This window comes from Rhizobacter sp. P2_D12 (assembly GCF_056404395.1).
In genome coordinates this window covers 1-52,277 of sequence record NZ_JBFUEB010000037.1, presented here as the reverse complement: position 1 = coordinate 52,277, position 52,277 = coordinate 1, and the positions used below count along the sequence as shown (strand labels likewise).

Genomic DNA, 52,277 nt, shown 5'->3' with positions numbered 1-52,277 from the left:
GAGCACGACGATGCGCTTCGTCATGCTGGGGCCGGCCCGGTCGACTGCCGCACCGTCAGCGAGGGCTGCAAGATCTCGCGCTGCAGCGTGCGGTGGCGGTCGGCGATGCGCTGCATCAGCAGCTGCGCCGCCAGCTCGCCGGTGCGGTGCTTGGGCTGCGCCACCGTCGTCAGCGGCGGGTTGCTGTAGGCCGACAGCGCGATGTCGTCGAAGCCGATCACCGACAGGTCCTGCGGGATGCGCAGGCCCTTCGCCGCCGCGGCGCACACCGCGCCGATCGCCATCAGGTCGTTCGACGCGAACACCGCCGTCGGCTGCACCGCGCCGTCGAGCAGCGAGGCCATCGCCGCATGCCCGCCGGCGCTCGTGAAATCGGCGCTGCGCAGCAGCCGGTCGTCGACCGCGATGCCGGCCTCGCCGAGCGCGCGGTGGTAGCCGAGCACGCGCTGGCGTGCCGACGACAGCGACTGCGGCCCGGCAATGCACGCGATGCGCCGGTGCCCGAGCGCCAGCAGGTGCTGCGTCGCGATCAGCCCGCCGGCCTCATGGTTCACCTCGACCAGGTCGGCCGCCAGGTCGTCGATCTCGCGGTCGACCACCACCTGCGGCATGCTGGCGTCGCGCAAGGTGTCCAGCAGCTCGCCGTCGGCGCCGGACGACATCACGATCAGCCCGTCGACCTGCTTCTCGCTGAGCAGGCGCACGTAGGTGCTCTGCTTCAGCGGATCGTCGTCCGAGTTGCACAGGATCACGTTGAAGCCCGCGGCGTAGCAGGTGTCCTCGATGCCGCGGATGATCTCGGCGAAATACGGGTTCGAGCTGTTCGGGATCATCATCCCGATGGTGTGCGTCCGGTTGCTCTTCAGGCTGCGCGCCAGCGCGCTGGGCACGTAGCGCAGCTCGTCGATGGCCTGCAGCACCCGCTGGCGCGCCGCCTCGCTGACGAAACGCGTGTTGTTGACCACGTGCGACACCGTCGTCACCGACACCTGGGCGTGCAGGGCCACGTCCTTGATGGTGCTGCTGCGTGCCGTGGTGCTCATCGTGCGGCCCTCGTGGCCAGGCGCGCGCGCAGCACATCCAGGATCACCGCGAGGATGATGACGAAACCGGTGACCATCTGACGAAGGAAGTCGCTCATGCCGATCAGGATCAGGCCGTTGGCCAGGACCCCGATGATGCACGCTCCGAGCAGCGTGCCGATGATCGAGCCGCGCCCGCCGCTCAGGCTGGTGCCGCCGATGATGACGGCGGCGATCGCGTTCAGCTCGAAGCCGATGCCGGAGATCGGGCTCGCGATCGTCAGCCGCGTCATGTAGATCACCGCGCCGACGCCGACCGCCGCGCCGCAGATCACGAAGGCCGCGATCTTGTAGAAGCGCACGCTGTGGCCGGCCAGCCGCACCGCCTCTTCGTTGTTGCCGATCGCATAGATCAGGCGGCCGAACACGGTGCGGTTCAGCACGAACCAGCCGGCCAGCACCAGCGCCAACGCGACAAGAAAGATCGCCGGCACGCCCAGCAGCGTCGCGCTGCCGAAGTTGTTGAAGGCATCCGGGAACTCGTAGATCGAGCGCGCCTGCGTCCACTGCAGCGCCGCGCCGCGCGCGATGTTCAGCATGCCCAGCGTGACGATGAAGGACGGGATCGCCCACCAGGCCGACACCGCGCCGTTGACCAGCCCGCAGGCCGCCCCCACCGCGATGCTGGCCGCGAGCGCCAGCGCGATCGCCAGGGCCGGGTCCAGCCCTTCCAGTTTCAGCACCGTGCCGGCCACCACCGCGCAGAAAGCCATCACCGAGCCCACCGACAGGTCGATGCCGCCGACCAGGATCACGAAGGTCATGCCGACCGCGAGGATCACGTTGATCGAGATCTGCGTGAAGATGTTGGTGATGTTGCCGGCCGTCAGGAAGATCGGCGACAGCAGCGCGAACACGCCCAGCAGCAGCAGCAGCGCCAGGCCGATGCCGGCCTCGCGCAGCACGCGCGCCGCGCGGTCGCCGAACGCGCCGGCCGGCAAAGGGGAAGAAGGCAGGTTCATGGCTTGCATTGCATTCAGGTCCTAGGCCGCTTGCTGCGGACGAACGAGGTATTCCTGGTACGCCATCGCGAGGATGGCCTCTTCGTCGAATTGCGCGCGCGGCACCTCGCCGACCAGCGCGCCGCGGCTGAGCACCAGCATGCGGTCGCACAGCCCGATCAGCTCGCGCAGGTCGGACGACACCACCAGCACCGCCATGCCGGCCGCCGCCATGCGCTCGAGCAGCGCATGGATCTCGGCCTTGGCGCCGACGTCGACGCCGCGCGTCGGCTCGTCCAGCAGCAGCACCTTGGGGTCGCGCAGCAGCCACTTGCCGAGCACCACCTTCTGCTGGTTGCCGCCCGACAGCTGGCGCACCGGCTGCGCGAGCGACGCGAGGCGGATCTGCAGCTCGGCCACCATGCGCTGCGCCGCCGCGGTCTCGGCGTCAGGGCGCAGCAGGCCGGCCTGCGACACGGCGTCCATGCGCGCGAGGCTCAGGTTGGCGCGGATCGGCATGTCCAGCACCAGGCCTTCTTCCTTGCGGTTCTCGGTGACCAGCGCGATGCCGTGGGCCAGCGCGTCGGCGGGGCTCGCGATGCGCACCGGCTGCCCGTCGCGCCACAGCTGCCCGGCCACCGCGCGGTCGGCGCCGAAGATCGCGCGCACCGTCTCGGTCCGGCCCGAGCCGACCAGCCCGGCCAGGCCGACGATCTCGCCGTAGCGCAGGCTGAAGTCGATCGGCCGCGCGCTGCGCTGGCCGGCAAAGCGCAGGCCTTCGACGCGCAGCGCCGCCGGCTGCTGCAGGTCGAGCTGCGGCGCGGCACGCGGCGGGCGATCGACCAGGTCGCGGCCCACCATCAGCCGCACCAGCTCGCCGGTGGTGGTGTCGGCCATCGCCTGCGTCGCGACGTGCCGGCCGTTGCGCAGCACCGTCACGCGGTCGCAGACGTCGAACAGCTCCTGCAGGTGGTGTGAAACGAACACCACCGTGACGCCGTCGTCGCGCAGCTTGCGGATGATCGCCAGCAGGCGGTCGGTCTCGCGCGGCGTCAGCGTCGCGGTCGGCTCGTCCATGATGACGATGCGGTTGCCGCCGGCCTGGTTCGACAGCGCCTTCGCGATCTCGATCAGCTGCTGCTGCGCCATGCCCAGCGAGCCCACGCGCGTGGCCGGCGCCAGGTCGTCCAGCCCCACCAGCGACAGCAGCTCGCGCGCACGCCGCGCCATCGCCGTGCGGTCGAGCAGCCCGAGCCGCGTGCGCGGCAGCTGCTCGAACAGCAGGTTCTCGGCCACCGACAGCTCGCCCATCATGTGCAGCTCCTGGTGCACCACGCGGATGCCGGCACGCATCGCGTCCAGCGGCGTGTGCGGCGCGTAGGGCTGGCCGAACAGCCGCATCGTGCCGGCGTCGGGCCGGTCGGCGCCGCCCAGGATCTTGATCAGGCTGGACTTGCCGGCACCGTTCTCGCCCGCGAGCGCATGCACCTCGCCGCGCTGCAGCGAGAGGTTGACGCCGTCGAGCGCCGTCACGCCGGGGTAGCGGCGCGTCAGGCCCTGCAGTTCGAGCGCGCTCACCGGGTCACTTCAGGTTCTTGGCCGTCACCAGCTCGATCGGCGTCTTGACCCAGCCCTTCAGCGGCTGCTTGTCCTTGCGCGACTTGATGCCGTAGTCGATGGCATTGGCCGCCATGTCGGTGCCGAACTGGTCGACCGTGGCCAGCACCTTGCCCGACTTGATCAGCGGGCGGATGGCCGGGATGTTGTCGAAGCCGACCACCTTGATCTGGCCGCCCTTGCCGGCCGCGTCGAGCGCCTTCGCGACGCCCAGCGCCATCGAGTCGTTGGCCACCATCACGCCCTTGATGTCGGGGTTGGCAGTCAGGATGTTGGTGAAGACCGCGTTCGCTTCCTCGGTCTCCCAGTGCGCGGTCTGCGAGGCCACGATGTTCAGCTTGCCCTGCTTGGCCGCGTCCTCGAAGCCGAGCTTGCGCTGCAGCGCGTTGTCGGCGCCGGGGTTGCCTTCGATGATCACGATCTTGGCGCCCGGGCCGATGGCCTTGGCCAGCTCGTCGCCGGCCATCTTGGCGCCGGCGCGGTTGTCGGGGCCGACGAAGGCCAGGTCGAGGCCGGCCTTCTTCATCGCGGCCGGGTCGAGCGCGACGTCGAAGTTGACGACGGTGATGCCGGCCTTCAGCGCCTTCGCGATCGGCGCGACCATCGCGCGCGAGTCGGCCGGCGCGATCACGATCACGTCGTACTTCTGCGTCACGAAGTTCTCGACCGCCGCGGTCTGCGCGTCGAAGTCGGTCTCGGACTGCATGCCGACCGCCTTCAGCGTGAAGTCGCCGCGCTTCTTCTCGTGCGCCAGTGCGCCCTCGGTCATGTTCTTGAAGAACTCGTTGGCCAGCGACTTCATCACCAGGCCGACCCGCGGCTTGGCGTCGTCGGCATGCGCGGCGGGCAGGAACAGGCTGGCGGCCAGCGTGGCGGCGGCCAGGGCGGTGGCGCGGCGGTTGAATGCGATCGTCATGTTCGATGTCTCCTCGAAACGGGGGTACGGACTGTTGGCAAACGTTTGCGCCAACGTTTGCTATTTGAAGATCGAGGAGAGGTCCGGGGAAGAGGGATAACCCGGACGGGCCGGCGGGCCGAGCACCGGGCCGCCCCAAGCCGACCCGCGTGCCGTCATTTCTAGACCGCGAAGTCCGAGAGCTGTTTCCCTGCGGCGAGCGCATCGCGCAGCCATTTCGGACGCGGGCCGCGGCCGCCCCACACGTTGCCGGCCTCGTCGCGGAACTTCACCTGTGCGCCGGCGGCCTTCTTGCGCCCGCGCTTCGTGGCGGGCGCCTTGCCGGCGGCCTTCGCGCCGCGCTTTGCTCCTGACAGGCCCAGGTCGGCGGCCGTCAGGCCATAGGCCTCGATCGCTTCCTTGATGCGTGCGACGACGCCTTCGATTTCCTTGCGCTGCAGCTTCTCGGCTTCGCGCGAGAGTGCTGCGATTTCTTTTTTCAGTTGGGCCAGTGTTTTCGACATCGGAGTTTCCATGAGTTGCGACAGGCGCCGCCTCCCGCGTCGGTTCTTGTCGACCGACTTCCCTTCGTACGCCGAGACCAAGGCTGCATCGCCGCGGGGCTGAGCCCCCGAGGCGTGCGGGCGCGACCATAGCACAACAATGTCACGCCGAACCGGCATCCGCGTGCCGGCCTAAGGCTGCGCTAAGTCGCGCTGCGCAGCATGCCGGCACATGCTCGCGCCCTCTCCTGCCCTGCCGGCCTTCGGGATTTCCCGAACGCTTCGCGCCGACACGCTGGTCATCCTGCTGTCGCTGGCGGCCTTGCTGGCCTGGGACCTGAGCGGGCTCGACCTGGCGCTGAGTTCGTGGTTCGGCAATGCGCAGGGCTTCGCATGGCGCGACCGCTGGATCACCGGCACGCTGCTGCACGATTGGGCGCGCTATCCGGCCTGGGCGCTGTTCGGCGTGCTGCTCGTCAACATCCGGTGGCCGCTGCCCTTCGCGCGCGGGCTGTCGCGCCGCGAACGCGTGCTGTGGGTGCTGGTGACGCTGGCCTGCGTGATCCTGATCCCGCTGCTCAAGCACGGCAGCGCGACCAGCTGCCCCTGGGACCAGGCGCGCTTCGGCGGCGACCTCGCCGTCGGCTACGTGCCGCACTGGCAGTTCTGGAAGCAGGACGGCGGGCCGGGCCGCTGCTTCCCGTCGGGCCACGCGTCGACCGCGTTCTGCTTTCTTGCCGGCTGGTTCGCGCTGCGCCGCACCGCGCCGGTGGCCGCGCGCCGCTGGCTGGCGATCGCGCTGGCCTGCGGCGCCGTGTTCGCCTGGGTGCAGGTGATGCGAGGCGCGCACTACCTGAGCCACTCGCTGTGGACGGCCTGGCTGTGCTGGACGCTGTCGGCCGCCGCCTGGCACCTGGCCGAGGCCCGGCGCGGCCTGCGGCGGGCCGCTGCGCCGGCCAGATTGAGCGCCGTCAAGGGTTAACCTCGGGGCATTGAGGACGGGCCCGCCGTCCCCACCTGTCCCGATGGAAAACCCGCCATGATCGAACACATCCAGTCCAACCTGCGCGAAGCCCAGCGCGCCCTCGATGCCCTGCTGTCGGACCGCGACGCGCTTGCCAGCGTCGAGCGCGCCGCCGCGCTGCTGATCGAGGTCTTCGAACGCAAGGGCCGCGTCTATTCGTGCGGCAACGGCGGCTCGATGTGCGATGCAATGCACTTCGCCGAAGAGCTGACCGGCCGCTACCGTGCCGACCGCCCGGCGCTCGCCGCCGCCGCGATCAGCGATGCGAGCCACATGAGCTGCGTCGGCAACGACCTCGGCTACGAACAGGTGTTCTCGCGCTACGTCGAGGCGCACGGCCGCCCGGGCGACTGCCTGCTGGCCATCAGCACCAGCGGCACCAGCAAGAACATCCTGCGCGCCGCGCGCGCCGCGAAGGCACAGGGCGTGGCGGTGATCGCGCTCACCGGCAAGCGCAACCCCGAGTTCGAGGCGCTCAGCGACGTCTACGTCTGCACCCCCGGCGGCCGCTATGCCGACCGCGTGCAGGAGCTGCACATCAAGGTGCTGCACATCCTGATCGAGCTGGTCGAGCGCCGCTTCTTCCCCGAGAACTACGCCGGCTGACAGCCCCGAAGGAGGCCGCTGATGCAACTCGTCTGCCCATCCTGCCTGACCCGCAACCGCGTGCCCGACGCGCGGCTGCGCGACGATCCGCTGTGCGGCCAGTGCGGCGCGAAGCTGCTGCCCGACCACCCGATCGAGGTCGACGACGCCAGCCTCGAACGCCACCTGGCAGGCAGCGAGATGCCGCTGCTGGTCGATTGCTGGGCCGCCTGGTGCGGGCCCTGCCGTTCGATGGCGCCGCAGTTCGAGGCGGCGGCGCGCCAACTGCCGGACGTGCGCTTCGCGAAGCTCGACACCGAGGCCGCCCAGCGCAGCGCCGCGGCCTACGGCATCCGCAGCATCCCGACGCTGCTGCTGTTCCGCGGCGGCAAGGAGATCGCGCGCCGCAGCGGTGCATTGCCGGCCCAGGAGATCGTCAGCTGGGTGCGCTCGCAGGTGCCGCGCGCGGCGGCTTGAACCCCAGCCGCTGCATCGGCTGCGCCAGCGCCTGGTGCGTGGCCCAGTAGTCCTTCCACGGATCCTCGCGCTGGAACGACAGGTGCTCGCGCGCCGTCGCGACCGTCCACTGCGCCCCGCCCTTCAGCTCGTCCAACTGCTCCCAGGCCACCGGCATCGACACGCCCAGCCCCGGCCGCGCCCGCGCGGAGAACGCCGCGGCGGTGGTCGCGCCATGGCCGTTGCGCAGGTAGTCGACGAAGATCCGGCCCTTGCGGTTCGACGGCCCGCTCTTCGCGACGAAGCGGTCCGGGATGACGCCCGCCATGTGCTGCACCACGGCCTGCGAGAAGCCTTTCACCGCGTCCCAGCCGTGCTGCGGCTTCAGCGGCACGACCACGTGCAGGCCCTTGCCGCCGCTGGTCTTGAGCCAGCTGGCCAGGCCCAGCTGCTGCAGCAACGCGCGCGTCAGCGTGGCCGCTTCCTGCACGCGCCGCCATTCGACGCCCTCGCCCGGGTCGAGGTCGAACACCAGCCGGTCCGGCTTGTCGATGCGCCGGGCCAGCGCGTTCCWGGTGTGGAACTCGATCACGTTCATCTKCGCGGCGCCGGCCAGCGCGGCGGCGTCCGGCACCTCGAGCAGCGCGTCGTGGCCGGGCCACAGCCCCGGGTCGAGTTCGCGAATGCCGGGGAGGCTGCGCCGGTCGGCATGCTTCTGGAAGAACAGCGGGCCGCCGACGCCGCCGGGCCCGCGCACCAGCGAGCATGGCCGGCCTGCCAGGTGCGGCAGCATCCACTCGGCGATGCTCTCGTAGTAGCGCACCAGGTCGAGCTTGGTCAGCCCGGTGCTCGCATCGATGACGCGTCCGGGGTGCGAGACCTTGGTCGAAGCCGGGACCGGCGCGGGCAGCGGCTGCTCGCGCGTGATGCGTTGCGCCGGCTTGTCGCTGCGCAGGCCCTCGAACGCCGCATGGCGGATCTGTCCGTCGGGTGTCCATTCGCCGAAGCGCACCTCGGCGACCAGCGTCGGCTCGACCCAGCGCTCCGCGCCCTGCGGCCGGCGCGACCAGCGGCCTTTCTTGAGGTCGACGTCGAAGGGTGAAGCATCCGTCTCCAGCGGCACCAGCTTCTTCTTCAGATCGGCCGCGGCGCGCGTGCTCCAGCCGGTGCCGACGCTGCCCACCGACACCAGCCGGCCGGCGTCGTCGTGCACGCCGAGCAGCAGGCTGCCGACCTGCGCCGCGCCGGGGTGGCCGCCGCGGTCGGTGAAGCCGCCGATSACGAAYTCCTGGCGCAGCTGGCATTTCAGCTTCAGCCAGGTCTCGCTGCGGCGCGACACGTAGGGCGCATCCTGGCGCTTGGCGATCACGCCTTCCAGGTTCAGCCGGCAGGCCGACTGCAGCACGCTCGCRGCATCGGCCGCGAAGGCCTCGCTGAAGCGCAGCGGCTCGCTGCCCTTGGCATCGAGCAGTTGCTTCAGCAGCCGGCGGCGCTCGCGCAGCGGCAGCGCGCGCAGGTCGTGGCCCTCGAGGTACGGCAGGTCGAACAGGAAGTACGACAGGTCCTGCGTGGCGCCGCCGTCGAAGGCGTTCTGCAGCCGGTTGAAGACCGGCAGGCCCTCGTCGCCGAGCACGACGATCTCGCCGTCCAGCCAGGCCGACGCCAGGTCCAGCCGGCGCAGCGCGGCGGCGATGCGCGGCATCCTGGCGGTCCAGTCGTGGCCGCCGCGGGTGATCAGCGCCGGCTTGCCGCGCTCGACGCGCGCCATGATCCGGTAGCCGTCGAACTTGATCTCGAAGCCCCAGTCGCCATCGGCCGGCACGCCACTGGCCAGCGTCGCGAGCTGCGGCGACAGCGTCTTCGGCAGCGGCGCCTTCACCGCCCCGCCGGTGTCGGCCTTCGGCGGGCGGCCGATCACGCTGTCGGGCAGCGCGCTGACGACGTCGTACTGCGCATGCGGACGCGCGAACGCATCCTTCTTCTTGAACAGCAGCCAGGCTTCCTGCCGGGGGGTGCCCGGCTTGCGCAGCCGCACCAGCTCCCACGACCCGTGCAGCTTCTCGCCCTGCAGCGCGAACACCAGCTTGCCGGCGGCCAGGCCCTTCTGCGGGTCGCCCACCGGTTGCCAGGTGCCGCGGTCCCAGACGATCACGTCGCCGGCACCGTACTGCCCCGTGGGGATGCGGCCTTCGAAGTCGTTGTACGAGATCGGGTGGTCTTCGGTGCGCACGGCCATGCGCTTGTCCTGCGGATCGAGGCTCGGGCCCTTGGGCACGGCCCACGACAGCATCACGCCGCCCAGCTCGAGGCGGAAGTCGTAGTGCAGCCGGGTCGCATCGTGCTTCTGCACCACGAACACCCGCTCGGGCCCGGCCGCGGCCCGCTCGCCGCGCGGTTCGGGCGTCTTGCTGAAATCGCGCTTGGACCAATAGGTGTGCAGCGGATCGGCCGCCGCCTGCGTGCGCGGCATCGCGCCCGGCTACGCCCGCTTGCGCGCCGCGGCCTTGCGCGCAGGTGCCTTGCGGGCCGGTGCGGCTTCGGCGGCCGGCTTGCGCTTCAGGCTGCGGGCCAGCAGCTCGGTCAGGTCGACCACGTTGCTCGGGCCGGCCTGCGCGCCCTCTTCCATCGCCTCGACCTTCTCGGTGTCGCCGCTCTGCACGCGCTTGGCCACCAGCGCATGGATGGCCTCGGTGAAGCGGTCGGCATAGGCCTCGGGCTTCCAGGTCTCGGTCATGTCGCCGATCAGCTGGCGCGCCATCTTCAGCTCGGCCTCCTTCAGGTTGCTGCCCTTCTTGCCCTCGGGCGGCAGCTTGATGTCGTCCCACGGGCGGATGTCGGCCGCCCAGCGCAGCGTGTTCAGCATCAGCGCCGGGCCGCTGGGGATCAGCGCGGCCAGGTGCTCCTTGGTGTGCATCACGACGCGCGCGATGCCGATCACGCCGGCCTCCAGCATCGCCTCGCGCAGCAGCGCATACACCTTCTCGCCCTTGGGCAGCGGCTCCAGGTAGTAGGGCCGGTCGAGCTGCGTGAACGGGATCTCGCCGGCATGCGCGAAGGACTCGATCTCGATGGTCTGCGTGGTCTTCGGGTACGCGGTCTTGATCTCGTCGTCGCTCAGCACGACGTAGTCGCCGCCCTCGACCTTGACGCCCTTCACGATGTTCGCCTTGTCGATCTCGCGGCCAGTGCGCTTGTTGACGCGCTTGTAGCCCACCGGGTCCATCGAGCGCTTGTCGAGCCAGTCGAAGTCGACGCCCGATTCGGACGACGCGGGATACAGCGCGACCGGCACGTGCACCAGCCCGAAGCTGATGGCGCCTTTCCAGATGGCGTGGGGCATGGCGGGACTCCTTCGACGACGTTCGCGACGAAGCAAGCCTAGGACGACCGACGCCGGCCAGGCCAGCGGCAGATGACGCGCGTTGATGTAGGAAGACGCCGTGAACGAAAGATTTGCTATCCGACTGGACGAGTCGCGCCGGCAGGAGTTCAATGGCGTCGCTGTAATTGGAACCGGTTCCAATGACCGCAGTACAGGGACCGTTTCTGCCACTCTACGAGGAGACGACATGAGACAGATCCCTGCAGGCGGGTTGGGCCGCGCATGGGCTTCGAGCATCGGCCTGGTGGCCGSGCTGCTCTCGGCCTGCGGCGGCAACGAAGCCCCCTCCCCCTCATCCGGCACCGATGCCGCATCGTCGAAAGAACAGGCGATGGCCGTGACCGCGGGCCGCTATGCGCTGCAAAGCGTGGCCACCGGCCAGTGCATCGGCGTGAACGGCAATGCCAGCGGCAGCGCGCTGCAGCTGCAGGCCTGCAGCAGCGCGGCGACGCAACAGTTCGACCTGGCCCAGGTGTCCAGCGGCGTTCACAAGCTCACGGTCGCGGCCAACGGCCTGGCGGTGGACGTGCAGAACGCGTCCGGCGCCGACGGTGCACCACTGCAGCAATGGACCGACAACGGCACCAACGCGCAGCGCTTCCGGCTCACCGAGTTCGGCGCGGGCGTCGTGACGCTGGCCAACGTCAACAGCGGCAAGTGCGTGCAGGCCGATGCCGCGGCGCTGCGCCAGTACGGTTGCACCGCCGCCGGCACGCAGCAGTTCAAGCTGGTCGGCGGCACGGGCACCCCGCCCGACCCGGTCGGCGTCGTGCCGCTGTTCCCGGAAGGCACGCAGGTCACCGAGACGATCCAGGCCGTCGAGGCCGACGGCACGCTGGTCACCTACATGGGCATGCGCCCGACCGAGCGCCATGCGCGCGAGCGCGGCGAGCCGTGGGACGCGCCCGACCAGGGTCCCGGCCGCTACCTGACCTTCCCGTCGTTCTACTTCCAGAACCGAACCTTCGGCCTGGTGATCCGTGACGAGGTGCCCGCCGGCCGCTCGAAGATCACCTTCACGCTGCGCGTCAACGACGGCATCTTCGACGGCACCACCTTCAGCCTGTTCCGCAACGCCGGCGACCCGAACGTGCGCGACTACGGCTGGGCGCTGAACTACGGCTTCGGCAACCCGAAGTTCCTGAACCAGGACAACTACCCGCTGCCGATCTGCATCGCCGGGCAGCCGGACGCCGACTGCCAGTTCTCGGTCGACACCAACTGGCGCACCGACCCGCACAGCACGCTGAAGGTCGGCGACCCGGTCGAGCTGGCCCCGGCCCCGCGGCTGAAGTACAACGCCGACGGCAGCGCGGTGGTCGACGGCGGCGGCGCGCGCTACTACTCGTTCGAGCAGCTGTACGTGGCCGGCGTCGGGCTGCGGCCGTGGTACGGCATCGCACCGAACCTGGACTCGGCGCCGCTGCCGCCCGAGACGCTGTCCGGCGGGCAGACCAGCCTGTCGTACAACTACTCCGAAGAGCCGATGCGCGTGTTCCAGCAGATGGCCAACAACATCGGCATCCAGAACACCAAGCGCTTCGTCGAGGGGCGGCGGCTGTTCCACACCTCGTTCGTCGACGGCCGGCACTCGGAGCACCCGGAGAGCAACCCGGTGTTCAGCACCCATGCCGGCCAGCTGGGCCCGCGCTACAACCAGGTGAGCTGCATCGGCTGCCACGCGCTGAACGGCCGCACGGCGGCACCGGCGGCGGGTGCGGTGTTCGCCGGCACGGTGCTGACCGGCACCGCCGGTGCGGATGGCAAGCGCGTGCCCGACCCGACCTACGGGCTCAACGTGCTGCAGAAAGCCAGCGCCGACGGCGCGGCCGACTACAGCGTCAACGTGCAAAGCTACACGACGACGGTGCGCACGCTGGCCGATGGCGAGCAGGTCGCGCTGCAGAAGCCGGTGTATGCCTTCAAGGGCCCGGTGCCGGCGCAGTATTCGCCGCGCCAGGCGCCGCAGGTGATCGGCGTCGGCCTGCTCGAGGCCCTGCCCGAGAGCACGGTGCTCGCGCTGGCCGACCCGGGCGATGCGAATGGCGACGGCATCCGCGGCGTGCCCAACCTCGTGACCGACCCGGAATCCGGCCAGGCGCGATTGGGCCGCTTCGGCTGGAAGGCAGGCAAGGCGAGCCTGCGCCACCAGGCGGCCGAGGCGCTGGTCAACGACCTGGGGGTGGTATCGCCGGTGTATCCGTCGCGCAGCTGCCAGAGGGCGGCGGCCGATTGCCGGACCAACCCGCAAGGCACGGGCCTCAACGACCAGGAGTTGCAACGCGTCGTGCAGTACCTGCAGCTGCTGGCCGTGCCGGCGCAGCGCAGCCTGCGCAGCGCCTTCCCGGCGGGCGTGCGCGTGTCGCCCGAGCACGAGGTGAACCCGGCCCAGGTGGCGCGCGGTGCGCAGTTGTTCGCGCAGGTCAACTGCACAGGCTGCCACACGGCGACGCTGAAGACCGGCAAGACCCACCCGCTCGCCGAGCTGCGCGACCAGACCATCCACCCGTACACCAACCTGCTGCTGCACGACATGGGCGCGGGCCTGGCGGACACGGTGGCCGAGGGCAAGGCGCAGCCGTCGATGTGGCGCACCGCGCCGCTGTGGGGCATCGGCTCTCTGCCCTTCGTGCAAGGCGGCGTGCAGAACGTGCGCTACCTGCACGACGGGCGCGCCCGCACACTGATGGAGGCGATCGGCTGGCACGGCGGCGAGGCCGACACCAGCCGGCAGCGCTTCGAGGCCTTGTCGCGCGACGACCGGGCGGCGGTGCTGGCTTTCCTGAACACGCTCTAGCCAGGCACGCAGCGTGCACGAGATGGCCGACTCGGGGGGAATTCCTACAGCGGGTTCTTGAGCGCACCTACACCAGGGGGATCGGGCTCTCCGTACAGTTTCTCCATCGCCAGGGAGAACACACCATGAGCCCGTCCCACCTCTCACCCACGCCGTCGCGGCGGCTGCTCCCCGGGGTCGGCGTGGCCCTGCCGGTGGCTGTCGCCTTCGCTGCGCTGGCCATCGGCCTGCCGGTGACCGAACGGGCCGACCGCAATGCCTTCGCGGCCGACATGCTGCTGATGGCGGCGGCGATTCCGGCCGCCGCGGCCAGCGCAGTGCCGGCGGCGATCAAGCGCGAAGTCACCCGGGTGCGCGAGTCGGCGCGGCGCTGACCCGGGCTAAAGCGGCGCATCCCGCATGCGCTCGACCACCCAGTCGACGAACACCCGCACGCGCGGCGACAGCTGGCGGCTGTGCGGGTACAGCAGCGACACCGGCATCGGCGGCGGGCACCAAGCGCCCAGCACCTCCACCAGGCGCCCGGCCGCCAGGTCGGCCTGCGCGTTGTAGCGCGGCAGCTGGATCAGCCCCTGCCCGGCAAGGCAGCAGGCCAGGTAGGCATCGGCATGCCGCACCGAGACGCTGCCTTTCATCAGCACCGACTGGGGCTGCCCGTCGACGATGAAATCGAACGGGATGCGGCGGCCGGTGGCACTGGACAGGAAATTCACCGCCCGGTGCTGCGCCAGGTCGGCCAGTGAGGCCGGCACACCGTATTTCTCCAGGTAGGCCGGGCTCGCGCAGGTGAACTGCGGCTTGTCGGCCACGTGCCGCAGCACCATCGTCGAATCGCGCGGGCTGCCGGCGCGCAGCACGCAATCCACGCCCTCGCGCACCAGGTCGACGAAGCGGTCGCCCATGCCGATCTCGAGCTCGATGTCCGGGTAGCGGCTGCAGAACTCGCCCAGGTGCGGCAGCAGGAAGCGCCGGGCCAGCGACTCCTGCAGGTCGACGCGCAGCTTGCCCTTGGGGCTGGCGAGCGACTGGCCGAAGGCCGATTCGGTCTCGTCCAGGTCGGCCAGCAGCCGCACGCAGCGCTGGTAGTACGCGTCGCCGTCGGGCGTGGGCTTGACCTGCCGCGTCGTGCGCTGCAGCAGCCGCGTGCCCAGGCGCTTTTCCAATTGCTGGATCGCGTGGGTGGCGGTGGCGCGCGGCAGTTCCAGGTCTTCGGCGCCCTTGGTGAAGCTGCCCAGTTCGACGATGCGGACGAACAGCTGCATGGTCTGGAAACGGTCCATGGCCAGCTCTTTGTTTGTTGATTTCGGTTGAACAGTGATGGCCATTCTGCTGCATTTATTGATTCCTGCCGAGCAACAACAATGGCTTCACTTTCACTTCATCCCCCAGGAGTCACACCATGAACCAGCAAGTTGCCATCGTCACCGGCGCCTCCCGCGGCATCGGCGCCACCGTCGCCCGCCGGCTCGCTGCCGACGGTTTCGCCGTCATCGTCAACTACGCCGGCAGCGCCAGGCCGGCCGCCGAGGTGGTCGATGCCATCGTCGCCGCCGGCGGGCAGGCCACCGCGGTGCAGGCCGACGTGTCGGACCCGGCGGCCGTGCGCCAGCTGTTCGACGAAGCCATCCACGCCTATGGCCGCATCGACCTGCTGGTCAACAACGCCGGCGTGATGCCGACCCACATGCCGGCGCTGGTCGACACCGACGACGAGACCTTCGACCGGCTGTTCAACATCAACGTCAAGGGCAGCTTCAACACCATGCGCGAAGCGGTGAAGCGGCTGCAGTCGGGCGGGCGCATCGTCAACTTCTCGAGCAGCATCGTCGGCCTCGCGACGCCGGGGTATTCGGCCTACGCGGCCGGCAAGGCGGCGATCGAGGCGATGACCAACATCCTGGCCAAGGAACTGCGCGGCCGCCAGGTGACGGTGAATGCCGTCGCCCCCGGGCCCACCGCGACCGAGCTGTTCCTGAACGGCAAGCCGGCCGAGGTGATCGAGCGCCTGGCCAAGGCGGCGCCGCTGGAGCGCCTGGGCACGCCGGACGACGTGGCCGGTGTCGTGTCCTTCCTCGCCGGCAAGGACGGCGCGTGGATCAACGGCCAGACCCTGCGCGCCAACGGCGGCATCGTCTGAGCGAGCTTTCAACCCATCCAGGAGCACAGCCATGAACAAGATCATCGTCATCACCGGTGCGTCCAGCGGTTTCGGCGCCCTCACCGCCCGTGCGCTGGCCGACGCCGGCCACACCGTCTACGCCGGCATGCGGGCCATTGCGACGCGCAATGCGCGGGCCGCCGAAGCCGCGGCCACCTATGCGAGGGAGCACGGCGTCGACCTGCGCAGCATCGAGCTGGACGTGGGCTCGCAGGCGAGCGTCGACCGCGCGATCGCGCAGATCACCGGGACGCACCAGCGCCTGGACGTGGTGGTGCACAACGCCGGCCACATGGTGCTGGGCCCGAGCGAGGCCTTCACGCCCGAGCAGGTGGCCGAACTGTTCGACGTCAACACGCTGAGCACGCAGCGCGTGAACCGCGCCGCGCTGCCGCAGCTGCGCCGGCAAGGGCACGGGCTGGTGGTGTGGGTGTCGAGCTCCAGCGTCAAGGGCGGCACGCCGCCCTACCTGGGCCCGTACTTCGCGGCCAAGGCGGCGATGGATTCGCTGGCGGTGAGCTATGCAGGCGAGCTGGCGCGCTTCGGCGTCGAGACCACGATCGTCGTGCCGGGGGCCTTCACGTCGGGGACGAACCACTTCCAGAACGCCGGGCACCCGGAGGACGCGGCCGTTGCCCAGGCCTACGACGTGCACTACGCCGGCCTGCCGCAGCAGGTGGGCCAGGCGCTGGCCCGGCTGGAGCCGGCGGATGCGGACGTGGCCGACGTGGCGCGCGCGATCGTCGCGGCGGTGGATGCACCCTGCGGCCAACGCCCGTACCGCGTGCACATCGACCCGAGCGACGACGGCTCGGGCATCGTCAGCGGCGTGGCGGACCGGATGCGGGCCCAGCTGCTCGAGCGCGCCGGGCTGGGGGACCTGCTGAAGGTGGTGCCGAAGGGGGTGTGAGGCCCGACCGCGAACGCGCTCAGCGGATCCGTTCGAGCGCGTTCGCCAGCTGCTGCACCGTCCGGTCCACGTTCGCGAGCTTGTCCAGCCCGAACAAGCCGATGCGCCAGCTGCGGAAATCCGCCGGCTCGTCGCACTGCAGCGGCACCCCGGCCGCCGTCTGCAGCCCGAGCCCGGCGAACTTGCGGGCCGACTGGATCTCCGGGTCGTCGGTGTAGCTGACGACCACGCCCGGCGCCTCGAAGCCGGTCGCCGCGACGCTCTTGAAGCCCTTCTGCGCCAGCAGCGCCCTCACCTTGGTGCCCAACTGCTGCTGCGCCTGGCGCGCGGCCTCGAAGCCGAAGCGCTCGGTCTCCTGCATCACCTCCCAGGTCCGGGTCAGCGCATCGGTCGGCATCGTCGTGTGGTAGCCGAACGAGCCGGCCTCGTAGGTCTCCATGATCTGCAGCCACTTGCGCAGGTCGCACGCGAAACTCGTGCTCTGCGTCTGCGCCATGCGCTCGCGCGCCGCGGCACTCAGCATCACGAAGGCACTGCCCGGCGAGCCGCTCCAGCCCTTCTGCGGCGCGCTGATGAGCACGTCGACGCCGGTGGCCTGCATGTCCACCCACATCGCGCCCGACGCGATGCAGTCCAGCACGAACAGCCCACCCACCGCATGCACCGCATCGGCCACCGAGCGCAGGTAGTTGTCGGGCAGGATCATCCCGGAGGCCGTCTCGACGTGCGCCGCGAACACCAGCGCCGGCCGCTCGCGCTGGATCGTCTCGACCACCTCGCCGATCGGCGCCGGCGCGAACGCCGCCTGGTAGCCCGAACCCACCGGCCGCGCCTTCAGCACCGTCGCCGTCGACGGGATGGACCCCATCTCGAAGATCTGCGTCCAGCGGTAGCTGAACCAGCCGTTGCGCAGCACCAGCACGCGCTGGCCGGTCGCGAACTGGCGCGCCACGCCTTCCATCCCGAAGCTGCCGCTGCCCGGCATCACGATCGCGGTGTGCGCGTGGTACGTGCGCTTGAGCGTGTCGGCGATGCCGCGCAGCACACCCTGGAACTTCTTCGACATGTGGTTCAGCGCGCGATCGGTGTAGACCACCGAGAACTCGAGCAGGCCGTCGGGATCGACCTGGGGCAGCAATCCGGGCATGGGATGTCTCCGTCGTTGGGGTGTGGCGCGGAGCGTAGCACCGGCCGCCGCGCTCGGCGATGATGCGGGCATGACACCGCGTTCGCTCGTCCTCGCCGCTGCGCTGGCCCTGTCGGCCTGCGCCATCCGCCCGCCGCAGCCGCCCATCGTGCTGCTGGGCGAGGTTCACGACAATGCCGCCCAGCAGGCGCTGCGGCTGCAGGCCTTCCAGGACCTGCTGGCCGGCGGCGCCCGCCCGGCCCTGCTGATGGAGCAGCTCGACCGCGAACGCCAGCCCGACATCGACCGCCTGCGCGCCGCCCCGACACCGCCGACGGCCGATGCGCTGATCGCGGCGGCCGGCGGTGCGCCCGGCTGGAACTGGGCCTTCTACCGGCCGTTCGTGCAGCTGGCCCTCGACCACGGCCTGCCGATCGTCGCGGCCAACGTGTCGCGTGCCGACAGCCGCCGCGTGATGAGCCTGGGCCTGGCGGACAGCGGCTTCTCGCCGCAGGTGCCGGCCGACATCCTGGTCGCCCATGCCGGCGACATCGAGGCCAGCCACTGCGGCATGCTCGACGCGGCGACCGCACGCCGCATGGCCGATGCGCAGGTCGCGCGCGACCAGTTCATGGCGCGCCTGGTGGACCGCTATGCCGAGCGCGGCGTCGTGCTGCTGGCCGGCAACGGCCACGTGCGGCGCGACGTCGGGGTGCCGCGCTGGCTGGCCGACGCCACGCGCTCGCGCAGCCGCAGCATCGGCTACCTCGAGGCCGGCGACCCGTCGGCACCCGGCGCATTCGACCGCGTCGTGACGACACCCGAGCAGCCGCGCGCGGATCCCTGCGAGGCCATGCGCAAGCCGGTGGGCTGACCGCTCGAGCTCAAGCCCAGGCTTCCTGCACGGCCGCGCGCACGGCCACCGTGGCCGGCGCCAGGCGGTTCTCGGGCGGCGCGGCCCAGCAGATCCACGTGTGCGCCCGCCAGTGCCTCCAGATGTGGAACTCGCCCTGGCGCTGCGCCTGCTCGGCCTGGTCCAGCCGCACGACGCCGATCCCCATGCCGCTGGCCACCATGCTGCGCACCACGCCTTCGGTGCTGGCCGACGCCCCTTCCTGGTACTCGCGGCCGCCGGCGGCGAACAAGGCATCGATGTGGGTGCGCAACACGCAGCCGGCGGGCGTGCCGATCCACGGCTGGGTCATCAGGTCGGCCAGCGAGGGATCGGGATGCGCCTGGGCAAACGCCGTCGGCAGCGCCACCACCAGGTCGACCGGCGCCAGCCGCTGGATCTGCAGCCCGGCCATCTCTTCATGGTCGGTCATCACGTAGGCACAGTCGAGCTCGCCGCGCTGCAGCGCGTGCAGCATCTCCGACGACAACCCCTGCTGCAGCTGCAGCGTGACCTGCGGGTTGCGCTGCGCGAGGCGCAGCAAGGCGTCGCCCAGGCGCAGCGCCATCGGGTCGCTGACCGTGCCGAAGCGCACCACCCCCTGGGCCGCGCCGCGCAACTGCGCCGCGGTGGAACGCATGCGGCCGGCCGAGGCCAGCGTGCGCTCGGCCTCGTCGAGCAGCCGGCGGCCTTCCTCGGTCAGGCCCATGCCGCGCGGCGTGCGGTCGAACAGGCGCACGCCCAGTTCGTCTTCCAGCGCCTTGATCTGCGCGCTGACGGCCGGCGGGCTGGTGAACACGCGCTCGGCGGCGCGCGTCAGGTGGCCTTCCTGCGCCACCGCGACGAAGGTCTTCAGTTGGTAAAGCTCCATGGCCACGATTGTGGGCACGCCGGCCTGCAAAGTCAGTTCGGAAATCCTGAGCCCCTGCTCCGAATTGGCGAATGGCCTCAAGCGCCCTCGCCGACCAGACTTCCCGGCATCGAATCAGATCGCCTGGAGCCTGTCGTGACCCAACCCCGTTCCCCGTACGTCGGCATCGCCGGCCTGCTGCTCGCCACCACGGCGTGGGGCAGCCTCTTCATCGCCGGCAAGCCGGTGCTGCACTGGGTCGATCCGGTGTGGTTCACGCTGCTGCGCTACACCGTCGCCACGCTCGCCTTCACGCTGCTGCTGGCGCTGCGCGGGCCGTTCCCGTGGGCGGTGCTGCGCCGCCACGGGTGGCGGCTCGCGGGGCTGGGCTTCCTCGGCTACGGCGTGTTCAGCGCGATGGTGCTGGTCGGCCTCGCGCACTCGCTGCCCTCGCATGGCGCGGTGATCATGGCGACGATGCCGATCACGACGCAGCTGGTGCGCTGGGCACTGGACGGCCTGCGCCCGAGCGCCAGCGCCGTCGTCAGCACGCTGCTGGCGCTGGCCGGTGTGGTGATCGTCTCGGGGCTGCTGCACGCCGGCGCCGCCGGCACATCCACGTGGCCGGGCGACCTGAGCGCGCTGGCCGGCACGCTGGGCTGGATCTGGTACACGCGCGGTGCCGCGCGGCTGCCCGAACTCGACGTGGTCAGCTTCAGCAGCCTGAGCGCGCTGGCGTCCTGGCCGCTGCTGCTGCTGGCGACGCTGCTGCTCAGCGCTTCGGGCCTCGCCGCGGTGCCGCAGGTGCATGCCGCATGGCAAGCCTGGCCGGTGCTGGTGTACATCGGCCTCGTGCCGACGGTGTTCGGCGTGCTGGCCTACAACTTCGGCGTCAGGACGCTGGGCGTCGTCACCAGCACCGCATTCCTGAACGTCGTGCCGGTGTCGGCCTTGCTGATCGGTGCCGCGCTGGGCTCACGCCCGGCCGCGCATGAGCTGGCCGGCGTGGCGTTGGTGGTGGCGGGCCTGCTGATCCACACGCTGTCGCAGCGTGCGGCAAGCCGCGCGGATGCTCAGCGGCCGGTGCCGGCCGGCGACATCGACAGGAAGGCGCTGGTGTGCAGGTCGCCCCGGCCGCAACGGCTGTTGTCGATGGCGCGCATGCGGCGCTCGAGTTCGTAGATGTCCTGGGATTCGGCCAGCCAGGCCTCGTCGTAACCGCCGCGCGGCTGGGTGCCGCCGGCAAATGCGTTGCGCATGGCGCTGGCGATGGCATTGATCATGTTCATGTTCTATCTCGGTCCGTCTTGTGGTCGGTTTTTCTCAGTCAGTGCGTCCCTCGTGCGGGTTAACACCTAGGTACTAGTGTAAACCCTAGGTGACGCACTGTCTGTGACGGAACGCCTGAAACCCTTGGCCTCAAGAGCCCCGGATTCCCCCGAGCAACGGAAACTCCAGCGCACCGGACGCACCACGCCGGTGCAATTGCTGCAATCGGCGCGTCATGCTTTCGATCTCGATGGTCTGGCCGGCGATGATCTCCTCGGCCAGTTGCCGGGTCGCGGGATCGCGCCCGTGTTGCAGCACCAGCCGCGCCATGTCGACCGCGCCCGCGTGGTGCGGAATCATCATCGCGAGGAAGTCGACGTCGGCATCGCCGGTGTAGCCCGGGCCGTGCATGTCGCCCATCATCCGCGCCATCGACTCGTCCATGTCCTCGCGGAAGCTGCCGGTCATGCCGTCTGCCCTTTCTCGCCGATGCGCACGTAGACGAGGTTGATGCTCTTCTTGTTGCGCAGCGTGCCGGACGGCAGCGCCAGGCCGCCGAGCGGGATCTGCGCGACGAACACCGGATTCAGCGGATCGCTGACGTCGAACGCGCTGCACACCGTCTGGCCGGCGTTCGGCGTGCCCGGCAGCTCGTCCTGCTCATGGGCGACGTAGAGAAGCGTGTTTTCCGGGTTGGTCCACAGGCCGTGCGCCTCTCGGCCGTGCGAGAAGAAGCTGCCGACCATGCGCCGCTCGCCCGGCGGCGCGCTGCGGTCGACGATCGCGACGCGGCTCGACGCGACGCCATCCGGCCCGCTGTCATCGACGCGCGCCAGGCTCGCATACAGCACGCTGCCGCGCGCATTGCGCACGAACTCGACATGGTTGGGCCGCGCGTTGATGCCGAGCGGCACGCGGTCCAGCAGCTTGAAATCCCCGTGCGTCGAGCGGCACGAGATCGCATCGGCCAGCTTGTGCGACAGCCACAGCTCGGCGTTGTCGGCGGTGGTCTTGATGAAAGGCGTGAAGCCCATCGGGTCCTGCCCTGCGATGTCGAGCGTCGCGATGCGCTGCGGGCGCGAATGGCCCGCCGCATCGGCATTGACGCGGAACACGTCGACCTGCGGCGTCTTCTGGCTCGCGACGAAGGCCAAGCGGCCGTCGATCGAGAACCAGGCCTGGGCCGGACCGTCCAGCGTCGGCAGGTACTGCCGCAGTGCGGGCAGGCTGGCCCCCTGCAGCTGCCGGCACGCCAACTCGACGTCGAGGATCGCGATGCGGTTCTCGCCGCGGATCGTCACCCACAGCTCGCGACCGTTGCGCGTGAAGCTCGGCTCGTGCGGCTCGCGCCCCAGCAGCAGGCCGCTGGACACGCGCTCGGCCTGCGTCGTCGGCCCGGCCGCCGGATTCGGCAGGTTGCCGATGACGCGCCGCTGTGCCGCGTCGATCAGGTAGACGTTGCTCGAGCCACGCCCGGTCGTCGCGAGCAGCCGCCCGTCGGGCGACGGCACCGCGCCATGCGCATCGATGCAGCCGTGGTACAGCGGCTTGTGGATCATCGCCGCGTGCGTCGGCGCAACGCCGGCCGTCACGTAGCGGAATGGCGGCCTCGGGTCTTCGTCGAAGCTCGTCAGGTTGATGGTGGTCTCGACGCTGTTGCTGCGCGGGTCGATCACGACCAGCGTGTTGGAGTCCTCGTTGGTGATGAAGACGCGGTCGCGCGGGTCGATGGTGGATTGCGCCAGCGCCGGCCAGGCCGCCGCGGTCGATGCGGCGGCGGCCAGTTTGAGGAGTTCTCGTCGTTGCATGTTCGGTGAAATTTGGAAGGTGTGGGCCCGGCTCAGCCCGGTGCGAGTTGCCGATGGACCTCCTGCGCGACGCGCAGCAGGTCCTGGCGGTCGGCGCCGCCGGAGATCGCGTAGCCGACATGCCGGTCGACCCAGTAGAAGACGTTGACCGGCCCGTCACGGCCGAAGCGGAAGGCGGCCGTGCTGCCATCGGCCGCCGCCGGCGCCTCTCGCGTCACGTACAGCGTCATGCGCTGGCCGGTGGCGTCGTGGTACATGAACTGCGCGACGGGCCCGCTGTCGCCCGGCAGCAACCGCCCGCCGATCAGCTCGTAACCCACCGCCTTCAGCAGCGGCGGCTTCACGGCCGTCCCGAGGCGCCTGGACAGCCAGGCCACCAGCGCCTGTTCTTCGTCGGCGCCGACCTCCACCGGCCGACGGATGTCGGGGCTGTAGACCACGTGGGCAACCGCGGCACGCCGTGCGAAACCGCTCAGCGAGTCGCCGGCCGAGGCCGCACCATCCGCATACGCGACGCGCACCCGTTCGTCGTCGACCGAGCCGCGCAGCCACCACGACGTGCCGGCGCTCAGCATCGCGATCGCCAGCCCCGCAGCGAGGCCGCGCCATCGCAGCCTGGTCTTCACGCGCACCGGCAGGTGCAGGGGCACCGGCTCGTCCAGCACCGGGTCGAGCAGGCGGTGCAAGGCCTCGTTCTGCTGCCGCCAGGCCTGCACGCGGGCCTGTTCGTCGGGTCGGGCTGCCAGGTACTGCAGCACTTCCGCGTCGCGCGCCGGGCCGAGCTGGCGGTCGACGTGGGCGTGCAGGTCGGCCTCGGTGATCGGGGCGCCGGGCCCGGAGGGCGTCAGTTGAAGGTGGTCCATGGTCGTTACTTCACCCGCTGGATTTTCGAAGGCACGTTGCGGCCTTCGAGTTCGGCACGCAGCCGCTCGCGCGCCCGGGACAGGCGCGACATCACCGTGCCGATCGGCACGCCGACGATGTGCGCGACATCCTGGTAGCTCATCTCCTCGACGCCCACCAGCAGCAGCACCTCGCGCTGCTCGGGTGGCAGGCGTGCCAGCAGGCGATCGAGGTCGCGCAGTTCCAGGCCGTCGGCCTGCGTCGGTCGATCGGGCGGCTCGGGCAGTAGCGAGTCGGCCGGTTGCTCGGGGCTGCTGCGCTGGCTGCGCACGCGGTCGATGAAGAGGTTGTGCATGATCCCGAACATCCAGGCCCGCACCTCGCCGCGCCGCTGCCATAGCGAGAACCGGCTCCAGGCACGCTCCAGCGTGTCCTGCACCAGGTCGTCGGCGCGCTCGCGCTCGCCGGTCAGCCCGCGGGCGTAGCGCCGCAGATGCGGTATGCCTGCGACGATCTCCGCTTCGTCCTGGGAACGCATGGCAGTGGCTGCGGCGGGCCCGTTCAGTACGTGGCCTTCGCAGCGGCGGCGCTCGCACCGACCACCAGCTTCGGATCGACCTGCCAAGTCTCGGACACCACCAGGTTGTCGCGGAACACCAGCGCATGGCGCACCTTGATCGGCATCTTGCCGACGAACAGCAGGTTTGCCGTCACGGTCGAACCCTTGGGGTTGGCCGATTCCTGGACATTCTCGACCGTCACCGCGAACGGCCCCTGCGTGCCGGAGAACTTCTCCCACACGCCGCGGATCGCGTCCTTGCCGGCATAACTGCCGTCCAGCGGACCGCCGACCCATTGCAGCTGCGCGCCATCCTGGTAGCTGCGCATCAGCACCTGCACGTCGCCGGCGCCGATCGCACGGAAATGCGTGTCGGCGCTGTCGGTCGCCGGGCTGGCATGGGCCGCGGCGGAGACCACGGCCAGCGCGAGGAAGAAAAGGTGTTTCATCGAGGAACCCTTGAACGATTGTGGAGGAGACACCTGCACAGACGGACGGGCGGGCGCGTTTATTCCATCCGGTCGGCCGCGCCCGCGCCGCCGTGTCGGATCGCGACATCGCGCTMAAGTGAGCCGGAACTCGGCCGACAACGAAGACAGCCCTCCAACCCGCGGCACCGCCCATGCGTTCATTGCGATTGACCCTGGTTCTCCTCATCGGCTCGGGCATCGCCGCGGCCAGCGTGCTGATGGCGGTCTCGCTGTGGGGCGCCGGGACGGCGGCCGGCGCAGCCCAGCGCACCTTCGTCGCGAAGGACGTCACGGCCGACATCCTGCCGCCGCCGATGTACCTGATCGAGCTGCGGCTGGTGCTGTCGCAGGCGGTCGAAGGCAGCATCGCGCCGGACAAGGCACAGGCCGAAGCGGCCCGCCTGGAGAAGGAATACCTCGACCGTGTCGCCTACTGGCGCGCCCATCCGCCCTATGGCCTCGAGGCGCAGCTGCTGGGCCCGCAGCACGAGGCCGGCGTGCGCTTCRTCGACGCGTCGCGCACGGTGCTGAAGGCCGTGGCGGCGGCCGATGCCGCAGCCGCGCAGGCCGCGCTCAAGTCTGCCGACGTGCTGTACCTGCAGCACCGTGCCGGGGTGGACACCACCGTCAAGGCCTCGACCGCCTTTGCAGACGCGGCCACGGCCACCTTCGACACCACGCTCGCACGCGTCGCGGGATCGCAATGGGGGGTCTTCGTCGCCGCGACCGTGCTGCTGCTCGGCTTCGGCCGCTTCGCGTGGAAGTCGGTCTGGGCCCAGGTCGGTGGCGAACCGGCCGAGGTGGCCGCGGTGGCCAATGCCGTCGCGGCCGGCGACCTGCGCCATCGCGTGCCGGTGGCAGCCGGCGACAGCCGCAGCATCATGGCCGCGATGGCGGCGATGTGCGAACGGCTGACCCAGGTGGTCGCCACCGTGCGCAGCAGCAGCGATTCGATCGCGACCGGCTCGCAGCAGATCGCGCGCGGCAATTCCGACCTGAGCCAGCGCACCGAGCTGCAGGCCGGCAACCTGCAGCAGACCGCCGCGGCGATGGAACAGCTGACCGGTGCCCTGAAGGCCAGTGCCGATGCCGCCCGCAGCGCCGCGCAGTTGGCCGCCGAGGCGGGTGCGGCCGCCAGCCAGGGCGGCGCGGTGGTACAGCAGGTGGTGCACACGATGGATGGCATCGCCGAAGGCTCGCAGGAGATCGGCCGCATCGTCGGGGTGATCGACGGCATCGCGTTCCAGACCAACATCCTCGCGCTCAACGCCGCCGTCGAGGCGGCACGCGCCGGCGAACAGGGCCGCGGCTTCGCGGTGGTGGCCAGCGAGGTGCGCGCACTGGCGCAACGCAGCGCGGAGGCTGCGAAGGACATCAAGGCGCTGATCGGCTCGAGCGTCGAGCGCGTGCAAGCGGGTGCCGAGCTGGCGAACAGCGCCGGCCGCCACATGAGCGGCATGGTCGACCAGGTGCAGCGCGTGGCCGGCCTGATCGCCGAGATGGGCCAGGCCAGCCAGCGGCAGACGGCGGGCGTCGACCAGCTGAACGCGACGGTGGCCGGGTTGGACGAAGCCACCCAGCGCAACGCTGCCCTGGTCGAGGAATCAGCCGCCGCCGCCGGCAGCCTCAGCGCGCAAGCGCATCAGCTGGTGGCGGCGGTCGGCGTCTTCCGCCTGGCCTGAACCGGCCGGGGCTCAGCAGCCCAGGTTGCCGCCCGGGTCGACGCCGATGATCGACGTGAAGCTGCGGTAGTAGTTGATGCGCGTCTGCACCGCGTCGGGCCGGCGGCCGTTGCATTCCAGCCCACCGTTGATGGCGTTGATCGTGACGCCGAAGCCCCACGAGTTGACCATCGCGTTGTGCGGCGTGACGCCGGCCGCGCCGGTGCCCGTCATCCAGTACCAGACGGCGGTCTTCCACGCGATCGTCGCGTCGGTCGCCACCAGGTCCGGGTTGCTCCACAGGTCGACACCGATGGCCTGGCCGGCCGCGCGGTAGTTGTAGTTCCAGCTCAGCTGGATCGGACCGCGGCCGTAGTACTGCTGCCCCGGCGCACACCCGCTCGCCCAGTCGCAGTAGAGCGGCCAGTTCGCCTGGTTGTACTCGCGCGTCGCGCGCAGGTTGTCGGACTCGTGCGCCACGTTGGCCAGGAAGGCGGCTGCCTCCTGGCGCTTGATCGTGTCGCTGCCGGTCTTGGCGAAGGCCGGGAAGCCGCTCATCGCGTTGACCAGCCCGGCGTAGGTGTAGAGCCCCGCGCGGTTCGGGAACATCTGGTTGAACTGCGCCTCGCTGACGATGAACGAGCCGCCACCGCCACCGCCGCCGCCCCCACCGCCGCCACCGCTGCACGTGGTGGGCTGCCAGTACCAGGTGCTGATCGTCGGATCGGTGCCGTCGCTGCCGTTGCCGCCCACGTTCACCAGCTTGTAGTACTGGCCGTTGGAGTAGCGCACGATGTCGCCCTGCCGGTAGTACACGCCGGCCTGCCAGTCGACCGCGGTGCAGCCCGTGCCGCCACCACCACCACCACCGCCCCCGCCTCCCCCGCCGCCGGCGCAGGTGGTCGGTTGCCAGTACCAGGTGCTGATGGTCGGGTCGGTGCCGTCGCTGCCGTTGCCGCCCACGTTGACCAACTTGTAGTACTGGCCGTTGGAGTAGCGCACGACGTCGCCCAGGCGGTAGAACACGCCCTGCTGCCAGGTCTGCGCGCTGCAGGTGCCGCCGCCGCTGCCGCCACCCCCGCCGCCGGCATCACAGGTGGTCTGCTGCCAGTACCAGGTGCTGATCGTCGGATCGGTGGCATCGCTGCCGTTGCCGCCCACGTTCACCAGCTTGTAGTAGCTGCCGTTGTTGGGATAGAGCACCACGTCGCCCAGGCGGTAGTACACGCCGTACTGCCAGGTCTGCGCACTGCACGCCGCCGCGGCGACGGCCGACACGCTCGCCATCGGGCTTGCGGATGCGGGGGCCGCGGTGATCGCGGCCAGGGGTATCAACAGGCTGGCCACGCAGGCCACCCAACGTCTCATTTTGAGAAACATGCTTTTTCTTTCCGGTTGTTGATGGGTCACAAGCACTGCTTCGACGCTTTCCACGGAACTCCTCGATGTGGAAGCGCTTTCAATTGGACCGAAAGCCGAACGGCATTCGGGTAACAGCGTGCAAGGAACGAGACCGGAAGGCCGCTGACGCCGGAGCTGGACAGCACGCCGATCGTCATCCGGTTCAGGGGCGGCAGGATAATCCGCGCACAGGGGGAACACCATGGACGCGATCCAATGGAAGGCCGCCATCGGCGGCGCGGCACTGGCGTGGGGCTGCGCGGCGATGGCGCAGCCCGTCACCAGCTACCGGGGGATCTGCGACGCATCGGCCGCGGTCGCGCTGGATGCCGCGCATTTCGTCGTCGCCGATGACGAGCGCAATACCTTGATGGTCTACCGGCGCGGCGAGCCCGAACCGGTCGGGCGACTCGACCTGGCGCGCTTTCTTCGCACCGGGGACGGCCAGGAGTCGGACATCGAAGGCGCGGCCGTGATCGGAAAGCGCATCTACTGGATCAGCTCGCACGGGCGCAACAGCAAGGGCAGGAAGCGCGACGAGCGCCAGCGGCTGTTCGCGACCGACATCGTGGCCGGCACATCGCCGCCCGCGCTGAAGCCCGTGGGCGAGCCGTACACGCGCCTGCTGAAGGACCTGTTCGATGCGCCGCAGCTGAAGAAGTACCACCTGAAGGAGGCAGCCGGGCTGCCGCCCGAAGCCACGGGCGGCCTGAACATCGAGGGCCTGGCCGCGACGCCGGACGGCGCGCTGCTGATCGGCCTGCGCAACCCGCTGTCGCAGGGCCGCGCGCTGGTCGTGGCGATCGACAACCCGGCCGCGGCGATCGAGGGCCAGCGTGCCCGCATCGGCGCGGTCAGCGAACTGGCGCTGGACGGCCGCGGCATCCGCAGCCTGGAACGCACCGGCAGCGGCTACCTGGTCGTGGCCGGCCCGACCGGCGACGAAGGCCGCTTCGCGCTGTACCGCTGGTCCGGCGTGGCGGGCCAGGCACCGGCGCTGCGGCCCGACGTCGACTTCAAGACGCTGCGGCCCGAGGCGCTGTTCGTGCTGCCCGACTCCCAGGACGTCCAGTTGCTGAGCGACGACGGCGGTGTCAAGACCGCGGGCGTCGAGTGCAAGGCCCTGCCGGTGGCGCAGCGATCCTTCCGCAGCATCACGGTGCGGCCGTGACGGCGTAGACCGCCTGGACCACCTGGGCCATGCGCCGGTAGTCCAGCTTGTCCCAGGTGTCGCCGGCCCCGTGGTAGTCGTGGTTGCGCAGGAAGGCGGTGTCGGTGACCATCAGCGCCGGCATGCCCAGTTGCCAGTAGCTGAGATGGTCGGAGAAATCGACGCCCTCCAAGGCCACCGGTGCATTGATCGAGCGCACCGGCAGGCTCGTCGCGCCGGCCATCGCGGCCTTGACCGCCCGCATCTGCGCGAAGCGTTCCAGCCGGCCGACGATCGCGATGAAATCGCCGCGATCCCCGTAGAGACCCGACATGCCCGCAACCGGGTAGTCCTGGCTGCCGGGCCGATCCGAGAAGCGGCCGATCATCTCCAGCGCCAGCATCAGCCGCGGCTCGCGGCCCTGCGCGCGCAGCGACCGCGCATGGTGTGCGCTGCCCATGTCCTCGCTGCGGAAATACGGCGGTTCCTCCAGCGTGAAGGCCACCAGCTCGACCGGCTGCGACGGCGGGTGACGGCCCAGCAGGCGGGCCAGCTCGAGCAGGCCGGCCACGCCGCTTGCGTTGTCGTCGGCACCCGGCGTCTCGCTGCCATGCGAGTCGTAGTGCGCGCCGATCACCAGCGGTGCACCGTGGCCCGGACCGAAGCGGGCCACGAGATTGCGGAATCGCCGGGAGCCGACCTCCATTCCCTGCGTGACCACCGTGCCGCCGCTCTCGCGCAGCATGGCTTCGACGTAGTCGGCGGCCCGGTCGAGATGCCCCATCGCGCTGTCGCTGCGCGGGTGCAGGTCGACCGACAGGTACCGGACGTGGTGCGCCAGGCGTTGCGGGTCCACGTCCGGCGGATGCGACGCCCGCGGCATCACGAAGGGCTGCACCAGCGCGGCCCAGGCCGCGGCGAGGACGATCAGGCACGGGATGCAAGCAAGCAGCAGGACACGGCGCATGGGAGGGCAAGGAGTGGCCAGGCAGCCATGCTGCCGCGGCGCCTCGCCAGGAGGTGATGCCGTGAGACGAACGACGGGTTTGGCGCCGCGTGCTACCGCTGCTCGCGCCGGTAGCGCCCCGGCGTCATGCCCGCATGGCGCGCAAACGCGCGGTTGAACGCGGCCTCGGACCGGTACCCCACCGCCTCGGCGACCGCCGCGGTGTCGTTCCCGCCTCGTGCCAGCAGGCGCGACGCCAGTTCCATGCGCAACGCGGTCAGCATCTCGATCGGGCCGCAGCCGGCGGCCTGCTGGAACTGGCGCGCAAACGCGGCACGCGACAGGTGGCAGCAGCGGGCCATCGCGTCGACGGTCCAGGCGCGCCCCGGGTCGTCGAGCAGCGCCTGCAACGCGGGCGCGAGGCGCTCGCGCGTCAGCAGGCCGATCAGGCCCAGTTGCTCAGGCCGGCTTGCCACGTGCGCCCGCAGCGCCAGCGTGAACAACGCGCCGCACAGCTGCGCGACGATGGCCGACGCCCCCGGTTTCTGCCCGTCGATCTCGTGCGCCATCATGCCGACCAGCCCGCGCAGCCACGCGAACTCGGGCCGACCGTCGAACGCGATCATGATGTGCTCGGGCAGCGTGTCGAGCAGGTGGCTGCGCCGCCGGCCGAGGAACTCGAACTCGCCGCACAGCAGGTCGAGCCCGGCGAGGTCGGGGTGGGCCACGTTGGTCTTGATCGGCAACCAGGCACTGTCGTCGGTGCGGATCGCCGCGCCGCGCCGCGCCTGCACGCCGCGGATCGTGTGCTGCGCGCCGTGCGGCAGCACCAGCAGGCTGCCTGCGCGCAGCGGGATCGCGGTGCGCGACTGCGGCAGCCACAGCTCGCACTCCCCTTTCAGCACCACGTGGAACGGCGCGCGCCACGGGCCGACGCGCTCGTGCGGCACCGAGAAGCCGGCCCCGAACAGGCAGCGCAGGTCCATCCGGCCGCGCGTGTCGAGCCAGGAGACGAGGCGGCTCAGTGCGTCCATGGCAAATCGCCCGTGAGACGCTGGAGCAAGTTTTCGAGCGTGTCCAGCATTCACCATCGTAGCGCGCCTGTCTACAGTCGGTCCATCGATCCCGGAGGACCCACCCCATGACCAGCCAACGCGCCCCTCTTCCCGTCTCGTACTTCAGCATGGCGGTGGGCGTGCTCGCGCTGGCCAACGCCTGGCGCGTGGCCGTGCGCCTCTGGCCCCTGCCGGCCTGGTCGGCGGTCGCGGTGGGCGCGGCTGGCCTCGCGCTGTGGCTCGTGCTGCTGGGGCTGTATGCGCACAAGTGGCTGCGCCGGCGCGCCGATGCGATCGCCGAACTGCAGCATCCGGTGCAGCCGTCTTTCCTGGCCCTGGTGCCGGTGTCCAGCATGCTCGCATCGACGGTGCTGCTGCCGTGGTCGCGCAGCCTGGCCTTCGGGGTGCTGCTGCTCGCGGTGGCCGGCTCGCTGGCCGTCGGTGCGTGGCTGTACGGCCGCTTCTGGCAAGGGGGCCTGAAGCCCGAGCTGGTGACGCCGGCGGTCTACCTGCCGGCCGTCGCGCAGAACTTCGTCGCCGGCACGGCGCTGGCCGCCTTCGGCCAGCCCGAATGGGGCACCTGGTTCTTCGGTGCCGGGATGCTGTTGTGGCTGGCCCTCGAGTCGCTGATCGTGAGCCGCCTGGCGACCCATGAGGCGCTGCCGGAGCCCCTGCGCCCGTTGCTGGGCATCCAGCTGGCACCGCCGGTGGTCGGCGGCGTCGCGTGGATCTCGCTGAACCATGGCGTGCCCGACCTGTTCGCGCAGGCGCTGCTGGGCTACGGCCTGTTCCAGGCGTTGTTGCTGCTGCGCCTGCTGCCATGGATCCGCCGCCAGCCGTTCGCGCCGTCGTACTGGGCGTTCAGCTTCGGCATCGCGGCCTTGCCGACGCTCGCGATGCGCCTGGTCGAGGGTGGCGCGACCGGGCCGGTGCGGTGGCTTGCGCCGGCGGCCTTCGTCGCCGCCAACCTGTTGATCGGCCTGTTGGCGTTGAAGACCCTCGCGCTGCTGCTGCGCGGAGCGCCTGCAGCAGTCCGACCGCTGCGTGCCTAGTACATGTCCCCGCCGCCGCCGTCGCTGCCCGGTGCGAGGTTCTCGAACTTCGTCAGCGGTTTCAGGAACGCGAGCCGCACCGTGCCGGTCGGGCCGTTACGCTGCTTGCCGATGATGATCTCGGCCACGCCCGGGTCCTTGCTGTCCTCGCGGTTGTAGTAGTCGTCGCGGTAGATGAACATGATGACGTCTGCATCCTGCTCGATCGCGCCCGATTCGCGAAGGTCGCTCATCATCGGCCGCTTGTCGGTCCGCGTTTCGACGCTTCGGTTCAGCTGCGACAGCGCGATCACCGGGCACTTCAGTTCCTTGGCCAGCGACTTCAGGCCGCGCGAGATCTCGCCGATCACGGTGGCGCGGTTCTCCTCGCTGCCGCCGCCGCTGCCGCTCATCAGCTGCAGGTAGTCGACGACGATCAAGCCGAGCTGCCCGCACTGGCGCGCCTGGCGCCGCGCACGGGCGCGCAGCTCGCTCGGCGACAGCGCCGAGCCTTCGTCGATGAAGACCGCCGCCTTGCCCAGCTTCTCGACCGCCTCCGACAGGCGGCCCCATTCGTCGTCGCGCAGCTTGCCGGTGCGCAGGTTGCTCTGGTCGATGCGGCCGAGCGAGCCGACCATCCGCAACGCGAGCTGCGCCGCGCCCATTTCCATCGAGAACACCACCACCGGCAGGCCCTCGTGCACCGCGACGTTCTCGGCGATGTTCAGCGCGAAGGCCGTGTTGTGGGTGACGACGTCCTGGTCGGTGATGTACAGCCGCTGCGGGTGCGACACCGAGATGCACTGGCACGGCGCGCGGCGCGACGGCTCGATCGCGCTGACGGTCAGGCGCTTCTGGCGCTGCCAGCGCTCGGGCGCACGCGCCTGCTTGTCGGACAGCAGGAACAGCGAACGCGGTTCGGGATGCGAGACGTGGCAGACATAGGCCGGCAGGCCCGCCAGCTTGATCCCGGCAACGCTGGTGTAGCGCGTTGCCTTTTCGCTGATCGAGCACCAGCCACCGAGCGAGCGCACCAGCGCGGCCACATCGTCCGCCAGCCGTCGGCTCGCCGTCGAGAAGCGGATGCTGCCCCACCGTTCGACCCAGCCATCGGTGTCGAGCAGGCCTCGCAGCAGGTCGAGGCGGCGCTCGCGGCTGGCCGTGAGGTAGCTCTCGGGAATGAACTTGCGGTCGCTGGCCAGGCCCGACAGGCCCAGCGCTTCGAGAGCCACGCGCAGCGGGTTGGGCTGGGCGCCCACCAGGCCGGGCACATGGCCGCGGTCCTCGCGCACGATGCGGTAGTCATAGCGCCCCGCGTGGGTGACCTCCATGCCGTCGCCCACGCGCTCTGCGACACGCTCGATCATCTCGGCGTCCGCGGTCGAGAAGCGCACCGAGCCGGTACCGGTGAGGTTGCCGTCACCGATGAGGGCGCCCAGCAGCCACGGATCGATCGGCAGCGCGTCGAGGTGACCGAAATCGCCGCTCGCGCAGTCGATCCAGAGGCGATTGCGGTAGCGCGCCTTCTGCAGCAACGCCCGCAGTTCGGCCGTGCTCACGACTTTCGGCGCCTTCCAGGTGCGGAAATGCACCTGCCACAGATGCTCGTCGCAGCATTCGGCCGAGCGGCCATCCGAGAAGCGGATGCGCCAGACGTCCTTCTCACCCTGGGGGAACACGCCGGTGACGATGGAGGACCGTCCGTCGACGGACGCCAGCGCGTCGCCGACCTCCAGATCGCCCATGCGCTTCCAGCCGGACAGCGTCCGCACCTGGGCGTCGAGCGGCTGCGCCTTGCCCATCGACGGCCGCGCCGCCAGCACGATCAGGTCGCCCGGCTGCAGGCCGGCCGTCATGCGGTCCATGTCGTAGAAGCCGGTGCGCACGCCGGTCACTTCCTCGGCGCCGTTCTCGTGCAGCTCGTTGACGCGGTCGATCAGCTGCACCACCAGCGTGTCCATGCTGATGAAGCCCTGGCGCGAGCGCGAGCCCTCCTCGCCGATCTTGAAGATCTTGCTTTCGGATTCGTCCAGGATCTGCGACACCGGCCGGCCCTGCGGGTTGAAGGCGGCGGTGGCGATCTCGTCGCTGGCCGCGACCAGCTTGCGCAGCACCGCGCGCTCGCGCACGATCTCCGCATAGCGGCGCAGGTTGGCGGCGCTCGGCACGCTTTGCGCCAGCCCGTTCAGGTAGACCAGCCCGCCGCAGTCCTCCGCCTTGCCCAGGCTTTGCAACTGCTCGAAGACGGTGATCACGTCGGCCGGCTTGGCCGCGTTGATCAGCCCGCCGATGGCGGCATAGATCAGCTTGTGCTCGTGGCGGTAGAAGTCGGTGTCGTGCAGCAGGTCGCCGGCGCGGTCCCAGGCGCTGTTGTCGAGCAACAGGCCGCCGATGACGCTCTGCTCGGCCTCGATCGAGTGCGGCGGCACGCGCAGCCGCGCCACCTCGTCGTCACTGCCCCGCTGGAACCCGGGATCGGCGCCGAACATGGGCGGAGGATTGAAAACCGTGGACATCGAATGCTTCCCGTCCTGTGGACAAACCTGTGAACATCCCGTGCCGAAGCTGCGGACAAGCCTGTAAAACTCCGCCCCCAATGAAAAAGGGCCGGCAGAGCCGACCCTTTGTCGAGGCGTGAAGGGCGTACCTTAGTCGGTTTCGCCGACCACGACAACCTTGACTTCCACCACCACATCGGTGTGCGGCGCCACGGTCACGACGTGCTCGCCGACGGTCTTCAGCGGACCGTTGGGCATGCGCACCTGGGCCTTGGCGATCTTGAAGTCGATGCGCGTCAGGGCTTCGGCGATGTCGTTGTTGGTCACCGAACCGAACAGACGGCCGTCCACACCCGCCTTCTGCGTGATGTGCACGGTGCGGCCGCTCATCTTCTCGCCCAGCGCTTGCGCGGTGGCGAACTTGTCGGCGGCGGCCTTTTCGAGTTCGACGCGCTTGGCTTCGAATTCCTTGATCGCGGTCTCGGTCGCACGGCGTGCGGCCTTGGTCGGGATCAGGAAGTTGCGGGCGAAACCGTCCTTGACCTTGACGACGTCGCCCAGGTTGCCGAGGTTGGCCACTTTTTCGAGCAGGATCACTTGCATGGGGTGGCTCCTCAGACCTTGTGCTGGTCGCTGTACGGCAGCATCGCCAGGAAGCGCGCGCGCTTGATGGCGGTGGTCAGCTGACGCTGGAAGAACGCACGCGTGCCGGTCAGGCGGGCGGGCGTGATCTTGCCGTTTTCACCGATGAAATCGCGCAAGGTGTCGATGTCCTTGTAGTCGATTTCCTTGACGCCGGTCACCGTGAAGCGGCAGAAGCGCTTGCGGCGGAACAGCAGGGATTGTTGGTTGCGCTTGGGCTTGCGGTCCTTCGAGAACCGACCTTTACCACGTGGCGGGGGCATGTTTCACCTCACTTGAATATCAAAAATCCGGACGGACAGGTTGAGCACGGGGCTCATTCGAATTCGGTCACATGGAACAGCGTGCCGCGGCCGCTTCGCACTGCCGACAGGAACCCGGCGAAGGTGCCGGTGCTCCCGATCTGCAATGCCTGCAGGCGCCGCGTGATATCGCCGATGGCCACCGCCCGGATCTCCAGGGAGACCTTGCGGACCTGGCCGGATTCGCTGACCTGCGATTCGTGCTTGAGGCTCAAATCGAAGGCCGGCAGCCCGGCCGGCGTGTATCTCACAGCGCCCCGCTCCACCAGCTGCGCCGACAGAACCACCCGGTTCATGCGGCGCCCCGGCAGGACGCGCGGGACATCACGTTCCTCAGGCCGCAGCTTCCTGCGGTGCCTTGCGGGACTCTTCCTTCTCGACAGCCTTCATCATCACCGAAGGACCGGTGTCGGCCTGGGGCCGAACGACGGTCAGGTGACGCAGCACGGCGTCATTGAAGCGGAAGCCCGTTTCCAGCTCGCCGAGGGCTTCCTTGCTGCATTCGATGTTGATGCAGAGGTAGTGGGCCTTGGCCAGCTTCTGGATCAGGTAAGCCATCTGGCGACGGCCCCAGTCCTCGACACGGTGGACCTTGCCGCCGGCGGCGGTGACCACACCCTTGTAGCGTTCCAGCATGGCCGGAACCTGTTCGCTCTGATCCGGATGGATGAGCAAGATGATTTCGTAATGACGCATTGAAGCTCCTTTTGGGTTTGCGCCTCGGGTCAAGGACCCTCGGCACGGAAGCCACCCCAAGCGTCGTCTGGGTGTGGCAAGGCGAACCCGGGATTCTACTCTGGAAATTCCGGGCTGGGGTACTTCTGTCAGGGTCTGCGCAAGGCGTCGACGAAAGCCTGGCTCTGCGGCCCGGGCGGCGCGCTGAGCAGGCTGCCGATCACCGTCGCCGCGAAGCCCGCCGGCACGCCGAACACGCCGGCCGAGATCGACTGGATGCCGAACCACAGCTGCCCCGGCGCCTGCACGCCCAGCAGCCCGCGCAGCCAGGGCTCGTTCAGCGCCATGTAATACAGCGTCACCGACAGCCCGACCACCATGCCCAGCACCGCCCCGCGACGGTTCGCGCGCTTCCAGAACACGCCCAGCACCAGCGCCGGGAAGAAGGCCGAAGCCGCGAACGAGAACGCCGCCGCCACCAGGAACACGATGTCGGCCGGCTTCTGCGTCGCCAGCGCCGCCGCCGCCATCGCCACCAGCAGCAGCATCACCTTGGAGATCATCACGCGCAGCCCCCCCGCCGCCTTGGGGTCGAGCGTGCGGTAGTACAGGTCGTGCGACAAGGCGCTGGAGATGGTCAGCAGCAGCCCGTCGGCAGTCGACAGCGCGGCGGCCAGCCCGCCGGCCGCCACCATGCCCGACACGACATACGGCAGCCCGGCGATCTCGGGCGTGGCCAGCACGACGATGTCGCCACCGATGCGGATCTCGCCCAGCTGCAGCACGCCGTCGCGGTTGATGTCGGTGACCGACAGCAGCGTCGGGTCGACCTTGGCCCAGTTCGAGATCCAGGCCGGCAAGTGGTCGAACGGCGTGCCGACCAGCCCGGTGAACACTTCGTACTTCACCAGCACCGCCAGCGCGGGCGCCGACAGGTACAGCAGCAGGATGAAGAACAGCGACCAGGTGACCGACTGGCGCGCCTGGCGCACCGACGGCGTGGTGTAGCTGCGCACCAGGATGTGCGGCAGCGCCGCGGTGCCGACCATCAGGCAGAACACCAGCGCGATGAAGTTGCGGCGCGAGTCGTCGAAGGCGGCCTGCTCTGCCGGGCTGCCGTCGGGATCGCCCGCGAACGGCGTGCCGTGCGGCAGCATGCCGCCCAGCGGCCGCGCCCTCGCCTCGGCGGCCTGCTGGGCCTGGGTCCAGGCCATGCGCGCCGCCGCCTCGTCGGCCGGTACCGCCAGCAGCTGCTTCTCGGCCGCCTGCAGGTCCGCCAGCGGTGCGCCGGCGCGGCGCAGCGCGGTGATCTGTCGACGCGCCTCGGCGCGCTCCAGCGCCAGCGCGCCGGGCACGTCCTGCAGCCGCGCCGCATAGCCGTCGGCCCGGGCCTTGTACAGCGCGATGACTTCCAGCTCGCGCGGGTCGGCCATCAGCTCCTTCTCGCGCTGCGTCACCTTCTGCAGCTGTTCGCCGTAGACGGCCTGCGGCACCGGCACGCCGGTCTGCTTGACCGACAGCCACACCACCGGCACCAGGTAGGCCACCAGCAGCACGATGTACTGCGCCACCTGCGTCCAGGTGATCGCGCGCATGCCGCCGAGGAACGAGCACACCAGCACGCCACCCAACCCGAGGAAGATCCCGACCTCGAAGGCGACGCCGGTCAGCCGCGTCGTGATCAGGCCGACGCCATAGATCTGTGCCACCACGTAGGTGAACGAGCACAGTACCGCCGCCGCCGCGCCGATCAGCCGCGGCGCATGGCCACCGTAGCGCGCGCCGAGGAAATCGGGAATCGTGAATTCGCCGAACTTGCGCAGGTAGGGCGCGAGCAGCAGCGCCACCAGGCAGAAGCCGCCGGTCCAGCCCATGATGAACGCCAGGCCCCCGTAGCCTTGCAGGTACATCGTGCCGGCCATGCTGATGAAGGATGCGGCCGACATCCAGTCGGCCGCGGTCGCCATGCCGTTGTAGGCGGCCGGCACGCGCCGGCCGGCCACGTAGTACTCGACCGCGTCGGTGGTGCGGCAGATGATGCCGATGCCGGCGTACAGCGCCACGGTGGCCAGCAGGAAGGTCACGCCGATCCAGCGCTTCGGCAGCCCCGCCTGCTCGGCGGCGGCCAGCGCCGCGATGAACGCGAGCAGGCCCACGGTGTAGAGCCCGTAGACCTTGTTGAGCCGGCGAAGGAAGCGGCGCTGCTCGCCGGGGTCACTCATGGCCGGAATGGTCGCCGCCCGGCTGCGCCGCGTCCATCCGGTTCATCACCCACGCGTAGACGCCGATGATCGCCAGGAACACCAGCAAGGCCCCCTGTGCGCCGACCCAGAAGCTGAACGGCCAGCCGAAGAAGCCGAAGCTCAGCTCGCGCGCGAACCACGCGACGCCGAAGCCGACCGCGAACCACAGCAGCAGCAAGCCGGCGACGATGCGCCGGTTGCTGCGCCAGTAGCTGCGGGTCGGCTCGGCCTCGGTCACCTCGGGTTCAGCGCTTTGCGAGACGCTGCCAGGTCTCGACCACCGTGTCCGGGTTCAGCGAGATCGACACGATGCCCTCCTGCGCCAGCCAGTCGGCAAAGTCCGGGTGGTCGCTCGGCCCCTGCCCGCAGATGCCGATGTACTTGCCGACCGCGCGGCAGGCCGCGATCGCGCGCGAGATCATCGCCTTCACGGCCGGGTCGCGCTCGTCGAAGTCGCGCGCCAGCAGCTCCATGCCCGAGTCGCGGTCGAGGCCCAGCGTCAGCTGCGTCAGGTCGTTCGAACCGATGGACATGCCGTCGAAGTACTCGAGGAACTGCTCGGCCAGGATCGCGTTGCTCGGGATCTCGCACATCATGATGATGCGCAGGCCGTCCTGGCCGCGCTTCAGGCCGTGCTCGCCGAGCATCTCGACCACGCGCCTGGCCTGGCCGAGGGTGCGCACGAAAGGCACCATGATCTCGACATTGTCCAGGCCCATGTCCTGGCGCACGCGCTTGAGCGCCTCGCACTCCATCGCGAAGGCCTCGCCGAAGCTCTCGCTGACGTAGCGCGACGCGCCGCGGAAGCCGAGCATCGGGTTCTCTTCCTCGGGCTCGTAGCGCGAGCCGCCGATCAGCTTGCGGTACTCGTTGCTCTTGAAGTCGGACAGCCGCACGATCACCGGCTTGGGCCAGAAGGCGGCCGCGATGGTGGCGATGCCCTCGACCAGCTTGTCGACGTAGAAGCCGCGCGGCGACGCATGGCCGCGCGCCACCGACTCGACCGCCTTCTTCAGGTCGAGGTCGATGTTGGGATAGTCGAGGATGGCCTTCGGGTGCACGCCGATGTTGTTGTTGATGATGAACTCGAGCCGCGCCAGCCCGACGCCGCTGTTGGGCATCTGCGCGAAGTCGAAGGCCAGCTGCGGGTTGCCGACGTTCATCATGATCTTGATCGGGCAGTACGGCAGCTCGCCGCGCTGCACCTCGCTGACCTCGGTGTCGAGCAGGCCCTCGTAGATGTAGCCGGTGTCGCCTTCGGAGCAGGCCACGGTGACCAGCGCGCCGTCCTTCAGCGTGTCGGTCGCGTCGCCGCAGCCGACCACCGCCGGGATGCCCAGCTCGCGCGCGATGATGGCGGCGTGGCAGGTGCGGCCGCCGCGGTTGGTGACGATGGCGCTGGCGCGCTTCATCACCGGCTCCCAGTTCGGGTCGGTCATGTCGGTGACCAGCACGTCGCCGGCCTGCACCGTGTCCATGTCGGCCAGGCTGTGCACGATGCGCACCGGGCCGGTGCCGATCTTCTGGCCGATCGCACGGCCTTCGGCCAGCACGGTGCCGGTGCCCTTGAGCTTGTAGCGCTGCTCGGCCTTGCCCTGCGCCTGGCTCTTCACCGTCTCGGGGCGGGCCTGCAGGATGTAGAGCTTGCCGTCGGCGCCGTCCTTGCCCCATTCGATGTCCATCGGGCGGCCGTAGTGCTGCTCGATGACCAGCGCATAGCGCGCCAGTTCGGCGACGTCGGCATCGCTCAGCGAGTAGCGGTTGCGCAGCTCGGTCACGGTGTCGACCGTCTTGACCAGGCGGCCCGACGCGGCCTTCTCGGCCGGCGTCGCGAACTCCATCTTGATGAGCTTCGAGCCGAGGTTGCGCCGGATGATGGCCTGCTTGCCGTTCCTCAGCGAGGGCTTGTGCACGTAGAACTCGTCCGGGTTGACGGCGCCCTGCACCACCGTCTCGCCCAGGCCGTAGCTGGAGGTGATGAACACCACGTCCTTGAAGCCGCTCTCGGTGTCGATCGTGAACATCACGCCGGCCGCGCCCAGGTCGGAGCGCACCATGCGCTGCACGCCGGCCGACAGGGCCACGTCGGCGTGCGCGAAGCCCTTGTGCACGCGGTAGCTGATCGCGCGGTCGTTGTAGAGGCTCGCGAACACCTCCTTCATCTTGTGCAGCACCTCGTCGATGCCGATCACGTTGAGGAAGGTCTCCTGCTGGCCGGCGAAGCTGGCGTCGGGCAGGTCTTCGGCGGTGGCCGACGAGCGCACGGCGAACGACGCGCCCGGGTGGTCGGCGGTCAGGCGCGCGAACTCGGCGCRGATGGCGGCTTCCAGTTCGGGCGGGAACGGGGTCTCCTCGACCCAGCCGCGGATCTGCGCGCCGGCCTCGGCCAGCGCCTTGACGTCGTCGGTGTTGAGGGTGGAAAGACGGTCCTGGATGCGGGCGGCGAGGCCCTTGTGCGCGAGGAACTGGCGGAAGGCGTGGGCGGTGGTGGCAAAGCCGCCGGGCACGCGCACGCCCGAGGCAGCCAGCTGGGAGATCATTTCGCCGAGGGAGGCGTTCTTGCCGCCGACCGTCTCGACGTCGGTCATTCTCAGATGTTCAAACGGTGCGACCATGGCGGTCGCCAGGTTCGGAAGTGACATGGGAAAGCTCCGTGATGTTGAGAAACCGGTGCTTCCCGCCCGATGCGCGAACCCGAGCAAGGCTCAGAGGGCTCCAGCGTGCGACGCGCGGTCCAGCGCTTCTGACATTCTTGTGTGGGCATGGACCTGGGGCGTTGGGGGGGCGATTTGGAAGATTGGGGGCGATTTTACGGGCCTTCGTGCCTATCATGGCGAAACCGTCGCCCCCCTGATCGCATGGCCAACCGCACCGTCTACTTCGTCTCCGATGGCACCGGCATCACCGCCGAGACCTTCGGCAACTCGATCCTGGCGCAGTTCGCGATCAAGCCGCGGCACGTGCGCCGGCCCTTCATCGACTCGGAAGACAAGGTGCACCAGGTGGTGCGCGAGATCAACCATTCGGCCGAGATCGAGGGCCGCCGGCCGATCGTCTTCGTCACGCTGGTCAACATAGAGCTGCTGAAGATCCTGAAGGCCAGCAGCCGCGGCATGGTGCTGGACATGTTCAACACCTTCATCGAGCCGCTGGAGGCCGAGTTCGAGATGACCTCGAACCACCGCGTCGGCCGTTTCCCGGACATCTCGAAAAGCCAGGAATACACCGACCGCATCGAGGCCATCAACTTCTCGCTGGCGCACGACGACGGGCAGTCGTCGAAGAACCTGGCCGAGGCCGACGTGATCCTGGTCGGCGTGAGCCGCAGCGGCAAGACGCCGACCTCGCTGTACCTGGCGATGCAGCACGGCATCAAGGCGGCCAACTACCCGCTGATCCCGGAAGATTTCGAGCGCCGCATCCTGCCGGCCGGGCTGGCGCCGCACCGCCGCAAGTGCTTCGGGCTGACGATCGCGCCCGAGCGGCTGGCCGAGATCCGCCACGAGCGCAGGCCCAACAGCCCTTATTCCAGCATCGACAACTGCCGCCACGAGGTCTCGGAGGCCGAGGCGATGATGCGGCGCGAGAACATCGCGTGGCTGTCATCGACGCACAAGTCGATCGAGGAGATCGCGACGACGATCCTGCGGGATATCCGGCCGGATCGGTTGATGTATTGAACGCCAGCCCGGATTGGCATCCGGGCTACAGGCGTTGGCGTGCAGACTCGTAGAGGCAGACGGCGGCGGCCGCAGCGACGTTCAGCGATTCCTCGCCACCCGGCTGCGGGATGCGCAGCGACAGCGCACAGCGCGATGCCAAGGCGGCCGACACGCCCTGCCCTTCATGGCCCAGCACCCAGGCGCAGGGCCACGGCAAGCGGCCCTCGTGGATTGCCTGGGTCGCATGCGAACTGGTGCCCAGCAGCGGCACCGCCAGCCCATCGAGCGCTTCGGCCTCGACACCCTCCACCAGGCGCAGCCCGAAATGCGCCCCCATCCCGGCCCGCAGCACCTTCGGCGACCACAGCGCCGCCGTGCCCTTCAGCGCCACCACCTGCGTGAACCCGAAGGCCGCCGCGCTGCGCAGCACCGCGCCGACGTTGCCGGCGTCCTGCAAGCGGTCGAGCACGACGCTGGGCGCGTCGGCCTGCAGCGTCCCGCCGCCCGGCCAGGCCAGCACGAAAGCGATCGGCGCCGGCGAATCCAGCGTGCCCACGCCCGCCATCAAGGCATCCGGCAACACGACGACCTGCGGCGCACGCTCGGCCAGCACCCGCAGCTTCGGCAGTTGCCAACCCGATTCGCCGATCACCGCCATCGCCGGCACACCACCCCGTTGCAACAAGGCCGAACACAGGTGATCGCCTTCGAGCAGCACCTCGCCCAGCTTGCGGTAGCCGCCTGGGTCGGCCGCCAGCTTGCGCAGGCGCACCAGCAGCGGGTTGTCGCGCGAACTGATCGCCTTGACGACCGCGCCGGTCACCACGCGTCACCGTCGGCGACGGTGCCGATCGCGATCGTGGGGTCCAGCGTGCCGGCCAGCGCCTCGCGCACCGGCGCGAACGAGCGCCTGTGATGCACGCAGGCGCCGTGCTGCTTCAGCGCCGCCAGGTGCACCGCCGTCGAGTAGCCCTTGTGCTCGTCGAAGCGGTACTGCGGGTGCATCTCGTGCAGCGTCAGGCACAGCCGGTCGCGGTGCACCTTGGCCAGGATGGACGCGGCCGAGATCGACGGGACCAGCGCATCGCCCTGCACGATGGCCTCGGCCGCGACCTTCAGCACCGGCAGCCGGTTGCCGTCCACCAGCACCTTGCCCGGCTTCAGCCGCAGGCCCTCGACCGCGCGGCGCATCGCGAGCATGGTCGCATGCAGGATGTTCAGCGTGTCGATCTCCTCGACGCTCGCCTGCGCGATCGCGCAGCACAAGGCCTTGGCCTGGATCTCGTCGTACAGCCGCTCGCGCACCGCGGGCGACAGCTTCTTCGAGTCGTTCAGCCCGCGGATCGGCCGACGGTCGTCCAGGATCACCGCCGCCGCGACCACCGGGCCGGCCAGCGGCCCGCGGCCGGCCTCGTCGACGCCGGCCACCAGGCCCACGGTCTCGAAGCGCAGGCCCAGCTGTTCAGGCACGGAGGACTTTTTCGATCGCATCGGTGGCAGCCTGGGCGGTGTTGCAGCGCAGTCGGTGGTGCAATTCGGTGAAACGCTTCGCAATGTCAGCGGACTGTTCCGGCTTGTCCAGCCAGGCCAGCCCCGCAGCTGCGAGTTTCTGCGGCGTCGCGTCGTTCTGCAAGAGCTCCGGCACCGCGAATTCCCCGAGCAGGATGTTGGGCAGCCCGACCCAGGGCTGGTAGCCCATGCGCTTCATCATCTGCCAGCTCAGCCAGTTCATCGCATAGGTGATGACCATCGGCCGCTTGAACAGCGCTGCCTCGAGCGTGGCCGTGCCGCTGGCGATCAGCGTGACATCGCAGGCGGCGAGCGCCTCGTGCGACAGGCCGTCGAGCAGCTGGATGCCGGCCGCCGGCGCATGTTGCGCCAGCATCGGCTCGACCAGCGGCCGCAACCCAGGCACCAGCGGCAGCACGAAGCGCAGGCCCGGCCGCTGCTGCTGCATCAGCGCGGCCGCCGCCAGCAGGCGCGGGGCGATGTACTGGATCTCGGAGCGGCGGCTGCCGGGCAGCAGCGCGACGACGGACTCGTCGGCGCCGAACCCGAGCGCCTGCCGCGCGGCAGCACGCGGCACCTCGAGCGGGATCGCATCGGCCAGCGGATGGCCGACGTAGGTCGCGGCGATGCCGTGCTGCGCATAGATCGCCGGCTCGAACGGAAAGATGCACAGCACGTGGTCGACCGCGGCACGGATCTTCTCGATGCGCCCGCCGCGCCAGGCCCAGATCGACGGGCTGACGAAATGGATGCTCTTGATGCCCTGCTGCTTGAGCCGGGTCTCGAGGCCGAGGTTGAAATCGGGCGCGTCGACGCCGATGAAGGCGTCGGGGCGCTCGCGCAGCAGGCGCACGGCCAGTTGCTCGCGGATGCCGGAGATCTCGCGGTAGTGGCGCAGCACCTCGACGTAGCCGCGCACCGCCAGCTTGTCGTGCGGCCACCAGGCCTCGAAGCCCTGGGCCGCCATGCGCGGGCCGCCGATGCCGGCCGCCTGCAACCCGGGCCAGCGCGCCTTCAGCCCGCCCAGCAACAGCCCGGCGAGCAGGTCACCCGAAGCTTCGCCGGCCACCAGGGCCAGCCGTGGCGAACCGGGATTCGTCACGGCAGGGTCAGCGCGCGATGCCGCGCGTCACGCCGGCGAGGAAGCCGGTCATCATCGCCGCGTCGCCGGCGGCTTCGGGCACGCTGGTGCCCAGCGCCGCGATCTCGTCGCGCGCCTCCTGCAGCGTGCGACCGCTGCGGTACAGGCTGCGGTGCATCTGCTTGACCGCCGCGATGCGCTCGGCCGAGAAGCCGCGCCGGCGCAGGCCCTCGATGTTGAAGCCGCGCACCGCGAGCGGGTTGCCGTCGACCATCATGTAGGGCGGCACGTCCTGCGACACCGCGCTGGAGAAGCCGACGAAGGCATAGGCCCCGATCTTGACGAACTGGTGGATGCCCGACAGCCCGCCGATCGTGACCCAGTCGCCCACGTGCACGTGGCCGGCCAGCGTCGCGTTGTTGGCCAGCACGGTGTGGCTGCCCAGCTGCACGTCGTGCGCCAGGTGCACGTAGGCCATGATCCAGTTGTCGTCGCCGACGCGCGTGATGCCCACGTCCTGCGAGGTGCCGAGGTTGAAGGTGCAGAACTCGCGGATGGTGTTGCGGTCGCCGATGTGCAGCTGCGTCGGCTCGCCGGCGTATTTCTTGTCCTGCGGCACCGCACCCAGCGAGACGAACTGGAAGATCCGGTTGTCACGGCCGATGGTGGTGCGGCCCTCGATCACGGCGTGGGCGCCGACGGTCGTGCCCTCGCCGATGCGCACGTGTTCGCCGATCACGGCATACGGGCCGATGCTGACCGAGGCACCCAGCTGCGCGCCGGGTGCGATCACTGCGGTGGGATGGATGGTGGCCATCGTCGTCGCGCCTCCTGGCCTCAGCCCACCTTGCGCATCGTGCACATCAGCTCGGCCTCGACGGCCAGCTCGCCGTCGACCGAGGCGCGCGCCTTGTACTTGTAGATGCCCGCCTTCACGCGGTCGACCGCGACGTCGAGGATCAGTTGATCGCCCGGCTCGACCGGGCGCTTGAAGCGCGCGCCGTCGATGCCGACGAAGTAGTAGACGGTGTCGCTGTCGGGCGAATCGCCATTGGTCTCGAACGACAGCAGCGCGGCAGCCTGCGCCAGCGCCTCGAGCATCAGCACCCCCGGCATCACCGGGCGGTGCGGGAAGTGGCCGGTGAAGAACGGCTCGTTGATGCTGACGTTCTTCAGCGCCTTGATGCGCACGCCCTTGTCGAGCTCGAGCACGCGATCGACCAGCAGGATCGGATAGCGGTGCGGGAGCTTCTTCAGGATCTGGTGGATGTCCATCATGGTGGTGGTCATGCAATCTTCTTTTCAAGGGCACGCRGGCGCTCGCGCAGGCGGTACAGGTTGCGCAAGGTTGCGGCGTTCTTTTCCCAACTGGCATTGTCGTCGATCGGGAACACGCCGCTGTACGTGCCCGGTTGCAGGATCGAGTGCGTGACCACGCTGACGGCCGAGATGTTGACGCGGTCGGCCAGCGTCAGGTGGCCGACGATGCAGGCGGCGCCGCCGATGGTGCAGTAGCGCCCGATCGTCGTGCTGCCGGCCACGGCCGAGCAGCCGGCCATCGCGGTGTGGGCACCGATGCGCACGTTGTGGCCGATCTGGATCAGGTTGTCGAGCTTGACGCCCTCTTCGATCACGGTGTCGGCCAGCGCCCCGCGGTCGATGCAGGTGTTGGCGCCGATCTCGACGTCGTCGCCGATGCGCACGCCGCCCAGCTGCTCGATCTTGACGTAGCCCGACGGCGTCGGCGCGAACCCGAAGCCGTCGGCGCCGATCACGACGCCGCTGTGCACGATGCCGCGCGCGCCGATGTGGCAGCCGTGCATCAGGGTCACGCGCGGCGCGAAGCGCGTCGATTCGCCGACGCTTGCGCCGTGGCCGATCACGCTGTGCGCGCCGATCACCGCGCCGGCCTCGACCCGCGCGCCGGCCTCCACCAGCACGAAGGGCCCAATGCTCGCGCCCGGGTCGACCTGGGCCGACGGATCGACGGCGGCCGTCGGATGGATGCCGGCGGGCGTGGCCGGGCGCAGCCGCGCGGCCCACCATTGCGTGAGCTTCGCGAAGGCCAGGTAGGGGTCGGCACACACCAGCGTGGCGCCGCGGGCCACCGCGGCCTCGCGCATCGCGGGCGCGACGATCACGCAGCCCGCGGCCGTGGACTGGAGCTGGGCGGTGTAGCGCGGGTTGGACAGGAAGGAAATCGTGGACGGCGTCGCGTCCTGCAGGGGGCCGATGCGGTCGATGCGCAGCGCCGGGTCGCCGACCAGCTCGCCGCCGAGGTGCGCGGCGATGTCGCCGAGACGGGTCTCACCCACCGATCACTTGCCGCCTTGCTGGGCGTTCAGCGCCTTGATCACCTTGTCGGTGATGTCGATGCGCGGGCCGGCAAAGACGGCTTCCTGCAGGATGATGTCGTACTTCTCGGTCTCGAAGATCTGCTTGATGACCTTGTTGGCACGTTCGACGACCGAGGCCAGTTCTTCGTTCTTGCGCTGSTKCAGGTCTTCCTGGAACTCGCGGCGCTTGCGCTGGAACTCGCGGTCCTGGTCGACCAGGTCGCGCTGGCGACGGCTCTTTTCCGATTCGGCCAGCGTCGGCTGGTCTTTCTCGAACTTGTCGCCCGCCGCCTTCAGGCGGTTGCCCATCTCGTTCAAGTCTTTCTCGCGCTTCGAGAACTCGGCTTCCAGCTTGGTCTGGGCCGCCTTCGCCGGCAACGCGTCGCGCAGCACGCGGTCGCTGTTGACGTAGCCGATCTTCAGTTCCTGCGCCTGCACGCCCAGCGCGGTGACAGCCAGTGCAGCGGCGACCAGTCCGAACTTCAGGGACTTGAGGGTGGAGCTTTTCATTAGAACGCGGTCCCGATCTGGAATTGCAAACGTTGAATTCTATCTGTTGACTTGTAGCGGATGGGCTCGCCGTAGCTGAGCTTCAGCGGGCCCACCGGCGACACCCAGCTCAGCCCGATACCGGCCGAGGCGCGCATGCTGTCCCAGGTGGGCGTCTCCTTCTCGCCCCAGACGTTGCCCGCATCGACGTAGCCGAACAGCCGCAGCGTGCGGTCGTTGCCCGAGCCGGGCACCGGGATGTACAGCTCGCTGTTGATGTTCAGGCGCTTCGAGCCGCCGCTGTAGGAGCCGACCACGTCGACCGGGCCGAGCGAGCCCTGGTCGAACGCGCGCACGGTGCCGAGGCCGCCGCCGTAGAAGTTCTTGAAGATCGGGTACGGCTGGCCGCTCAGCCCCTTGCCCCAGCCGAGCTCGGCGTTGAACGCGAAGGTGTACTTCTTGGTCAGCGGGATGTACTGCTGGAACTGCGTGTTCGTGCGGACGTAGCGCGTGTCGCCGAACGCGCCCCACTCGACGTTGATGCGCTTGAACTGGCCGTCGTTGGGCACCAGCGCGCTGTCGCGCTGGTCGCGCGCCCAGCCGATGGTCAGCGGCACCGAGGTGCTGGCGTCGCCATAGCGCAGGCGGTACAGGAAGTAGTTGTTCGGCAGCGCGGTCGCGCCGCGGATCTCGGTGCGCTCGATGCCGATGCCGAAGAACACCGTGTCGTACTCGCTGAACGGCACGCCGAAGCGCACCGAGGCGCCCGGCGTGACGAGCTGGTATTCCTCGCCCTGGCTGTTCAGCGGCTTGACGGTGCGGTAGTAGACGTCGAGCGCGCGCGAGATGCCGTCGATCGTGAAGTAGGGATCGACCGCGCTCAGGTCGAGCGTGCGGCTGGAACGGCTGGTGTTCAGCTCGATGCCGAGGTAGTTGCCCGAGCCGAACACGTTGTCCTGGCGGATCGACGCGTTCAGCGCCAGCTTGTCGGCGCTCGAGAAGCCGGCACCGACGATCAGGTTGCCGGTGGGCTTTTCCTTCACGGTCAGCGTCAGGTCGACCTGGTCCTGCGAGCCCGCGACCTCGTTGGTGTCGACGGTGACCTCGCTGAAGTAGCCCAGGCGGTCGACGCGGTCGCGCGACAGCTTGATGCGCCGCGCGTCGTACCACGACGATTCGAACTGGCGGAACTCGCGGCGCACCACCTCGTCGCGCGTGCGGCTGTTGCCGGCCACGTTGACGCGGCGCACGTAGACGCGGCGCTGCGGATCGCCCACCAGCGTCAGCACGACGCGGCCGGTCGCGCGATCGATGTCGGTGCGCGGGTCGATGCGCGCGAAGGCGTAGCCGAAGCTGCCGAAGCGGTCGGTGAAGGCCTTGGTGGTCTCGGCCACGGACTCGGCGCGGTACGGCTCGCCGGGCTTGATGGTCACGAGCGTCTTGAAGTCTTCTTCCTTGCCGAGGTACTCGCCCTCGAGCTTGACCGCCGTCACGGTGTAGGGCTGGCCTTCCTTGATGTTGACGGTGATCGTGATGTCCTGCTTGTCGGCCGAGATCGCGACCTGCGTCGAGACGACCTGGAACTCGAGGTAGCCGCGGTTCAGGTAGTACGAGCGCAGCGTCTCCAGGTCGGCCGTCAGCTTGGCGCGCGAGTAGCGGTCGGCCTTGGTGTACCAGCTGAGCCAGCCGCCGTCGTTCAGGTCGAACAGGCCGAGCAGCGTGCTCTCGGAGAAGGCCTGGCTGCCGAGGATGCGGATCTCGCTGATGCGCGCGGCCGAGCCTTCGGTGATCGTGAAGGTGACGTTGACGCGGTTGCGCTCCTGTGGCGTCACCGTGGTGACGACCTCGGCGCCGTACAGGCTGCGCGTCAGGTACTGGCGCTTGAGCTCCTGCTCGGCGCGGTCGGCCAGCGCCTTGTCGAACGGCAGGCCCTCGCCGATGCCGAAGTCCTTCAGCGACTTGGTCAGCGTGTCCTTGTCGAATTCCTTCAGGCCGACGAAGTCGATGTTGGCGATGACCGAGCGCTCTTCGACGATCACCACCACGACGTTGCCGTCGACCTCGATGCGCACGTCCTTGAACAGGCCGGTGGCGAACAGCGCGCGCAGCGCCGCCGCGCCCTTCTCGTCGTTGTAGGTGTCGCCGATGCGGAACGGCAGCGACGCGAACACCGTGCCGGCGTCGGAACGCTGCAGGCCTTCGACGCGGATGTCCTTCAGCTCGAAGGGGGCCACCGCCCAGGCAGACCCTGCGTGCAATGCCGCAGCCAGCGCGAGGCTGAGGACGGTGGGACGCAGGGAGCCGGGACGGACGTGTTGGAACTGGAGGGCGAGAGGATGGCGCATGCGGTGATCAGTGCAGGCCCAGGGTCCGGGCCACGTCGTTGTAGAGAGCGAGCGACATCATCAAGAGCATGATCGCCACCCCGCCCCGCTGCAGCCGCTCAAGCCACACGTCCGAGAGAGGCCGCCCCGTCACCGCTTCGAAAAGATAATACATCAGGTGCCCCCCATCGAGGATCGGTAGCGGCAGCAGGTTCAACACGCCGAGGCTGACGCTGACCGCCGCGATGAACGCGAGGAAATACGCGGGGCCGAGCAGGATCGACTTGCCGGCGTAGTCGGCGATCGTGATGGGGCCGCTCAGGTTCTTCAGCGAGGCCTGGCCGATCAGCATGCGGCCCAGCATCTTGATCGTCAGCACCGACGAGTCCCAGGTGCGCTGCATGGCCTGCGACACACCGCCCCACAGTCCGTAGCGCACCGTCACCATCTCGAATGGCGCCCGCAGGTCGGCACCGATGCGGCCGATGCGCTGCTCGCCGTCGCGCTCGACGCTCGGGCGCACGCTGAGCTCGATCACCTGGCCGGCGCGCTGCACGCGCCAGGCCGCGGCACTCGACTCGCCCTGCGCGCCGTTGGCCCGGATCAGCTGCAGCAGGCGCTGCGAATCGGGCACCGGCACGCCGTCGATGCTGAGCACGCGGTCGCCCTGGCGCAGCCCGGCGCGCTCGGCGGCACCGCCCGGCGACAGCACGCCCAGCACCGGCTCGGTGAAGGGCATGCCGATGCCGATGCGGGCCAGCGTCTGCGGCGTGATTTCGTAGGTGTCCAGCGTGTCGAGCTCGAGGCTGACGGCGTGCGGGCCGTGGCCCTGCGCATCGGACACCATCAGCTGCAGGCGCTCGGTGCGCAGCAGCGACTGGGTCAGCTGCCAGCTCAGGTCGCTCATCGACTGCACGTCCTGCCAGTCGCTGCCGTCGGTCGAGACGGCCGTCACCAGGTTGCCGGCGCGCAGGCCGGCGCGCTCGGCCAGGCTGCCGGCGGCCGGCGTCGACAGCAGCGCCTTCGGTTCCTGCACGCCGATCCAGTGCGCGGCCGAATAGAACAGCACCGCCAGCAGCAGGTTGGCAACCGGCCCGGCGGCGACGATGGCCGCGCGCTGCCACAGCGGCTTGCGGTTGAAGGCGCGCGACAGCTCGTGCGGCGCGACCGGCCCTTCGCGCTCGTCGAGCATGCGCACGTAGCCGCCCAGCGGCAGGATGGACAGCACGAACTCGGTGTCGTCGGCGCTGCGCTGGCGACGCCACAGCACGCGCCCGAAACCGACCGAGAAGCGCAGCACCTTGACGCCGCAGGCCCGCGCGATGCGGTAGTGGCCGTATTCGTGGAAGACGATCAGGATCCCCAGCGTCACGATGAAACCGAGGACCTGGGCGATGTGCAGGTTCATGCGCCCATCCTCGCGACGCAAGCGCGCGCGACCCGGCGAGCCTCGTCGTCCAGCGCCAGCAGGCCGGCCAGCGTGCGGCAGGCGTCGCGTTCGGGACTCATGGCATCGAGGGTGCTGACATTGACGCTGTGAATCTGGTCGAAGCGGATGGTTCCGGCCAGAAATGAAGCGACACCAATCTCGTTGGCCGCGTTGAGGATGGCCGTGCTGCCTTCGGGGCCGCGCAGCGTGTCCCACGCAAGCTTCAGGCCCGGGTAGCGCACGAAGTCGGCCTCTTCGAAGCTCAACGCCGACATCTGCAGGAAATCGAGCTGCGAGGCGCCCGATTCGATGCGCTCGGGGAAGGACAGGCTGTAGGCGATCGGCACGCGCATGTCGGGCGTGCCCAGCTGGGCCAGCACCGAGTTGTCGCGCAGCACCACCATCGAGTGGATGACGCTCTGCGGGTGCAGCACCACGCGCACCTGCTCGGGCGCGAGGTCGAACAGCCAGCGCGCCTCGATCACCTCGAGCGCCTTGTTCATCATCGTCGCCGAATCGACCGAGATCTTGCGGCCCATCACCCAGTTCGGGTGCGCGCAGGCCTCGTCGGGCGTGACGTGGCGCAGCGTCGCCGGGTCGCGCCGGCGGAACGGCCCGCCCGACGCGGTGAGCAGCAGGTGGTCGATGCGCTGCGGCCAGGTGGCGCGGTCTTCGGGCAGGCACTGGAAGATCGCCGAGTGCTCGCTGTCGACCGGCAGCAGGGTCGCGCCGCCCTCGCGCACCGCATCCATGAAGAACGCACCGCCGACCACCAGCGCCTCCTTGTTGGCCAGCAGCAGGCGCTTGCCGGCGCGCGCCGCGGCCAGGCAGGCCGGCAGCCCGGCGGCGCCGACGATCGCGGCCATCACGCTGTCGACCTCGGGATGCGCGGCGACTTCTTCCAGCGCCTTCGCGCCTTCCAGCACCACGGTCTTCGAGCCGGCCTCGCGCAGGCCTTCGCGCAGGCGCTTCGCGTGCTCAGGGTCGGGCATCACCGCGAAGCGCGGCTTCCAGTGCAGGCACTGGGCCAGCAGCTCGTCGCTGCGGCTGTGGGCCGACAGCGCGAACACCTCGAAGCGGCCGGGATGGCGCGCCAGCACGTCGAGCGTGCTGGTGCCGACGCTGCCGGTGGAGCCGAGGATGCACACCCTCTGGCGGGGAGACGAAACTTCTGACATCGGGGGGGCCTGGCAGAGGGGCGTCGCGTGCGGGCGCCGGGTTACAGCGAGCTGAGCGCCAGCGCGATCGGGAACACCGGCAGCAGCGCGTCGACGCGGTCGAGCACGCCGCCATGGCCGGGCAGCAAGGCACTGCTGTCCTTGGCGCCCGCGGCGCGCTTGACCAGCGATTCGACCAGGTCGCCGACCACGCTGATGGCGGACAGGAACACCAGCGCGAGCACCAGGCCCGGCACGCCGAAGCGCTGCAGCAGGATCGAGTACAGGCTCGCCGAATCGGGCGCCACCGCGCGGTCGAGCGCAATCCAGGCCGCGGCCAGCGCCAGCACGCCGAGCATGCCGCTCCAGACGCCTTCCCAGCTCTTGCCCGGGCTGATGGACAGCGCCAGCTTGCGGCGACCGAAGGCCTTGCCGCCGAAGTAGGCGGCGATGTCGGCGGCCCACACCAGGCACAGCACCGACAGCAGGAAATTGACGCCGATGGTCTTGGCACTGGCG

General features: G+C 69.7%; 50 protein-coding genes and 1 pseudogene. 13 read left to right on the top strand and 38 right to left on the bottom strand.

The annotated features are described in order from the left end of the window. Positions 1–20 precede the first annotated feature (20 nt). The 5 genes from AC1DYN_RS14625 to AC1DYN_RS14605 form a co-directional block, all read right to left on the bottom strand. Complete coding sequence (locus AC1DYN_RS14625) at positions 21–1,043, bottom strand: LacI family DNA-binding transcriptional regulator (RefSeq protein ID WP_477960690.1); 1,023 nt, start codon at positions 1,041–1,043, stop codon at positions 21–23. After that, positions 1,040–2,053 (bottom strand): ABC transporter permease, encoded by a 1,014-nt coding sequence (locus tag AC1DYN_RS14620; protein ID WP_477960688.1) that lies wholly within the window; start codon positions 2,051–2,053, stop codon positions 1,040–1,042. The genes AC1DYN_RS14625 and AC1DYN_RS14620 overlap by 4 nt, the downstream gene beginning before the upstream one ends. 12 nt (positions 2,054–2,065) lie before the next feature. Continuing rightward, entirely contained in the window at positions 2,066–3,601 is a 1,536-nt protein-coding gene (locus AC1DYN_RS14615; RefSeq protein ID WP_477960686.1) for a sugar ABC transporter ATP-binding protein, read from the bottom strand. A 4-nt stretch (positions 3,602–3,605) separates the two neighbouring features. Then, the gene (locus AC1DYN_RS14610; RefSeq protein ID WP_477960684.1) at positions 3,606–4,556 is read right to left on the bottom strand and encodes a sugar ABC transporter substrate-binding protein; all 951 of its coding nucleotides are present in this window, start codon (positions 4,554–4,556) and stop codon (positions 3,606–3,608) included. A 161-nt stretch (positions 4,557–4,717) separates the two neighbouring features. Further along, positions 4,718–5,059 carry an H-NS histone family protein gene (locus tag AC1DYN_RS14605; RefSeq protein ID WP_477960682.1) on the bottom strand — a complete coding sequence of 114 codons (342 nt, stop codon included), beginning with the start codon at positions 5,057–5,059 and terminating at the stop codon, positions 4,718–4,720. Positions 5,060–5,270: 211 nt separating this feature from the next. Between AC1DYN_RS14605 and AC1DYN_RS14600 the strand changes: the two genes are divergently transcribed. The 3 genes from AC1DYN_RS14600 to trxC are packed head-to-tail and all read left to right on the top strand — an operon-like array spanning position 5,271 to position 7,124. Continuing rightward, a complete protein-coding gene (locus tag AC1DYN_RS14600) occupies positions 5,271–6,020 on the top strand; it encodes a phosphatase PAP2 family protein (protein ID WP_477960680.1) in 750 nt (249 codons plus the stop codon). A 57-nt stretch (positions 6,021–6,077) separates the two neighbouring features. Further along, a complete protein-coding gene (locus AC1DYN_RS14595) occupies positions 6,078–6,668 on the top strand; it encodes an SIS domain-containing protein (protein WP_477960678.1) in 591 nt (196 codons plus the stop codon). 21 nt (positions 6,669–6,689) lie between these two features. Then, a complete protein-coding gene (gene trxC / locus AC1DYN_RS14590) occupies positions 6,690–7,124 on the top strand; it encodes a thioredoxin TrxC (protein WP_477960676.1) in 435 nt (144 codons plus the stop codon). Here the strand turns inward: trxC and ligD are convergent. Both ligD and ku read right to left on the bottom strand, forming a co-directional pair. Continuing rightward, positions 7,084–9,573, bottom strand: a complete 2,490-nt coding sequence (ligD, locus tag AC1DYN_RS14585; protein ID WP_477960674.1) for a DNA ligase D — start codon at positions 9,571–9,573, stop codon at positions 7,084–7,086. The genes trxC and ligD overlap by 41 nt on opposite strands. 9 nt (positions 9,574–9,582) lie before the next feature. Continuing rightward, positions 9,583–10,443 carry a non-homologous end joining protein Ku gene (gene ku, locus AC1DYN_RS14580; RefSeq protein WP_477960672.1) on the bottom strand — a complete coding sequence of 287 codons (861 nt, stop codon included), beginning with the start codon at positions 10,441–10,443 and terminating at the stop codon, positions 9,583–9,585. A gap of 229 nt (positions 10,444–10,672) precedes the next feature. On the opposite strand from ku, the gene AC1DYN_RS14575 reads away from it, so the two are divergent. Together AC1DYN_RS14575 and AC1DYN_RS14570 are read left to right on the top strand one after the other, a co-directional pair. Beyond that, positions 10,673–13,282 carry a di-heme oxidoredictase family protein gene (locus AC1DYN_RS14575; protein ID WP_477960670.1) on the top strand — a complete coding sequence of 870 codons (2,610 nt, stop codon included), beginning with the start codon at positions 10,673–10,675 and terminating at the stop codon, positions 13,280–13,282. 125 nt (positions 13,283–13,407) lie between these two features. After that, on the top strand, positions 13,408–13,656 hold the full coding sequence (locus tag AC1DYN_RS14570; protein ID WP_477960668.1) for a hypothetical protein: 249 nt from the start codon (positions 13,408–13,410) through the stop codon (positions 13,654–13,656). A 6-nt stretch (positions 13,657–13,662) separates the two neighbouring features. Here AC1DYN_RS14570 and AC1DYN_RS14565 read toward each other — a convergent pair whose 3' ends face one another. Next, on the bottom strand, positions 13,663–14,562 hold the full coding sequence (locus AC1DYN_RS14565; protein WP_477960666.1) for a LysR family transcriptional regulator: 900 nt from the start codon (positions 14,560–14,562) through the stop codon (positions 13,663–13,665). Positions 14,563–14,681: 119 nt separating this feature from the next. Between AC1DYN_RS14565 and AC1DYN_RS14560 the strand changes: the two genes are divergently transcribed. Further along, a complete protein-coding gene (locus AC1DYN_RS14560; protein ID WP_477960664.1) occupies positions 14,682–15,419 on the top strand; it encodes an SDR family oxidoreductase in 738 nt (245 codons plus the stop codon). A 31-nt stretch (positions 15,420–15,450) separates the two neighbouring features. After that, the gene (locus tag AC1DYN_RS14555) at positions 15,451–16,350 is read left to right on the top strand and encodes an SDR family oxidoreductase (protein WP_477960662.1); all 900 of its coding nucleotides are present in this window, start codon (positions 15,451–15,453) and stop codon (positions 16,348–16,350) included. 19 nt (positions 16,351–16,369) lie between these two features. Here the strand turns inward: AC1DYN_RS14555 and AC1DYN_RS14550 are convergent, their stop codons facing one another. Next, entirely contained in the window at positions 16,370–17,497 is a 1,128-nt protein-coding gene (locus AC1DYN_RS14550) for an aminotransferase class V-fold PLP-dependent enzyme (protein WP_477960661.1), read from the bottom strand. Positions 17,498–17,567: 70 nt separating this feature from the next. Here AC1DYN_RS14550 and AC1DYN_RS14545 point away from each other — a divergent pair, with 70 nt between their 5' ends. Then, the gene (locus AC1DYN_RS14545) at positions 17,568–18,350 is read left to right on the top strand and encodes a ChaN family lipoprotein (protein WP_477960660.1); all 783 of its coding nucleotides are present in this window, start codon (positions 17,568–17,570) and stop codon (positions 18,348–18,350) included. Positions 18,351–18,360: 10 nt separating this feature from the next. Here AC1DYN_RS14545 and AC1DYN_RS14540 read toward each other — a convergent pair whose 3' ends face one another. After that, positions 18,361–19,239, bottom strand: coding sequence for a LysR family transcriptional regulator (locus AC1DYN_RS14540; RefSeq protein ID WP_477960659.1), 879 nt, complete (start codon positions 19,237–19,239; stop codon positions 18,361–18,363). Positions 19,240–19,374: 135 nt separating this feature from the next. On the opposite strand from AC1DYN_RS14540, the gene AC1DYN_RS14535 reads away from it, so the two are divergent. Beyond that, positions 19,375–20,400 (top strand): DMT family transporter, encoded by a 1,026-nt coding sequence (locus tag AC1DYN_RS14535; RefSeq protein WP_477960657.1) that lies wholly within the window; start codon positions 19,375–19,377, stop codon positions 20,398–20,400. 23 nt (positions 20,401–20,423) lie between these two features. On the opposite strand, the pseudogene AC1DYN_RS14530 reads toward AC1DYN_RS14535, so the two are convergent. From AC1DYN_RS14530 to AC1DYN_RS14505, 6 genes and pseudogenes are all read right to left on the bottom strand, one after another. Next, positions 20,424–20,477: pseudogene (locus AC1DYN_RS14530) on the bottom strand (hypothetical protein); the annotation flags it as partial. A gap of 160 nt (positions 20,478–20,637) precedes the next feature. Then, positions 20,638–20,955 (bottom strand): CopM family metallochaperone, encoded by a 318-nt coding sequence (gene copM / locus AC1DYN_RS14525; protein WP_477960655.1) that lies wholly within the window; start codon positions 20,953–20,955, stop codon positions 20,638–20,640. Further along, positions 20,952–22,295, bottom strand: a complete 1,344-nt coding sequence (locus AC1DYN_RS14520; protein ID WP_477960653.1) for a beta-propeller fold lactonase family protein — start codon at positions 22,293–22,295, stop codon at positions 20,952–20,954. The genes copM and AC1DYN_RS14520 overlap by 4 nt, the downstream gene beginning before the upstream one ends. Before the next feature lie 32 nt (positions 22,296–22,327). Next, the gene (locus AC1DYN_RS14515) at positions 22,328–23,158 is read right to left on the bottom strand and encodes an anti-sigma factor family protein (RefSeq protein WP_477960651.1); all 831 of its coding nucleotides are present in this window, start codon (positions 23,156–23,158) and stop codon (positions 22,328–22,330) included. 5 nt (positions 23,159–23,163) lie between these two features. After that, complete coding sequence (locus tag AC1DYN_RS14510; RefSeq protein WP_477960649.1) at positions 23,164–23,676, bottom strand: RNA polymerase sigma factor; 513 nt, start codon at positions 23,674–23,676, stop codon at positions 23,164–23,166. Between the two features lie 23 nt (positions 23,677–23,699). After that, positions 23,700–24,146 carry a nuclear transport factor 2 family protein gene (locus tag AC1DYN_RS14505; protein WP_477960647.1) on the bottom strand — a complete coding sequence of 149 codons (447 nt, stop codon included), beginning with the start codon at positions 24,144–24,146 and terminating at the stop codon, positions 23,700–23,702. A 173-nt stretch (positions 24,147–24,319) separates the two neighbouring features. Between AC1DYN_RS14505 and AC1DYN_RS14500 the strand changes: the two genes are divergently transcribed. After that, positions 24,320–25,849, top strand: a complete 1,530-nt coding sequence (locus AC1DYN_RS14500) for a methyl-accepting chemotaxis protein (protein ID WP_477960645.1) — start codon at positions 24,320–24,322, stop codon at positions 25,847–25,849. Between the two features lie 12 nt (positions 25,850–25,861). Here the strand turns inward: AC1DYN_RS14500 and AC1DYN_RS14495 are convergent, their stop codons facing one another. Further along, positions 25,862–27,208: a glycoside hydrolase family 19 protein gene (locus AC1DYN_RS14495; protein WP_477960643.1), complete on the bottom strand. Its 1,347-nt coding sequence runs from the start codon at positions 27,206–27,208 to the stop codon at positions 25,862–25,864. A gap of 223 nt (positions 27,209–27,431) precedes the next feature. On the opposite strand from AC1DYN_RS14495, the gene AC1DYN_RS14490 reads away from it, so the two are divergent. Further along, positions 27,432–28,400, top strand: a complete 969-nt coding sequence (locus AC1DYN_RS14490; protein ID WP_477960641.1) for a DUF3616 domain-containing protein — start codon at positions 27,432–27,434, stop codon at positions 28,398–28,400. On the opposite strand, the gene AC1DYN_RS14485 is transcribed toward AC1DYN_RS14490, so the two are convergent. After that, on the bottom strand, positions 28,384–29,346 hold the full coding sequence (locus tag AC1DYN_RS14485; RefSeq protein ID WP_477960639.1) for a M28 family peptidase: 963 nt from the start codon (positions 29,344–29,346) through the stop codon (positions 28,384–28,386). The genes AC1DYN_RS14490 and AC1DYN_RS14485 overlap by 17 nt on opposite strands. 92 nt (positions 29,347–29,438) lie before the next feature. After that, positions 29,439–30,359 carry an AraC family transcriptional regulator gene (locus AC1DYN_RS14480; RefSeq protein ID WP_477960637.1) on the bottom strand — a complete coding sequence of 307 codons (921 nt, stop codon included), beginning with the start codon at positions 30,357–30,359 and terminating at the stop codon, positions 29,439–29,441. Positions 30,360–30,466: 107 nt separating this feature from the next. On the opposite strand from AC1DYN_RS14480, the gene tehA reads away from it, so the two are divergent. Further along, positions 30,467–31,432, top strand: a complete 966-nt coding sequence (gene tehA / locus AC1DYN_RS14475; protein WP_477960635.1) for a dicarboxylate transporter/tellurite-resistance protein TehA — start codon at positions 30,467–30,469, stop codon at positions 31,430–31,432. Here tehA and dnaB read toward each other — a convergent pair. The 8 genes from dnaB to ppsA form a co-directional block, all read right to left on the bottom strand. Further along, a complete protein-coding gene (gene dnaB / locus AC1DYN_RS14470; RefSeq protein WP_490363525.1) occupies positions 31,429–33,900 on the bottom strand; it encodes a replicative DNA helicase in 2,472 nt (823 codons plus the stop codon). The two genes, tehA and dnaB, sit on opposite strands and share 4 nt — an antisense overlap. Before the next feature lie 159 nt (positions 33,901–34,059). Beyond that, positions 34,060–34,512 carry a 50S ribosomal protein L9 gene (rplI, locus tag AC1DYN_RS14465; protein WP_477960631.1) on the bottom strand — a complete coding sequence of 151 codons (453 nt, stop codon included), beginning with the start codon at positions 34,510–34,512 and terminating at the stop codon, positions 34,060–34,062. 11 nt (positions 34,513–34,523) lie between these two features. After that, positions 34,524–34,814, bottom strand: a complete 291-nt coding sequence (gene rpsR / locus AC1DYN_RS14460; protein WP_047502601.1) for a 30S ribosomal protein S18 — start codon at positions 34,812–34,814, stop codon at positions 34,524–34,526. Between the two features lie 53 nt (positions 34,815–34,867). Beyond that, entirely contained in the window at positions 34,868–35,149 is a 282-nt protein-coding gene (gene priB / locus AC1DYN_RS14455) for a primosomal replication protein N (RefSeq protein WP_477960629.1), read from the bottom strand. 37 nt (positions 35,150–35,186) lie between these two features. Further along, on the bottom strand, positions 35,187–35,549 hold the full coding sequence (gene rpsF, locus AC1DYN_RS14450; RefSeq protein ID WP_477960628.1) for a 30S ribosomal protein S6: 363 nt from the start codon (positions 35,547–35,549) through the stop codon (positions 35,187–35,189). Positions 35,550–35,677: 128 nt separating this feature from the next. Next, positions 35,678–37,750, bottom strand: a complete 2,073-nt coding sequence (locus tag AC1DYN_RS14445) for a sodium:solute symporter family protein (protein ID WP_477960626.1) — start codon at positions 37,748–37,750, stop codon at positions 35,678–35,680. Continuing rightward, positions 37,743–38,009: a DUF4212 domain-containing protein gene (locus AC1DYN_RS14440; protein WP_477960624.1), complete on the bottom strand. Its 267-nt coding sequence runs from the start codon at positions 38,007–38,009 to the stop codon at positions 37,743–37,745. Before AC1DYN_RS14440 ends, AC1DYN_RS14445 begins: the two co-directional genes overlap by 8 nt. A 7-nt stretch (positions 38,010–38,016) precedes the next feature. After that, entirely contained in the window at positions 38,017–40,413 is a 2,397-nt protein-coding gene (ppsA, locus tag AC1DYN_RS14435) for a phosphoenolpyruvate synthase (protein WP_477960622.1), read from the bottom strand. Positions 40,414–40,629: 216 nt separating this feature from the next. Between ppsA and ppsR the strand changes: the two genes are divergently transcribed. Next, a complete protein-coding gene (gene ppsR / locus AC1DYN_RS14430; protein ID WP_477960620.1) occupies positions 40,630–41,451 on the top strand; it encodes a posphoenolpyruvate synthetase regulatory kinase/phosphorylase PpsR in 822 nt (273 codons plus the stop codon). 25 nt (positions 41,452–41,476) lie between these two features. Here the strand turns inward: ppsR and AC1DYN_RS14425 are convergent, their stop codons facing one another. From AC1DYN_RS14425 to AC1DYN_RS14375, 11 genes are all read right to left on the bottom strand, one after another. Next, positions 41,477–42,259 carry a TrmH family RNA methyltransferase gene (locus AC1DYN_RS14425; protein ID WP_477960618.1) on the bottom strand — a complete coding sequence of 261 codons (783 nt, stop codon included), beginning with the start codon at positions 42,257–42,259 and terminating at the stop codon, positions 41,477–41,479. Continuing rightward, positions 42,253–42,924: a ribonuclease HII gene (gene rnhB / locus AC1DYN_RS14420; protein WP_477960616.1), complete on the bottom strand. Its 672-nt coding sequence runs from the start codon at positions 42,922–42,924 to the stop codon at positions 42,253–42,255. The genes AC1DYN_RS14425 and rnhB overlap by 7 nt, the downstream gene beginning before the upstream one ends. Continuing rightward, positions 42,896–44,044 (bottom strand): lipid-A-disaccharide synthase, encoded by a 1,149-nt coding sequence (lpxB, locus tag AC1DYN_RS14415; RefSeq protein ID WP_477960614.1) that lies wholly within the window; start codon positions 44,042–44,044, stop codon positions 42,896–42,898. The genes rnhB and lpxB overlap by 29 nt, the downstream gene beginning before the upstream one ends. Before the next feature lie 7 nt (positions 44,045–44,051). Further along, the gene (lpxA, locus tag AC1DYN_RS14410) at positions 44,052–44,840 is read right to left on the bottom strand and encodes an acyl-ACP--UDP-N-acetylglucosamine O-acyltransferase (RefSeq protein WP_477960612.1); all 789 of its coding nucleotides are present in this window, start codon (positions 44,838–44,840) and stop codon (positions 44,052–44,054) included. Positions 44,841–44,860: 20 nt separating this feature from the next. Further along, a complete protein-coding gene (gene fabZ, locus AC1DYN_RS14405; RefSeq protein WP_477960693.1) occupies positions 44,861–45,301 on the bottom strand; it encodes a 3-hydroxyacyl-ACP dehydratase FabZ in 441 nt (146 codons plus the stop codon). Between the two features lie 8 nt (positions 45,302–45,309). Continuing rightward, on the bottom strand, positions 45,310–46,338 hold the full coding sequence (gene lpxD / locus AC1DYN_RS14400) for a UDP-3-O-(3-hydroxymyristoyl)glucosamine N-acyltransferase (RefSeq protein WP_477960610.1): 1,029 nt from the start codon (positions 46,336–46,338) through the stop codon (positions 45,310–45,312). A 3-nt stretch (positions 46,339–46,341) separates the two neighbouring features. After that, positions 46,342–46,869: an OmpH/Skp family outer membrane protein gene (locus tag AC1DYN_RS14395; RefSeq protein WP_477960608.1), complete on the bottom strand. Its 528-nt coding sequence runs from the start codon at positions 46,867–46,869 to the stop codon at positions 46,342–46,344. After that, positions 46,869–49,193: an outer membrane protein assembly factor BamA gene (gene bamA / locus AC1DYN_RS14390; RefSeq protein ID WP_477960606.1), complete on the bottom strand. Its 2,325-nt coding sequence runs from the start codon at positions 49,191–49,193 to the stop codon at positions 46,869–46,871. The genes AC1DYN_RS14395 and bamA overlap by 1 nt, the downstream gene beginning before the upstream one ends. 7 nt (positions 49,194–49,200) lie before the next feature. After that, the gene (gene rseP / locus AC1DYN_RS14385) at positions 49,201–50,580 is read right to left on the bottom strand and encodes an RIP metalloprotease RseP (protein WP_477960603.1); all 1,380 of its coding nucleotides are present in this window, start codon (positions 50,578–50,580) and stop codon (positions 49,201–49,203) included. Beyond that, entirely contained in the window at positions 50,577–51,779 is a 1,203-nt protein-coding gene (ispC, locus tag AC1DYN_RS14380; protein ID WP_477960601.1) for a 1-deoxy-D-xylulose-5-phosphate reductoisomerase, read from the bottom strand. The genes rseP and ispC overlap by 4 nt, the downstream gene beginning before the upstream one ends. A gap of 41 nt (positions 51,780–51,820) precedes the next feature. Next, on the bottom strand, positions 51,821–52,277 hold a 457-nt coding region (locus AC1DYN_RS14375; RefSeq protein ID WP_477960599.1), incomplete at its 5' end, for a phosphatidate cytidylyltransferase.

Coding starts and splice junctions, on each gene's coding strand:
- dnaB (WP_490363525.1), bottom strand. CDS start 33,900: ATGTTCGGCGCCGATCCCGGGTTCCAGCGGGGCAGTGACGACGAGGTG.
- rseP (WP_477960603.1), bottom strand. CDS start 50,580: ATGAACCTGCACATCGCCCAGGTCCTCGGTTTCATCGTGACGCTGGGG.
- ispC (WP_477960601.1), bottom strand. CDS start 51,779: ATGTCAGAAGTTTCGTCTCCCCGCCAGAGGGTGTGCATCCTCGGCTCC.
- AC1DYN_RS14510 (WP_477960649.1), bottom strand. CDS start 23,676: ATGCGTTCCCAGGACGAAGCGGAGATCGTCGCAGGCATACCGCATCTG.
- ppsR (WP_477960620.1), top strand. CDS start 40,630: ATGGCCAACCGCACCGTCTACTTCGTCTCCGATGGCACCGGCATCACC.
- priB (WP_477960629.1), bottom strand. CDS start 35,149: ATGAACCGGGTGGTTCTGTCGGCGCAGCTGGTGGAGCGGGGCGCTGTG.
- rpsF (WP_477960628.1), bottom strand. CDS start 35,549: ATGCGTCATTACGAAATCATCTTGCTCATCCATCCGGATCAGAGCGAA.
- AC1DYN_RS14550 (WP_477960661.1), bottom strand. CDS start 17,497: ATGCCCGGATTGCTGCCCCAGGTCGATCCCGACGGCCTGCTCGAGTTC.
- fabZ (WP_477960693.1), bottom strand. CDS start 45,301: ATGATGGACATCCACCAGATCCTGAAGAAGCTCCCGCACCGCTATCCG.
- bamA (WP_477960606.1), bottom strand. CDS start 49,193: ATGCGCCATCCTCTCGCCCTCCAGTTCCAACACGTCCGTCCCGGCTCC.
- AC1DYN_RS14570 (WP_477960668.1), top strand. CDS start 13,408: ATGAGCCCGTCCCACCTCTCACCCACGCCGTCGCGGCGGCTGCTCCCC.
- AC1DYN_RS14445 (WP_477960626.1), bottom strand. CDS start 37,750: ATGAGTGACCCCGGCGAGCAGCGCCGCTTCCTTCGCCGGCTCAACAAG.
- AC1DYN_RS14520 (WP_477960653.1), bottom strand. CDS start 22,295: ATGCAACGACGAGAACTCCTCAAACTGGCCGCCGCCGCATCGACCGCG.
- AC1DYN_RS14480 (WP_477960637.1), bottom strand. CDS start 30,359: ATGGACGCACTGAGCCGCCTCGTCTCCTGGCTCGACACGCGCGGCCGG.
- copM (WP_477960655.1), bottom strand. CDS start 20,955: ATGACCGGCAGCTTCCGCGAGGACATGGACGAGTCGATGGCGCGGATG.
- AC1DYN_RS14490 (WP_477960641.1), top strand. CDS start 27,432: ATGGACGCGATCCAATGGAAGGCCGCCATCGGCGGCGCGGCACTGGCG.
- AC1DYN_RS14565 (WP_477960666.1), bottom strand. CDS start 14,562: ATGGACCGTTTCCAGACCATGCAGCTGTTCGTCCGCATCGTCGAACTG.
- rplI (WP_477960631.1), bottom strand. CDS start 34,512: ATGCAAGTGATCCTGCTCGAAAAAGTGGCCAACCTCGGCAACCTGGGC.
- AC1DYN_RS14625 (WP_477960690.1), bottom strand. CDS start 1,043: ATGAGCACCACGGCACGCAGCAGCACCATCAAGGACGTGGCCCTGCAC.
- tehA (WP_477960635.1), top strand. CDS start 30,467: ATGACCAGCCAACGCGCCCCTCTTCCCGTCTCGTACTTCAGCATGGCG.
- rnhB (WP_477960616.1), bottom strand. CDS start 42,924: ATGCGATCGAAAAAGTCCTCCGTGCCTGAACAGCTGGGCCTGCGCTTC.
- AC1DYN_RS14515 (WP_477960651.1), bottom strand. CDS start 23,158: ATGGACCACCTTCAACTGACGCCCTCCGGGCCCGGCGCCCCGATCACC.
- AC1DYN_RS14540 (WP_477960659.1), bottom strand. CDS start 19,239: ATGGAGCTTTACCAACTGAAGACCTTCGTCGCGGTGGCGCAGGAAGGC.
- AC1DYN_RS14610 (WP_477960684.1), bottom strand. CDS start 4,556: ATGACGATCGCATTCAACCGCCGCGCCACCGCCCTGGCCGCCGCCACG.
- AC1DYN_RS14545 (WP_477960660.1), top strand. CDS start 17,568: ATGACACCGCGTTCGCTCGTCCTCGCCGCTGCGCTGGCCCTGTCGGCC.
- AC1DYN_RS14600 (WP_477960680.1), top strand. CDS start 5,271: ATGCTCGCGCCCTCTCCTGCCCTGCCGGCCTTCGGGATTTCCCGAACG.
- AC1DYN_RS14595 (WP_477960678.1), top strand. CDS start 6,078: ATGATCGAACACATCCAGTCCAACCTGCGCGAAGCCCAGCGCGCCCTC.
- AC1DYN_RS14605 (WP_477960682.1), bottom strand. CDS start 5,059: ATGTCGAAAACACTGGCCCAACTGAAAAAAGAAATCGCAGCACTCTCG.
- AC1DYN_RS14505 (WP_477960647.1), bottom strand. CDS start 24,146: ATGAAACACCTTTTCTTCCTCGCGCTGGCCGTGGTCTCCGCCGCGGCC.
- rpsR (WP_047502601.1), bottom strand. CDS start 34,814: ATGCCCCCGCCACGTGGTAAAGGTCGGTTCTCGAAGGACCGCAAGCCC.
- AC1DYN_RS14555 (WP_477960662.1), top strand. CDS start 15,451: ATGAACAAGATCATCGTCATCACCGGTGCGTCCAGCGGTTTCGGCGCC.
- AC1DYN_RS14560 (WP_477960664.1), top strand. CDS start 14,682: ATGAACCAGCAAGTTGCCATCGTCACCGGCGCCTCCCGCGGCATCGGC.
- AC1DYN_RS14485 (WP_477960639.1), bottom strand. CDS start 29,346: ATGCGCCGTGTCCTGCTGCTTGCTTGCATCCCGTGCCTGATCGTCCTC.
- lpxA (WP_477960612.1), bottom strand. CDS start 44,840: ATGGCCACCATCCATCCCACCGCAGTGATCGCACCCGGCGCGCAGCTG.
- trxC (WP_477960676.1), top strand. CDS start 6,690: ATGCAACTCGTCTGCCCATCCTGCCTGACCCGCAACCGCGTGCCCGAC.
- ku (WP_477960672.1), bottom strand. CDS start 10,443: ATGCCCCACGCCATCTGGAAAGGCGCCATCAGCTTCGGGCTGGTGCAC.
- AC1DYN_RS14495 (WP_477960643.1), bottom strand. CDS start 27,208: ATGTTTCTCAAAATGAGACGTTGGGTGGCCTGCGTGGCCAGCCTGTTG.
- AC1DYN_RS14620 (WP_477960688.1), bottom strand. CDS start 2,053: ATGCAAGCCATGAACCTGCCTTCTTCCCCTTTGCCGGCCGGCGCGTTC.